Annotated in this window: 55 protein-coding genes, 2 tRNA genes and 1 pseudogene (2 of these 58 running past the window's edge); 39 read left to right on the top strand and 19 right to left on the bottom strand. The window is 63.6% G+C overall.

Annotated features, from left to right (window positions below; genetic code table 11):
* Both gap and CKV91_RS07140 read right to left on the bottom strand, forming a co-directional pair.
* On the bottom strand, window positions 1-255 hold the 5' end (the start) of the coding sequence (gap, locus tag CKV91_RS07145; protein WP_021103449.1) for a type I glyceraldehyde-3-phosphate dehydrogenase. 741 nt of this gene lie to the left of the window's left edge; 255 of the gene's 996 nt are visible here — the first part of the coding sequence; the start codon lies at window positions 253-255; the stop codon falls past the left edge of the window.
* 1 nt (window position 256) lies between these two features.
* On the bottom strand, window positions 257-1,246 hold the full coding sequence (locus tag CKV91_RS07140) for a DMT family transporter (protein WP_021105804.1): 990 nt from the start codon (window positions 1,244-1,246) through the stop codon (window positions 257-259).
* A 435-nt stretch (window positions 1,247-1,681) separates the two neighbouring features.
* Between CKV91_RS07140 and CKV91_RS07135 the strand changes: the two genes are divergently transcribed.
* Window positions 1,682-2,002, top strand: coding sequence for an ArsR/SmtB family transcription factor (locus CKV91_RS07135; RefSeq protein WP_021103447.1), 321 nt, complete (start codon window positions 1,682-1,684; stop codon window positions 2,000-2,002).
* A gap of 255 nt (window positions 2,003-2,257) precedes the next feature.
* Here the strand turns inward: CKV91_RS07135 and CKV91_RS07130 are convergent.
* Window positions 2,258-2,334 (bottom strand) — tRNA-Met (locus CKV91_RS07130).
* Window positions 2,335-2,471: 137 nt separating this feature from the next.
* Here CKV91_RS07130 and CKV91_RS09410 point away from each other — a divergent pair.
* The 7 genes from CKV91_RS09410 to serA all read left to right on the top strand — a co-directional run bounded on the left by CKV91_RS09410 (window position 2,472) and on the right by serA (window position 9,418).
* Complete coding sequence (locus tag CKV91_RS09410; RefSeq protein ID WP_155944902.1) at window positions 2,472-2,753, top strand: hypothetical protein; 282 nt, start codon at window positions 2,472-2,474, stop codon at window positions 2,751-2,753.
* Between the two features lie 152 nt (window positions 2,754-2,905).
* Window positions 2,906-4,414, top strand: coding sequence for an ABC transporter substrate-binding protein (locus CKV91_RS07125; RefSeq protein WP_411430996.1), 1,509 nt, complete (start codon window positions 2,906-2,908; stop codon window positions 4,412-4,414).
* The gene (locus CKV91_RS07120) at window positions 4,411-5,445 is read left to right on the top strand and encodes an ABC transporter permease (RefSeq protein ID WP_021105806.1); all 1,035 of its coding nucleotides are present in this window, start codon (window positions 4,411-4,413) and stop codon (window positions 5,443-5,445) included. Before CKV91_RS07125 ends, CKV91_RS07120 begins: the two co-directional genes overlap by 4 nt.
* Window positions 5,442-6,254, top strand: a complete 813-nt coding sequence (locus CKV91_RS07115; protein WP_021103444.1) for an ABC transporter permease — start codon at window positions 5,442-5,444, stop codon at window positions 6,252-6,254. The genes CKV91_RS07120 and CKV91_RS07115 overlap by 4 nt, the downstream gene beginning before the upstream one ends.
* Window positions 6,251-7,060: an ATP-binding cassette domain-containing protein gene (locus CKV91_RS07110; RefSeq protein WP_021105807.1), complete on the top strand. Its 810-nt coding sequence runs from the start codon at window positions 6,251-6,253 to the stop codon at window positions 7,058-7,060. The genes CKV91_RS07115 and CKV91_RS07110 overlap by 4 nt, the downstream gene beginning before the upstream one ends.
* Complete coding sequence (locus CKV91_RS07105) at window positions 7,057-7,887, top strand: ABC transporter ATP-binding protein (RefSeq protein ID WP_021105808.1); 831 nt, start codon at window positions 7,057-7,059, stop codon at window positions 7,885-7,887. The genes CKV91_RS07110 and CKV91_RS07105 overlap by 4 nt, the downstream gene beginning before the upstream one ends.
* 340 nt (window positions 7,888-8,227) lie before the next feature.
* Window positions 8,228-9,418, top strand: coding sequence for a phosphoglycerate dehydrogenase (gene serA, locus CKV91_RS07100; protein ID WP_021103441.1), 1,191 nt, complete (start codon window positions 8,228-8,230; stop codon window positions 9,416-9,418).
* Between the two features lie 82 nt (window positions 9,419-9,500).
* Here serA and CKV91_RS07095 read toward each other — a convergent pair whose 3' ends face one another.
* The 4 genes from CKV91_RS07095 to CKV91_RS07080 form a co-directional block, all read right to left on the bottom strand.
* Complete coding sequence (locus CKV91_RS07095; protein WP_065860651.1) at window positions 9,501-10,301, bottom strand: inositol monophosphatase family protein; 801 nt, start codon at window positions 10,299-10,301, stop codon at window positions 9,501-9,503.
* A gap of 298 nt (window positions 10,302-10,599) precedes the next feature.
* On the bottom strand, window positions 10,600-11,610 hold the full coding sequence (gene rsgA, locus CKV91_RS07090; RefSeq protein ID WP_021103438.1) for a ribosome small subunit-dependent GTPase A: 1,011 nt from the start codon (window positions 11,608-11,610) through the stop codon (window positions 10,600-10,602).
* Window positions 11,607-12,941: a 3-phosphoshikimate 1-carboxyvinyltransferase gene (gene aroA, locus CKV91_RS07085; protein WP_021105809.1), complete on the bottom strand. Its 1,335-nt coding sequence runs from the start codon at window positions 12,939-12,941 to the stop codon at window positions 11,607-11,609. The genes rsgA and aroA overlap by 4 nt, the downstream gene beginning before the upstream one ends.
* A gap of 32 nt (window positions 12,942-12,973) precedes the next feature.
* Window positions 12,974-13,582 (bottom strand): DoxX family membrane protein, encoded by a 609-nt coding sequence (locus CKV91_RS07080; RefSeq protein WP_021103436.1) that lies wholly within the window; start codon window positions 13,580-13,582, stop codon window positions 12,974-12,976.
* Between the two features lie 292 nt (window positions 13,583-13,874).
* Between CKV91_RS07080 and CKV91_RS07075 the strand changes: the two genes are divergently transcribed.
* Together CKV91_RS07075 and CKV91_RS07070 are read left to right on the top strand one after the other, a co-directional pair.
* Window positions 13,875-14,597, top strand: a complete 723-nt coding sequence (locus CKV91_RS07075) for a sigma-70 family RNA polymerase sigma factor (RefSeq protein ID WP_021105810.1) — start codon at window positions 13,875-13,877, stop codon at window positions 14,595-14,597.
* Window positions 14,594-14,863, top strand: a complete 270-nt coding sequence (locus CKV91_RS07070) for a zf-HC2 domain-containing protein (RefSeq protein WP_021103434.1) — start codon at window positions 14,594-14,596, stop codon at window positions 14,861-14,863. Before CKV91_RS07075 ends, CKV91_RS07070 begins: the two co-directional genes overlap by 4 nt.
* A gap of 96 nt (window positions 14,864-14,959) precedes the next feature.
* On the opposite strand, the gene CKV91_RS10105 is transcribed toward CKV91_RS07070, so the two are convergent.
* Entirely contained in the window at window positions 14,960-15,034 is a 75-nt protein-coding gene (locus CKV91_RS10105) for a 50S ribosomal protein bL37 (RefSeq protein ID WP_371415854.1), read from the bottom strand.
* A gap of 155 nt (window positions 15,035-15,189) precedes the next feature.
* On the opposite strand from CKV91_RS10105, the gene CKV91_RS07065 reads away from it, so the two are divergent.
* Entirely contained in the window at window positions 15,190-16,665 is a 1,476-nt protein-coding gene (locus tag CKV91_RS07065; RefSeq protein ID WP_021103433.1) for a sensor histidine kinase, read from the top strand.
* A 112-nt stretch (window positions 16,666-16,777) separates the two neighbouring features.
* Here the strand turns inward: CKV91_RS07065 and CKV91_RS07060 are convergent, their stop codons facing one another.
* The 5 genes from CKV91_RS07060 to CKV91_RS07040 form a co-directional block, all read right to left on the bottom strand.
* On the bottom strand, window positions 16,778-17,029 hold the full coding sequence (locus tag CKV91_RS07060) for a WhiB family transcriptional regulator (RefSeq protein ID WP_021105813.1): 252 nt from the start codon (window positions 17,027-17,029) through the stop codon (window positions 16,778-16,780).
* Between the two features lie 293 nt (window positions 17,030-17,322).
* Complete coding sequence (locus CKV91_RS07055) at window positions 17,323-17,496, bottom strand: DUF6104 family protein (RefSeq protein ID WP_021103431.1); 174 nt, start codon at window positions 17,494-17,496, stop codon at window positions 17,323-17,325.
* Window positions 17,497-17,661: 165 nt separating this feature from the next.
* Window positions 17,662-21,441: a multifunctional oxoglutarate decarboxylase/oxoglutarate dehydrogenase thiamine pyrophosphate-binding subunit/dihydrolipoyllysine-residue succinyltransferase subunit gene (locus tag CKV91_RS07050; protein ID WP_036957558.1), complete on the bottom strand. Its 3,780-nt coding sequence runs from the start codon at window positions 21,439-21,441 to the stop codon at window positions 17,662-17,664.
* 329 nt (window positions 21,442-21,770) lie between these two features.
* On the bottom strand, window positions 21,771-23,624 hold the full coding sequence (locus CKV91_RS07045) for a glycosyltransferase family 87 protein (RefSeq protein ID WP_157738754.1): 1,854 nt from the start codon (window positions 23,622-23,624) through the stop codon (window positions 21,771-21,773).
* Window positions 23,625-23,785: 161 nt separating this feature from the next.
* Window positions 23,786-23,860: transfer RNA gene (locus CKV91_RS07040), tRNA-Arg, on the bottom strand.
* A gap of 211 nt (window positions 23,861-24,071) precedes the next feature.
* On the opposite strand from CKV91_RS07040, the gene lysA reads away from it, so the two are divergent.
* The 21 genes and pseudogenes from lysA (at window position 24,072) to CKV91_RS06935 (ending at window position 44,495) form a co-directional block, all read left to right on the top strand.
* Window positions 24,072-25,496, top strand: a complete 1,425-nt coding sequence (gene lysA / locus CKV91_RS07035) for a diaminopimelate decarboxylase (RefSeq protein ID WP_021105816.1) — start codon at window positions 24,072-24,074, stop codon at window positions 25,494-25,496.
* Window positions 25,497-25,584: 88 nt separating this feature from the next.
* A complete protein-coding gene (locus CKV91_RS07030) occupies window positions 25,585-26,922 on the top strand; it encodes a homoserine dehydrogenase (protein ID WP_051254890.1) in 1,338 nt (445 codons plus the stop codon).
* Window positions 26,919-27,986 (top strand): threonine synthase, encoded by a 1,068-nt coding sequence (thrC, locus tag CKV91_RS07025; RefSeq protein ID WP_021105818.1) that lies wholly within the window; start codon window positions 26,919-26,921, stop codon window positions 27,984-27,986. Before CKV91_RS07030 ends, thrC begins: the two co-directional genes overlap by 4 nt.
* A gap of 17 nt (window positions 27,987-28,003) precedes the next feature.
* On the top strand, window positions 28,004-29,011 hold the full coding sequence (thrB, locus tag CKV91_RS07020; protein WP_095141099.1) for a homoserine kinase: 1,008 nt from the start codon (window positions 28,004-28,006) through the stop codon (window positions 29,009-29,011).
* Window positions 29,012-29,298: 287 nt separating this feature from the next.
* Window positions 29,299-31,257: a transcription termination factor Rho gene (gene rho, locus CKV91_RS07015; RefSeq protein ID WP_036977217.1), complete on the top strand. Its 1,959-nt coding sequence runs from the start codon at window positions 29,299-29,301 to the stop codon at window positions 31,255-31,257.
* Between the two features lie 137 nt (window positions 31,258-31,394).
* Window positions 31,395-31,610, top strand: a complete 216-nt coding sequence (gene rpmE / locus CKV91_RS07010) for a 50S ribosomal protein L31 (protein ID WP_021103422.1) — start codon at window positions 31,395-31,397, stop codon at window positions 31,608-31,610.
* 212 nt (window positions 31,611-31,822) lie between these two features.
* The gene (gene prfA / locus CKV91_RS07005; RefSeq protein WP_051167164.1) at window positions 31,823-32,920 is read left to right on the top strand and encodes a peptide chain release factor 1; all 1,098 of its coding nucleotides are present in this window, start codon (window positions 31,823-31,825) and stop codon (window positions 32,918-32,920) included.
* Window positions 32,917-33,789 (top strand): peptide chain release factor N(5)-glutamine methyltransferase, encoded by an 873-nt coding sequence (prmC, locus tag CKV91_RS07000; RefSeq protein WP_021103420.1) that lies wholly within the window; start codon window positions 32,917-32,919, stop codon window positions 33,787-33,789. Before prfA ends, prmC begins: the two co-directional genes overlap by 4 nt.
* Window positions 33,790-33,793: 4 nt before the next feature.
* The gene (locus tag CKV91_RS06995; RefSeq protein ID WP_411430997.1) at window positions 33,794-34,621 is read left to right on the top strand and encodes an L-threonylcarbamoyladenylate synthase; all 828 of its coding nucleotides are present in this window, start codon (window positions 33,794-33,796) and stop codon (window positions 34,619-34,621) included.
* Window positions 34,614-35,717 (top strand): annotated as a pseudogene (locus CKV91_RS06990) (MraY family glycosyltransferase); the annotation flags it as partial. The gene CKV91_RS06995 and the pseudogene CKV91_RS06990, both read left to right, overlap by 8 nt.
* Before the next feature lie 223 nt (window positions 35,718-35,940).
* Window positions 35,941-36,429 (top strand): hypothetical protein, encoded by a 489-nt coding sequence (locus tag CKV91_RS06985; protein WP_021103417.1) that lies wholly within the window; start codon window positions 35,941-35,943, stop codon window positions 36,427-36,429.
* A gap of 75 nt (window positions 36,430-36,504) precedes the next feature.
* The gene (locus CKV91_RS06980) at window positions 36,505-36,789 is read left to right on the top strand and encodes an AtpZ/AtpI family protein (RefSeq protein ID WP_374048684.1); all 285 of its coding nucleotides are present in this window, start codon (window positions 36,505-36,507) and stop codon (window positions 36,787-36,789) included.
* Entirely contained in the window at window positions 36,789-37,568 is a 780-nt protein-coding gene (gene atpB / locus CKV91_RS06975; protein WP_036957566.1) for a F0F1 ATP synthase subunit A, read from the top strand. The genes CKV91_RS06980 and atpB overlap by 1 nt, the downstream gene beginning before the upstream one ends.
* 81 nt (window positions 37,569-37,649) lie before the next feature.
* The gene (locus CKV91_RS06970; protein WP_021103414.1) at window positions 37,650-37,871 is read left to right on the top strand and encodes an ATP synthase subunit C; all 222 of its coding nucleotides are present in this window, start codon (window positions 37,650-37,652) and stop codon (window positions 37,869-37,871) included.
* Between the two features lie 59 nt (window positions 37,872-37,930).
* Window positions 37,931-38,503, top strand: a complete 573-nt coding sequence (locus CKV91_RS06965) for a F0F1 ATP synthase subunit B (RefSeq protein ID WP_036957567.1) — start codon at window positions 37,931-37,933, stop codon at window positions 38,501-38,503.
* A complete protein-coding gene (locus CKV91_RS06960; RefSeq protein ID WP_021103412.1) occupies window positions 38,500-39,291 on the top strand; it encodes a F0F1 ATP synthase subunit delta in 792 nt (263 codons plus the stop codon). Before CKV91_RS06965 ends, CKV91_RS06960 begins: the two co-directional genes overlap by 4 nt.
* 72 nt (window positions 39,292-39,363) lie before the next feature.
* A complete protein-coding gene (atpA, locus tag CKV91_RS06955) occupies window positions 39,364-41,001 on the top strand; it encodes a F0F1 ATP synthase subunit alpha (RefSeq protein ID WP_021103411.1) in 1,638 nt (545 codons plus the stop codon).
* Between the two features lie 6 nt (window positions 41,002-41,007).
* On the top strand, window positions 41,008-41,982 hold the full coding sequence (locus CKV91_RS06950; RefSeq protein ID WP_021105824.1) for a F0F1 ATP synthase subunit gamma: 975 nt from the start codon (window positions 41,008-41,010) through the stop codon (window positions 41,980-41,982).
* An 11-nt stretch (window positions 41,983-41,993) separates the two neighbouring features.
* Window positions 41,994-43,448 carry a F0F1 ATP synthase subunit beta gene (gene atpD, locus CKV91_RS06945; protein WP_021105825.1) on the top strand — a complete coding sequence of 485 codons (1,455 nt, stop codon included), beginning with the start codon at window positions 41,994-41,996 and terminating at the stop codon, window positions 43,446-43,448.
* A complete protein-coding gene (locus tag CKV91_RS06940) occupies window positions 43,448-43,864 on the top strand; it encodes a F0F1 ATP synthase subunit epsilon (RefSeq protein WP_021103408.1) in 417 nt (138 codons plus the stop codon). The genes atpD and CKV91_RS06940 overlap by 1 nt, the downstream gene beginning before the upstream one ends.
* 127 nt (window positions 43,865-43,991) lie before the next feature.
* Window positions 43,992-44,495 (top strand): DUF2550 domain-containing protein, encoded by a 504-nt coding sequence (locus CKV91_RS06935; RefSeq protein WP_051254889.1) that lies wholly within the window; start codon window positions 43,992-43,994, stop codon window positions 44,493-44,495.
* 30 nt (window positions 44,496-44,525) lie between these two features.
* On the opposite strand, the gene CKV91_RS06930 is transcribed toward CKV91_RS06935, so the two are convergent.
* Window positions 44,526-45,221, bottom strand: a complete 696-nt coding sequence (locus CKV91_RS06930) for a cob(I)yrinic acid a,c-diamide adenosyltransferase (RefSeq protein ID WP_021105827.1) — start codon at window positions 45,219-45,221, stop codon at window positions 44,526-44,528.
* Window positions 45,222-45,426: 205 nt separating this feature from the next.
* On the opposite strand from CKV91_RS06930, the gene CKV91_RS06925 reads away from it, so the two are divergent.
* Window positions 45,427-46,209, top strand: a complete 783-nt coding sequence (locus CKV91_RS06925) for a peptidylprolyl isomerase (RefSeq protein ID WP_021105828.1) — start codon at window positions 45,427-45,429, stop codon at window positions 46,207-46,209.
* 66 nt (window positions 46,210-46,275) lie between these two features.
* On the opposite strand, the gene CKV91_RS06920 is transcribed toward CKV91_RS06925, so the two are convergent.
* Together CKV91_RS06920 and CKV91_RS06915 are read right to left on the bottom strand one after the other, a co-directional pair.
* Window positions 46,276-47,106, bottom strand: a complete 831-nt coding sequence (locus CKV91_RS06920) for an alpha/beta fold hydrolase (protein WP_021103404.1) — start codon at window positions 47,104-47,106, stop codon at window positions 46,276-46,278.
* Complete coding sequence (locus CKV91_RS06915; RefSeq protein ID WP_065860652.1) at window positions 47,103-47,384, bottom strand: hypothetical protein; 282 nt, start codon at window positions 47,382-47,384, stop codon at window positions 47,103-47,105. Before CKV91_RS06915 ends, CKV91_RS06920 begins: the two co-directional genes overlap by 4 nt.
* An 80-nt stretch (window positions 47,385-47,464) precedes the next feature.
* Between CKV91_RS06915 and nucS the strand changes: the two genes are divergently transcribed.
* Complete coding sequence (gene nucS, locus CKV91_RS06910; RefSeq protein ID WP_021105829.1) at window positions 47,465-48,244, top strand: endonuclease NucS; 780 nt, start codon at window positions 47,465-47,467, stop codon at window positions 48,242-48,244.
* A gap of 94 nt (window positions 48,245-48,338) precedes the next feature.
* On the opposite strand, the gene CKV91_RS06905 is transcribed toward nucS, so the two are convergent.
* Entirely contained in the window at window positions 48,339-49,595 is a 1,257-nt protein-coding gene (locus CKV91_RS06905) for a DivIVA domain-containing protein (RefSeq protein ID WP_065860653.1), read from the bottom strand.
* 245 nt (window positions 49,596-49,840) lie between these two features.
* Window positions 49,841-50,305, bottom strand: a complete 465-nt coding sequence (locus CKV91_RS06900) for a VOC family protein (protein ID WP_021103400.1) — start codon at window positions 50,303-50,305, stop codon at window positions 49,841-49,843.
* Between the two features lie 259 nt (window positions 50,306-50,564).
* On the opposite strand from CKV91_RS06900, the gene CKV91_RS09495 reads away from it, so the two are divergent.
* On the top strand, window positions 50,565-50,717 hold the full coding sequence (locus CKV91_RS09495; RefSeq protein WP_021103399.1) for a hypothetical protein: 153 nt from the start codon (window positions 50,565-50,567) through the stop codon (window positions 50,715-50,717).
* Window positions 50,718-50,723: 6 nt separating this feature from the next.
* A complete protein-coding gene (locus CKV91_RS06895; protein ID WP_021103398.1) occupies window positions 50,724-51,251 on the top strand; it encodes a PH domain-containing protein in 528 nt (175 codons plus the stop codon).
* Window positions 51,252-51,470: 219 nt separating this feature from the next.
* Here CKV91_RS06895 and pgm read toward each other — a convergent pair whose 3' ends face one another.
* Window positions 51,471-53,099: a phosphoglucomutase (alpha-D-glucose-1,6-bisphosphate-dependent) gene (gene pgm / locus CKV91_RS06890; RefSeq protein ID WP_021105831.1), complete on the bottom strand. Its 1,629-nt coding sequence runs from the start codon at window positions 53,097-53,099 to the stop codon at window positions 51,471-51,473.
* 79 nt (window positions 53,100-53,178) lie between these two features.
* On the opposite strand from pgm, the gene CKV91_RS06885 reads away from it, so the two are divergent.
* The 3 genes from CKV91_RS06885 to CKV91_RS06875 form a co-directional block, all read left to right on the top strand.
* Window positions 53,179-54,120: a tetratricopeptide repeat protein gene (locus tag CKV91_RS06885; RefSeq protein ID WP_021105832.1), complete on the top strand. Its 942-nt coding sequence runs from the start codon at window positions 53,179-53,181 to the stop codon at window positions 54,118-54,120.
* A gap of 101 nt (window positions 54,121-54,221) precedes the next feature.
* A complete protein-coding gene (locus CKV91_RS06880; RefSeq protein WP_021105833.1) occupies window positions 54,222-54,935 on the top strand; it encodes an HAD family hydrolase in 714 nt (237 codons plus the stop codon).
* On the top strand, window positions 54,932-56,659 hold the 5' portion of the coding sequence (locus tag CKV91_RS06875; protein WP_021105834.1) for a glycoside hydrolase family 65 protein. 777 nt of this gene lie beyond the right edge of the window; the window shows 1,728 of its 2,505 coding nt (coding positions 1-1,728); it begins with the start codon at window positions 54,932-54,934; the stop codon falls past the right edge of the window. Before CKV91_RS06880 ends, CKV91_RS06875 begins: the two co-directional genes overlap by 4 nt.

Genomic DNA, 56,659 nt, shown 5'->3' with positions numbered 1-56,659 from the left:
GTCACCCCATGCACAGGATTCAGGGGTGCTCTCCCTTGTGACTTTGATGGTTTTGTCTCCAACGTGTAGCGAATCCTGTGCCAAGGTGACAGGCTCGGAAAGTTTTCCAGCGACAGTGTCATATGTCAGGAGATGCGCCAGGACTTCCCAATCTGCGAGGTCATTGATGGCAACGACCTCCAAGTCGGGTGTGTCGAGACTGAGGCGCAGAAGTGTACGTCCGATACGACCGAAACCATTGATGGCAATACGCATATCAGTTTACCTTACTCATATTGGTTGTTGTAGAAATATTGACGGGTAAATTTTCGGTTGACGCTTTTCGGAGAGTTTCTCGTCTAATGAAGTAGTTGTTGCAAATCAAAGAAAATATGGTGATTGCTGCACCTCCTATCTGGACTGGATGTGGTACTTTCCCAGTGATGGCCGAGACGGTGAACGCCGTAATGGGTACGACATCCATAAACAGGGTGCCGTTGAGAGGTGTTAAAATTTTGTTTCCGATATTCCACGCAAGGACACCAATAAAACCGGCCACCAAGCTCATGTAGATCAGATGTGGAATGGTGTGGATGACTTCTATGCCGCTGGGAACAGGAACTACGCTGCTTCCAAGCAGTCCGGCGGTAATGACAACCGCGCTGCCAAGACCCAGGGCAGTGGTGATGGTCGTGTAACGTACTGGGCTCAAGTCTGGTAGGTAGGATGCACCTGCTGTGTAGATTACCCAGCACAGCGCGCCGAGAATAATGAGGATTTGCGGGCCGAAATCCTGTGGGTGTTTGACGAGTGAGGCAAAGTCTCCTCGAGTGATGACAAGGAGTACCCCAGAGAAGGAAAGCAGGATGAAAAACAGGACAAACAGCTTGGGTGTCTTTCTACGAACGATCCAGTTGAACAGGAAAGCCTGGAGGGGCATCGTGGCCATCATGATGGAAGCAGTGAGAGCTCCTTCTGCGCCGGCCAGGCGTTGTCCTTCGAAGACAAGGAACTGGTAGCCGGCGAATCCACATGTCCCGAAGAACCATGCTTTCAAAAGAGAAGCCGTGTCGAGGGGAATTCGATTCGGTTCCTGACGGCAAAGAACAAGGTAGAAAAGAGCTCCGGCGATCGCATAACGCATGCATGTGAAGGTATAGGTATCGATATGCTGGAGGGCCGATGTCATTACTGGAAACATTCCGCCCCACGACATGGTAGCGAGCAGACAGAAGGCTATCCCTTTTTCAAAATTTTTATTCGTCATGCATTTAGATCTTTCTTTACCGCAAGAGTAAATTTTTCGGCTTTGATATTCTAGTTTCTTGTTTTTAAGAATAATTGCGTTTACGATTATTTCCATCAATATTAGAGGTGTAAGGTCAGTCTTTGGGCTTCGAGTGGTGTACCATTCGGATGAAATAATGAATTGAACGCTGGCCGAGGGGCCGCTTCGTTCTGGAATAGAGATCTGAAGGATTCAGGTAGATGACGGTCAGTTCGGACCGGTTCTATGCTGGTGAAGTTGGAGATAGGGGGCGGGGAGTGTGTGGAAGTTGGCGGTGTTTGACGGGAGAGTAGGGCGAGCTTCTATAGGGGGTGCGGGCTGCCAGGCGAGAGGGTCATCAGCCACCTCATATTTTGTAATTTCTGGAAGAAGCATACAACAAGGGCAATGCGATGTGTCAAGGAGGTCGTGAGAATGGGCAAGTATGAAGATCAGCCTGATCGGGAGGCGATCAGGCTGGTGCACGTGTGTCGGGCACTGGGTGATCCTTTGCGCTTGGAAGCAGCGGCGCTGCTGTTTGAAGCCGGGGAGTTGCGGTGCGGTGATCTAGCGAAGTCTTTGGGGGTGCCCCTCTCCACCTTGTCTCCGCATTTGAAGACCTTGCGCGAAGCTGGAGTGACTTCAGCACGTAAGGAGGGGACAACAAGATGGTCCAGCTTGCGGGTAGATGACCTGAACGCCCGATTTCCCGGACTGGTCACCGCGTTGGTTGCAGAGAGATCTGACCACTCCTGAGCATTTGGTCGGCCCCGTAGCCCGTGCCTGTAGGCGAAAGTCTCATGCGGAGCCGGCCAATCACTTTGAGTCCTAGGTGATCAAGCAGACACTATTGGGTCTGAGAGATCTTTGCTGATGCGATGAGGATTTTTCAGTCTAGGTGATATGATTCGTCGGGATTTCTTGGAAAGTTAGTGAAATTTTTGCTGCTATCAGCTGGCGTGCCCGTGTGAACGTAAAAATCCCCGCCAACCCTAGAGCTGGCGAGGAACGTGGTAGCGGGGACAGGATTTGAACCTGTGACCTCCGGGTTATGAGCCCGGCGAGCTACCGAACTGCTCCACCCCGCGTCGACTCGTTTCACTATACACATGTCTGCGGTGCATGCAAAATCGAGCCACAAGACGCAGTGTGGCCCCGAGAAGCAGCAGTCCGGTCACCGCGAATTCGCCGAGATCACCGCAGTGACAGCCTGCCCACGTGCGTCGTGACTGCTCTGCTCACCTGCCACCGGCATGACATGCCTCAGGCCCATACTTCTCGTGCCCTTCTGCTCGCCCACTGGTTCGACGCCATGGCCACGGTGGGGGAGCGTCGATCCACACACGTCCCCCACGTGCCGTTACCCATCTTTCATGCCGTTGCCATCGCCCTGATCCTGGCTGGTGGTGTCGACGCGATCCCAGACGGGCAGTGTGGTCTCGATGGGATGGGCCGCCAGCGGCTGGTGGAGCAGGGACTCATTGCCGTGCATCGCAGGTTGCAGTGAACTGTGGCACCTGACCAATTTTCGTCCTCCAATGCTGTGGAGAACGTTCGTCCGAGGCTGGATGGGCGTACATAGTATGACTGCCAAAGCACGGCCCAATCAGGGTCGTCAGGCAGAAAAGGACCAACGCAAGAATGAAGCGTCTGTCAAGGATGATGGGGTTCTTCCTCACCCTGTGCCTGGCAGTGACGGCAACAGGTTGCTCCCCACATTCTTCCAGCAATGAATCGGGAGCCTCCAGCAATGAATCGGGAGACAAACCTGTGGTCGTTGCAGCCACTGCAGCTCCACCGACATTGGACATCACACAGAATGCCGCTGCGGCGATCGCCCAGGTATTGCTCTACAACGTCTATGAGACATTGACGAAGATCGACGACAATGGTGATCTCAAACCATTGTTGGCACGGTCGTGGCAGCAGAGCCCCGACGGTCTCACCTACACCTTTCACCTTGATCCTGCGGCCCGATTCGCCTCGGGGGCACCAGTGGACGCCAAGGCGGTTGCCGCATCCCTGGACAACAATCGTAGGAACGGTATCGCCGTCACCAAGGCCCAACTCGGTTCCATCAAGACGGTGCGTGTCAAGGATTCCCACACCGTCGTGCTCAACCTGAGCCACCCGGACAATTTCCTGCTGTTCTACCTGGGGTGTTCCGCCGGCGTCGTCATCGATCCCACCGTCAAGACCGACCTTGCCACCCATCCGGCGGGATCGGGTCCCTACGTCGTCACGGATTTTCGGCCCGGACACTCGGTCGATCTCGCCTCCTCCCCACAGGCGTGGCACCTGAAACCCAGGGTGTCGCACGTGCAGTTCCTGTACTTCGCCGATCCCACCCCCGAGACCGCTGCCCTCATGAGTGGTGACGTCGACATCCTTTCCGATCTCGCCACCCCACAGGCATTGAGCCGGTTCCAGGATCCGTCCCGCTACGACGTCATCACCGGCACGACGAACTATGAGGTCGTCATGGGGATGAACAATCAGTCCAAGGCGTTGTCCGACAAGCGCGTTCGCCGTGCGATAATGCATGCCATCGATCGGAAGAACCTCATGAAGGCCGTGACGAACGGGCAGGGGTCGCTCATCGGTTCCATGGTCCCACCGACCGACCCGTGGTACGAGGACCTGGCGGGCAAGCTGCCCTACGACCCGGACCAGGCCCGTCGTCTGCTCAAGGAGGCTGGCTACGGCAATGGCCTCTCCCTGCGGATGCGGGTGCCCACCCTGCCCTACGCCACCACCTCGGCGCGCATCATCTCCAGTGAGTTGAAGCAGGTGGGAATCACCCTGGTCACCGACGAACTCGAGTTCCCCGCACGCTGGCTCGACGCCGTCTACACCCGTGCCGACTACGACCTCACCATCGTCGGACACTTCGAGCCGCGAGACATCGTCAACTGGGCCAACCCGGACTACTACTGGCGGTACGACAACCCGCAGTTCCAGAAACTCGTCACGAAGGCCATGACCGGTCCGGCCAATGAGGTCAACGACACCATGAAACAGGCTGCACGCATCCTCAATGACGACGTCTCGGGCGGGTTCCTCTACCTCATGCCCAAGACCACCGTCACCCGAGCTGGAATCACCGGCCTGGGACACAACGCGACCTCACTGAGCTTCGACCTCACCGGATTGGAGGACAAGGCATGAGTACTCCGCGCAACACAGCACGTGCCACCGCTGGTGGACCGTCTTCCCGTGGCACCAGTACGGCTGGCCGCACGGCACGTCTCATCGGCAGACGACTGCTCGGTCTGGTGGTGAGCCTGCTCGTCGCCTCGATCATCATCTTCGCCCTGCTCTCACTGCTTCCCGGTGACGTGGCCCAGGTGATGCTCGGCTCCAATGCCGACCCGAAGATGGCCGCCCAGCTGCGCGAGCAGTTGGGCCTGGACGATCCCCTCCTCGTGCGCTACTGGCACTGGCTCTCCGGGTTGCTCACCGGTGACCTCGGCACCTCGGTGCTCAGCGGCCAGGAGATCGCCCCACAGATCGCCGAGCGGTTGGCCGTCACCGGCTGGCTGGTGCTGCTGGCCGTGCTCATCGCCCTGCTGCTGTGCATCCCCATGGGGGTGCATGCCGCGATCCATCGTCGTGACGTCCGAGGATTCCTCACCTCGGCCCTGGCCCAGTTCCTCATGAGCGTGCCGGCCTTCCTCGCCGGACTGCTGCTCATCCTGCTGTTCGCCATCGAACTGCGCTGGTTGCCGGCCGGTGCCTACGTGCCGCTGCGGGAGAACCCGGGGGAGTGGATTCGTCACCTCATCCTTCCTGCTCTGGCCCTCGCTCTCGTCCAGGCTGCCGTCATGAGCCGCTACGTGCGTTCGGCGTTCATCGACGTGCTCACCGACGACTACCTGCGTACCGCACGAGCGGCCGGATGGACGTTGCGTGGTGCCCTGCGCCGGCACGGACGTCGCAATGCGTCGATCTCGCTGGTGACGGTGCTCGGGCTGGAGATCTCGAGCATGCTCGTCGGCGCCATCGTCGTCGAGCAGGTGTTCGTGGTGCCGGGGCTGGGCAGCTTCCTGCTCGACGCCGTCACCTCGCGTGACATCCCCGTCGTGGCCGACGTCGTCATGGTTCTCGTGGCACTCGTCCTGCTCATCTCGTTCCTCAGCGACGTCGTCACGGTGAGCCTGGACCCCCGTCTTCGTGTGGTGAAGGAGGCATCGAAGTGAAACGCACTGGACTGGTGGTTGGATCCACCCTCGTCGCCCTCGTCGTCATCGCCGCCGTCGTGTCCTGCTTCTGGACCCCCTACGACCCCAACCTCGCCATCCCACAGGATCGGCTGCTCGGCCCCAGCGCCCAGCACTGGCTGGGCACCGACCAGGTGGGTGCGGATCTGCTGAGTCGTATGCTCGTCGGCGCCCAGACCTGTCTGCTGGTCGGCGTCGTCTCGGTGCTCATCGCCGCTGGCATCGGTGTGCCGTGGGGCATTGCCACCGCCATGGTCCCTCGCCCGTGGTCCACGCTGCTGGCGCGGGCTGCCGACCTGCTCTACGCCTTCCCCGCGTTGCTGCTCGCCATCATCCTGGCTGCTGCGGTGGGCGGGTCCACCTGGACCGGCATGATCGCCATCGGGGTGGCCACCATCCCGGTCTTCGCACGGATCAGTCGAGTCACGAGCCGCCAGGTTCTCGGTGAGGACTACGTCGTCGCAGCTCGATCCAGTGGAACAGGGTCGTGGCGCATCGCCGTGACCCACGTGCTGCCCAACATCGCCCCGCTCATCGGGGTGCAGGCATCGGTGTCCTACGCCGTGGCCATCCTCGCCGAGGCGGCGCTGAGCTTCCTCGGGTTGGCCACCCCGGCCAGCGTGCCCACCTGGGGACGGATGCTCCACGACGCCCAGTCCTACCTGTTCTCCAACCCGGCACTGACGATCTGGCCGGCCCTGGCCATTGCCGTGGCGGTGCTCGGTTTCAATCTGCTCGGTGACGGATTGCGCGATCTGCTCGATCCAAAACTTCGGGAGGTGCGATGAGTCTGCTGCAAGTGCGAGACCTGCACGTCGATTTCGGACGACACCGTCGAGTTGCCGTCGATGGCGTCGACCTCACCATGGAACCCGGTGAACGGCTCGGCCTCATCGGCGAGTCCGGCTCCGGCAAGTCGGTGACGGCACTGTCCATCATGGGGCTGCTGCCCGGCAACGCCCACGTCAGCGGGTCGGTGACCTGGCGTGGTGAGGAGCTGCTGGGCATCTCGGATCGGAAGATGTCACGACTGCGCGGCACCAGCATGGCGATGGTGTTCCAGGAACCCATGACGGCCCTGGACCCGACGATGAGGGTGGGCCGCCAGATCGGGGAAGTCGTCGCGCTGAGCGGTGGACGACGTGCCAACACCCGCGAGGTCGTGCTGGGCATGCTGGAGACGGTCGGCATTCGTGAGCCCCGACGCGTGGCCCAGGCATACCCACACCAGCTCTCCGGGGGGCAACGTCAGCGGGCCCTGCTCGCCCTGGCCCTGGTCAACTCCCCGGACCTGCTCATCTGTGACGAGCCGACCACCGCACTGGACGTCACCGTCCAGGCCCGGGTGCTGGAAACCATCGACGACGTCCTCACCAGGGTGGGAGCCGCCTGCCTGTTCATCTCCCACGACCTCGCAGTCGTCTCCCAGGTCTGTGACGAGGTCGTCGTCATGCACCAGGGGACGTTCGTGGAACGCGGGGCGGCACGCACCGTCTTCAACGACCCGAAGCACCCCTACACCCGCCGTCTGCTGCGTGCTGCTCGACTCGACGCCGTCGAACCGGGCCAGCCGATCGTCTTGGAGGACCGATGAGCGCCACCGTGAACACCCCGATCATCGAGGCGAGGAATCTCAACCTGCGACTCGGCACCGGTGCCAACGCCGTCCAGGCCTTGGACCACGTCAACCTCACCATTGCCCGCGGCCAACGTCTCGGCGTCGTCGGTGAGTCCGGATCGGGAAAGTCGACCCTGCTCAAGGTGCTGGACGGGCTGCGTCGCCCCGACGAGGGGGACGTCCTCTTCGCCGGCTCGTCGATCCTCGCCTCGCATGCCGATCTGCGCCCGCTGCGCGCCCAGGTGTCGATGGTCTTCCAGGATCCCCGGTCCTGCCTGGACCCGCGCATGAGGGTGGGCCGGATCATCACCGAACCGCTGCGCTCCCGCATGCTGCGCGGCACGGTGGACGACGTTCCCGACGCACTGGAGCGAGTCATGACAGAGGTCGGTCTCGACCCGGATGATCGCGACCGGTACCCCCACGAGTTCTCCGGCGGTCAGCGACAACGTATCGCCATCGCCCGGGCCCTCATCACCAACCCGACGGTGCTGCTGGCCGACGAACCGGTCTCCGCGCTGGACGTGTCGGTACGCGCCCAGGTGCTCAACCTGCTCACCCGTCTGGTGGACGAGCGCGGCCTCACCTTGGTGCTCGTCTCACACGACCTCGCCGTGGTGCGACATCTGTGTCAGGAGGTGGCCGTCATTCAGGACGGCCGGATCGTCGAGTCCGGCAATCTCGCCCAGGTCTATGCCGAACCCCGGCATGATCTCACCCGTCGGCTGCTGGCGGCCGTGCCCACCATTCGAGGCCTGGACGAGGACCGGACGTGGGGGAGGGCTGCAGCACCACATTCCTGAGCACTGCTGCCTCGACCGTCCCGATGCAGGGGTGACGACACGATGGACGTCACCCCTGTGCCCGGGTGCCCTGTGCCCGCAACGTCATGGCAGCCGCGGCAGGGCAGCTCTGGGTACCTTCCCGTCCTCGCCGAGGTTTCCCGTCCTCGCCGAGGTGCAGTGGTGACGCTGGCCCGTCCTCGCCGAGGTTTCCCGTCCTCGCCGAGGTGCAGTGGTGACGTTGGTCGGGCCATTCGTCGAGGGTGCTGGGGACCGCCTCCTCGCACGGGCGCGATGAGCACACAACCGTGGTGGTTTCATCCCGTGAGACGCGGTGCGTCCCCTCCCTAGACTGGCCTGCATGAAGGCGCTTCTGCTCGAGAACATCCATGACGAGGCTGTACGAACCCTGCGCGAGGCTGGTTACGAGGTTGAACGTGTCTCCGGGGCACTGGGTGAGGACGAACTCATCGAGGCACTCGACGGGGTCGACCTGCTGGGCGTTCGATCTCGCACCCAGGTCACCCCCAAGGTCGTTGCGCAACGTGGTGAGACGTTGACGGCGGTGGGGGCCTTCTGCATTGGTACCAACCAACTTGCCCTGGATGATCTGGCGCGTGCCGGGGTGGCGGCGTTCAACGCCCCGTTCTCCAACACCCGATCCGTGGTGGAGCTGGTGATCTCCGAGATCATCGCCCTGGCCCGCAGGTTGGGAGATCGCAACACCCAGATGCATCACGGGGTGTGGCGCAAGTCCGCCATCGGGTCGCACGAGGTGCGTGGGCGCACCCTGGGCATCGTCGGGTACGGAAACATCGGTGCCCAGATCTCGGTGCTGGCCGAGGCGCTCGGTCTGAGCGTCATGTATTACGACGTCGCGGACAAACTCCCCATGGGCAATGCCCACCGCTGCGACAGTCTCGAGGAACTGCTGCAGTCCGTCGACGTCGTCACCGTCCATGTGGACGGACGCGCCGACAACACGCTTCTCTTCGGTGAGCAGGAGTTCTCGATGATGCGGCCGCGGTCGCTGTTCCTCAACCTGTCTCGCGGACATGTCGTCGACGTCGCTGCGCTCGCGGACAATCTGCGCACCGGACATCTCGCCGGGGCCGCAGTGGACGTCTATCCCAGTGAGCCCCGATCCGGCGATGAACCGTTCGTCTCCGAGCTGCAGAGCCTGGACAACGTCATCCTCACCCCGCACGTGGGGGGATCGACCCAGGAGGCCCAGATCGACATCGGTCGTTACGTGGCTGGCAAGCTCATCGACTACAGCGAACGCGCTTCGACGAGCATGAGCGTCAATCTTCCCGACATCACGACGGGCGCCACTCCCGGGGCGCGCATCGGACACCTGCACCTCAACATGCCCGGCATCATGGCAGACCTCAACCGGTTGGTGGCCGATCACGGCGGCAATGTCACCTACCAGGCGCTGGCCACTCGCGGGGAGCTGGGGTACACGGTGCTCGACATCGACGAGACCGACCGGGAACTGTTGGTCGACGTCACCCGTCTGGAAGGCACCATTCGCGCCCGAGTACTGTGAGTGACGAGTTCCGAGGTTGCTCATGGGGCCCGTTCCTCGATGGTGCCCCCATGAGTGAAGGCCCCGAATGCGGGTGCCGATCCTAGGCCGTATGTGCCCCGGAGCCCAGAATGGTCATGGCCTGCTCGTGCAGCAGACCGTTGCTTGCCAAGGCGTCTGGTCCCCATGGGCCGGGCTGGCCGGCAACGGTCGTGAACGTGCCGCCAGCTTCTCGCACGATGACGTCGAGGGCGGCCATGTCGTGCAGATTGAGTTCGGGCTCGGCGGCAAGATCGACGACTCCCTCCGCCACGAGCATGTAACTCCAGAAGTCCCCGAAGGCCCGGGTGCGCCACACCGTCGCCATGAGTTCGGCGAATTCATCCCCGCGATCCGATTCATCCCACCCGTGCAGGGACGAGTACGACAGGAACGCCTCGCGCAGGTCACTCACCGTCGAGACGTGGATGGGCGATCCCTCATCGACGCACGGCCCGCCGGCCCATGCTCCGTGGCCACGTGCCGCCCACCAGCGCCGGTGCAGGGCCGGTGCCGAGACGACCGAGGCAACCACCTCGTCACCCTCGGCCAGGGCAATGAGGGTGGCCCACACCGGAACCCCGCGGGCATAGTTCGCAGTACCGTCGATGGGGTCGATGATCCAGCGTCGCGGCCCGGAACCGGTGTCGGCCCGTTCCTCACCGTGGACGGCATCGCCGGGTCGGGCTGCCGCGACGATGCGTCGTGCGGCATCCTCCACGGCCAGATCGGCGTCGGTCACCTCGCTGTGGTCCGCCTTGTGGTCGATGCGCAGGTCGCTGGCCCGGAACCGAGCCAGCGTCAGGGCATCGGCCTCATCGGCAATCCGGTGGGCCAGGGCAAGATCGTCAAGCACGTTCACCATGACCCAAATCTACGCGGTGGACGTGTCGTGCCGGAGCTCTGATCGACAGGCGGATGGCGGCGTGGCGGTTCCCGACACGGGGACCACCGGCATGGGGCAGCCAGGTGCACGCCACGGACACATGGCCAGACATCGGGACCACCTGGCACGGGTAGGCAGCGTCGATCGGTCCGGTCTCAGGTGAGCGGCGTGCGCGTCGATGGGGCCGTGGATGGTGGCTGTGTCCGGGAGCTGGTGTGTCGTCCTAGCTGCTGCGCTCGCTGCAGGACTGTTCGGAAACCCTCAGGGATGAAGGTCCTCAGGAGTTGGAGGGGTTCGCCTGTCGAGCAGCGTCCAGCCTCCGAAACGACTCCAGCCGGATCGGCCGGATGAGCCCGTGCTCGACGGCCCGGTCCAGGGCACATTCCGGAGAACTCGTCAGATGCTCACATCCCCGCGGACACTGGGCGGTGATGGGCTCCAGATCACCGAATGCGGCGAGGATCCGGTCAGCCGTCACATGGGACAGTCCGAATGATCGAACCCCTGGGGTGTCGATGATCCACCCCCCGCCGGGCAGCTCGAGGGCCTGCGCAGAGGTCGAGGTGTGTCTGCCTCGTCCCGTGGCATCGTTGACGTGCCCCGTGATTCGTCCGGCACCGGGCACGAGAGCATTCATGAGCGTCGACTTGCCCACCCCGGAGTGACCCACCAGGACGGTCGTCCGGTCGGTGAGCATGTCGCGCACGGGGTCCAGATCTGCTCCGGGTCGGGTCGTCACCACCGGTACGTCGAGTGACCCGTACAGCTTCATGAGTTCGTCGGGGTCGGCCAGATCTGCCTTGGTGAGGCACAGCACGGGATCAACCCCGGCGTCATAGGCGGCCACGAGCACCCGGTCGATCATGCCCACGCGTGGCTCGGGCTGCGCGAGGGCGGTGACGATGAAGATCTGATCGGCGTTGGCGACGATGGCCCGCTCATGGGGGTCGGTGTCGTCAGCTGTACGACGCAGGACGGTGCGACGTCGCTCCACCTGGGGTATTCGAGCCAAGCTGCCCTCGGCCCCTGACGTGTCACCGTCCAGTCTGACCCGATCACCGACGATGACGGCCTTGCGGCCAAGACTGCGAGCCTTCATGGCGACGAGATCGTGGTCGTCCAGGCGGCACGTGTAGCGCCCGCGATCAATGGCGGTCACCTGACCAATGGGCAGCTCGGAGTAGTCGGGACGATTCTTGGTACGCGGACGGGACCGCCGCCGGGGGCGATCAAAGGCACTGTAGTCGTCGGTGTCGATACCGGAACTGGCCAGCCGGCGTGGGCTCATGGGCATCCTTCCACTAGGTGGGACCACATTGCAGGAAAGTGTGGCATCGTCTTGGTGGTGCACGAGACGTCGTCGAGGACGACTCCGGGCACGAGCAGCCCCACGAGAGCAAGGGCGTGCGCCATGCGGTGATCGGCACAGGTGTGGACGAGCCCGCCGGTGAGGCCCTTGGCTCCGGGGCAGCCGTCATGTCCACACCCGGTGATGACCACCCCATCCTCGGTCTGTGAGACGTCGCCCCCCAGTGTTCGAAACTGATCCTCCACAGCTGCCAGCCGGTCGGTCTCGTGACCGCGGATGTGTGCGACCCCTCGGATCCTGGTGAGTCCATCGGCCAGCAGACCGAGTGCCGCGACGACTGGGGTCAGCTCGCTGGCGGCGTGCAGGTCGACATCGATTCCATGCAGCTCACCGCCGGTGACGCGCACCACATCGCCGCACCGATTCACGATGGCCCCCATCCGGGTGGCCATGTCGAGGAAGATCGTCCCGGGCTGGTCGGTGACGCGTGGCCAGCCGGGAACCTCCACCGATCCGCCGGTCACCATTGCTACGGCGAGGAACACTGCTGCGTTGGTGAGATCCGGCTCGATCGTCTCGTCCCGGCCCTGCACCGGACCGGGGTGGACCACCCACCGGCACGGTTCCGGCTGCTCGACGCGCACACCACGTCTGGCGAGCATGGTGCAGGTCATGTCGATGTGGGGTCGGGAGGGTAGAGCCGCTCCAGTGTGTCGTAGGTCGATCCCGTGTGTGCAACGCGGTGCAGCCAGCAGCAGGGCCGAAACGAATTGACTGGACTGGGCAGCGTCGATCTCGACGACTGGTCCGCCCAATCGTGCCGGGGCGTCCACGGTGAGGGGGAGGGTTGCGTGTGATGAGTGTCCTGCCCCGCGAGATTCGTACCTGCATCTGGCTCCGAGCTGACGCAACCCCGTCACCAGGCCGTCCATGGGGCGCCGTGCGGCGGCCTCATCACCAATGAACCGAGTGCGTCCCGCCACGGTGGCGGCCAGCGCCGGCAGGAAACGCATGACCGTTCCGGCGAGCCCACACTCGATGGGGTGCACGGCGTGGTGCAAAAGCCTTGGAGCACGCACGAGCACTCGTCCGGGAGCCGGCACCGAGAACCGTGCCCCGAGAGCTTGGAGACCAGCCATCATGAGCTCACTGTCCCGACAACGAAGCACGCCGTCGAGCACGCTGTCACTGCTGCTCGTGGCGGCAAGCAGCAGAGCGCGATTGGTCTGGGACTTCGACCCGGGAACGACGACGCGTCCCGTGAGCTCGTGAGGAGCCCGCGGGACGGCCCACGTCGTCTGTGTCGTCACTCGGGAGGACGGTTCCTGGAGTTCTGCAGTTCTCAGCTGCGGGCAGCAGCCTTCTTCTGCATCTTCTCAGCGGTCTTGCGAGCCTTCTTCTCCGCCTTGGCGATGCGCTTGCGAGCCTTGCGGCTCATCTTGTCCTGATTGGCTGCCAGCGACGCCTTCTGATCGCGAGCCGAGCTCTCGAGGCGATGCTTGGTGTTGGCGGTACGCCAGGCAAGGCCAGGGCGTCCAGCGGTGTCCTTCGAGGCCATGAGGCTGGCACCCAGCAGGGAGACATTGCGCAGCAGCACCGAACGACCTGCGGCGCGTTCCGCCTTCGGCAGAGTCTTGTCGGGGATCGAGGCGATGACGTGCGGCACCATGGTGGTTGCGACCACGCTGGCACCGAGACGACGCCCCAGCCCGGTGGCCATGGCAAGACCACCTGCTGCCTGGGCGGCACCGGTGGCGCGCACCAGGGTGCGGGTGTCATCGGGAATGTATCCCCCCACAGAGGGGAGGGTGCGCTGAAGCATGGGAACAAGCTTGTCAGCGACAGGTTCGGCTTCCTCGACGAAGTCATTTGGTTTGAGGGCAGCATTCGAACCCTTGACGATGAAGTAGCTGGAGAACAGAACTCGTCCCAGTCCGCGGATGATGCTCATAGCTGTATTCCTACCGTGTGAGAGACCGGGGCGATGCGCCCCGGTGAAGCTGTACCGACACCTCACTGTAATGGGTCGCGCGACATGTCTTGGCCAATATGGGCAAGAACCGTTCGGGATCAGGGAATACCGTGCCATGGGAGACGTTGCAACCGACATGGAATCCCTCACACGTGCTGGTACCACGCAAGCCCGGTCAGCGACCGCTGATCAGTTTTCGAGGCAGCGATTTCGCGGCCCGTCGGGGCGTGGTTACGCCAATTGCGATTGGAAGCAGCTAAGATCCTACGTGATGACGATTCCGACCGGCGGGCAACCGCTCCCCAGACACTCCGACCCCTCCGGACATGGTGGCCTGTCCGAACCTGCTGGGGCAGTTGACGTTGCCAAGGAAACCGATGAGGAACGCGCCGCTCGATTCGAGCGAGACGCCTTGGGATACCTTGACCAGCTCTACGGTGCCGCCCTGCGTATGACACGCAATCGGGCGGATGCCGAGGACGTCGTCCAGGAGGCCTTCATCAAGGCGTTCTCCTCGTTCCACCAGTTCAAGCCGGGGACCAATCTCAAGGCATGGCTGTTCCGGATCCTCACCAACACCTACATCAACGGTTATCGCAAGGCCCAGCGTCGTCCACAGACTGCCGATGGCGATGACGTCGAGGACTGGCAGATCGCCCGAGCCGCCTCCCACGACGCCACCGGGTTGCGATCTGCCGAGGTCGAGGCGCTTGACACGATGCCTGACGAACGCATCCGAGAGGCGCTCGACTCCCTGTCCGACGACTTCCGTCAGGTGGTCATGCTTGCAGACGTCGAAGGCTTCGCATACAAGGAAATCGCGGAAATCATGGGGACTCCGATAGGAACGGTGATGTCTCGGCTCAATCGGGCTCGAAAACAATTGAGAGCCCAACTCACCGAGGTGGCTGGGGCCCGTGGTATCGGTCCGATGGCGGGCCAGATCAGCGATGAGACCTATGAGCCGTTGACCATGATGCAGGAGCGAGCATGAGCATGTCCGAAAGCGAGCGCACCACCGGTCCGTGTCCGGCCCTGGACTGTCAGTGGGTCATTGACCATCTCCAGGCCTTCCTGCACGATGAACTGGGCGAGGAGCAGGCCAACGCCTTCCGTCATCACATCGACGCCTGCGACGACTGCATGGAGCAGGCCGACATCGAATCGACGATCTCCCATCTGCTGCACCGATGTTATCCACCGGCCCACGTCTCGGAGACATTGCGTGCCAGGGTCGGTGCTCTGCGCGTCACCTTGTGAGTCCGTTCCGGCAGGAGCCTGCAGGAGCAGGAGAATCGCACCATGAAAAAGTGCCTCTCCCGACGGGGTGAGGCACTTTTGCATGGAAACCGCGGTTCAGGCGTTGGGACGCTTGCCGTGGTTTGCTGACTTCTTGCGACGTGAACGACGTTTACGTCCAGTTTTACCCATGGCGTTCTCCTCCTAGTTGACCCCCTCCGGGCACGGAGGGACCACGCGTTGGCGCAGCAACGAGGATACATTGTGCCTCATCGGTGTGAGGTGCATCAACTCAGGGGAGCCACCCCGGAAGCGTCGCGTCTTGAACTGTGGTTAGTCTTTGTTTCATGGCGGGAATCAACCATGTAGCACTGGAACACTGCAATCTGGGGCCGGACGACATCGCTTGGCTCAGGTGCCTTGTTGACGAGTGGCAGATTCTCGCCGACTGCTCGTTTTCAGACCTCATTCTCTGGCTCCCCACCGATGACCCCGCCGTGTTCTGGGCAGGAGCGCAGGTGCGTCCAGACACCGGGCCAACCGCGCTGGAGTCCGACGTCGTGGGCGAGTTCACGGCATATGACGACGAAGCCCTGGTCACCGAGGCCTACATGAGCGTCGACATGTGCGAGACGAGTGACAACAAGATCTCCGCCGGTATCCCGGTGGACGTCTGTGCCATTCCCGTCCTGCGTGGTGATCGAGTCATCGCCGTCGTCGAGCGGCACACCAATCGAATGGGGGTGCGAGCCCCCGGCTCCACCGAGGACAATTATCTGGAGATTGCCAACATCCTCTCCGAGATGCTCTACCACGGCGAGTTTCCCATGTTCCCGTCATCGAACCCGGCGCTGGCACCGCGCATCACCGATGGCGTGATACGTGTGGCGACGACCGGTACGGTCACCTATGCAAGCCCCAATGCGGTGACGGCGTTTCGCAAGCTTGGTCTGACCGGTGACCTCGAGGGGGAGCCATTCCTCCCGGTGGTGCGCAGTTTGTGTACCGACGTGCAGGAGATAGGCCAGTCAATCGGTCTGGATCTCGAGGGTGGCAGCCTGCGCGAGACCGACATCGAGAACAAACAGGCCACCCTGCGTACCCGAGTCATTCCGCTGTACTCGTGGTTGGTCGGGCAGAAGGTGACTGCCGGGACGATGCTGCTGGTGCGAGACCTCACCGAGCTGCGCAGTCGAGACCGTCAACTCGTCACCAAGGACGCGACGATTCGTGAGATCCACCACCGGGTGAAGAACAATCTGCAAACCGTGGCCGCCCTGCTGCGGTTGCAGTCTCGACGCGTCACCAATGAGGACGCTCGTCAGGCTCTCGAGGAGGCCAAGGAACGGGTGGCCTCGATCGCCGTCGTCCACGAGATCCTCTCGCAGAATTTCGACGAGGAGGTTGCCTTCGACGAGATCGCCGATCGGATCCTGCATCGGGTCGGCGATGTCGCAGCCTCCAGCGGCGAAGTGGTTGCATGCCGGGAGGGGAGCTTCGGCATGGTCAATGCCGACGTGGCCACTGCGCTCAGCCTGTCGATGACCGAACTGTGCCAGAACGCCATCGAGCACAGCTTTGGCTCGTCATCGGGTACGCTGAGCGTACGGCCACACGTGACCGATGATGCACTCGTCGTGGAGATCGTCAACGACGGGGAACCGCTGCCTGAAGGATTCAGCCTTGATGCGCATCGCTCGTCACTGGGGTTGTCAATCGTGACCACCCTCATCGGGGATCTGGGGGGCGAATTCACCCTGACGAACAACCCCGGCGACGTCGGCACCTGTGCGACACTGACCATTCCGCAGTACAAGGCGTGAGCCATGGGCAGCCGTGTCGCAGGTGTTGCCGGTGACGCGTGCGACGGGGCATCACGGGCGAGGCGTCATCAGGACGTTCGCTCCGCCCCAGCAGGTCGGCTGGTGGGTTTCTTCAGGATCGACGTGTCCGTCCTCGTGACTTGCGGCGCTTGATGGCGCGGCGTTCCTCCTCGCTCATGCCACCCCAGACGCCATGGTCCTGACCAGCCTCCAGGGCCCAGGCCAGACACTGTTCCCGCACTTCGCACCGGGTACAGACCTGCTTGGCACGCTCGATCTGGGCGAGAGCAGGGCCAGTGTTACCGATGGGGAAGAAAAGCTCCGGGTCCTCGGTCAGACAAGCTGCGTTGTGGCGCCAGTCCATTCGCCATCTACTCCTTAGTCCTGGCAGGTGCCAGGTGCAGTTGGTCACATGCCAGCAGTACTATTTTCGGGCAACCATGAAAGTGTGCCAATGTCAGCCTGCTTTGGCAAGGGGTTGGGAAAAATTCGTGCCTATCCAGTGGGTATCCCGGACCAGGAGAGTGAAATACTCTCGACCACACTGTATTTCGCCGCTGTGTGGGGTGCCGCGTTTTCTGAAAAATCGTGGCCTGCCCCTGCATGGTGAGGACGTTCCCGGACGATCATCACGGCGTCGAGTGAGTCAGAGCATGATCAGTCATCGTCATCCATGCGGGCAAGCCACGTGGCAAGTCGCTCGATCGGTAGTTCGAACTCAGGATTGATGTCGACGAAGTGGCGCAGCTCGTCAGCCAGCCAGTCCAAGCTGACTTCCTCGTCGCCCCGCCTGCGCTGCAGTTCCTCGATGCCACGGTCAGTGAAATACACGACGTCAATACTAGGTGGGCTCATGATCCGGCAGGTGGATTCGGCAGATGTCATGGGCGAACTGCACAGGGGCTGCCACGTAGCTGAAACATTGGTAATGGGGCTGAAACGTTGGTGGTGGGGAGGCACCCACCACCAACGCCGTGCGTCTGAGTGGGCCCCGGATCACTCCGTGGTGAATGCCTGGTCCATGAGGGTCCGCTGCTCCTTGAGGTGGATGCTCTGCTGACCCACCGATGGCGCCGAGGACTCCGGGCGTGCCACGACTGCCATGCGATCCAACAGCCCCCCCGGGAGCTTGGCAGAGAGCTCAGCCGCCAGGTGGTTGTTCATGTACGGATACGCCCCTTGGTTGATGGGTTCCTCCTGCACCCAGCGCACATCGGTGACGTGCCGGTAGTCGGCCAGGACGTGGGCCAGCTCGTCCAGCGGCAGCGGGTAGAGCCTCTCCATGGTGACAATGGCGACCTTGCCCTCCAGCCCGCGCTTCATACGCTCCTTGACGAGCTCCCAGCGCACCTTGCCCGAACACAGGATGAGCTCGCGCACCGCAGAGGGATCGGTGATCGACGGGTCGGCGAGCACCGGCTGCCAGGCGCCCGAGACGAGTTCGGACGGATCCGAGGTGGCCGCCTTGTTGCGCAGCATCGACTTCGGGGTTGCGATGACGACAGGGCGATGCATGTTCTTGTAGGTGTGCTGGCGCAGCAGGTGGAAATAGTTGGCCGGTGTCGAGGGCTGGCAGATTGCCAGCTGCCCCTCGCTGGCGAGGTTGAGGAACCGTTCGATACGTGCCGAGGAGTGATCGGGCCCCTGCCCCTCATATCCGTGTGGCAGCAGGAGGACGACTCCGGAGTGCTGGCCCCACTTGGTTCCAGCAGAGGCGATGAACTCGTCGATGATGGTCTGGGCACCATTGGCGAAGTCACCGAACTGTGCTTCCCACAGCACCAGGGAATCTGGGCGAGCAACCGAATATCCGTATTCGAAGCCCATGGCAGCATACTCACTGAGCAGTGAGTTGTAGATCTCGATCTTCGCCTGCTGACCACGCAGGTGATTGAGCGGTATGTAACGCTCGTTGGTCCGGTGGTCGATGATCGTCCCGAACCGCTGTGAGAAGGTGCCGCGGGCCGAGTCCTGACCTGCCAGGCGTACGTGGACCCCCTCGATGAGCAGCGATCCCAGTGATGCGGCCTCGGCCGTGGCCCAGTCGATCCTGCCCTCGCGCAACATCGTGGCGCGTCGGGCCAACTGCGGAGCAACCTTGGGATGTGCGGTGAAACCCTCCGGCAGGGATTCATGGACCCTGATGACGTCGTCCAGGACGTCCTGGGTGATGGCGGTGGCAGTGCCGATGTGGCCCTTGGCAGGGTACTTCGGCACCGTCGAGATCGCCGGGCTGGTGGAGTTGGCATCACGCACCTCGGCGAACACCGTTTCCAGACGGCTGCGGAACTTCTCCATCACGGCCTCGGCATCCTCGGTGGTGATGTCGCCACGGCCGATGAGGCTCTCGGTGTAGAGCTTGCGTGTGGAACGTTTCTTGTTGATGAGCTCGTACATGTGTGGCTGGGTGAAGCTGGGGTCATCACCCTCGTTGTGACCCCGCAGCCGGTAGCACACCAGATCGATGGCGATGTCACGGTGGAACGCCTGGCGATAGTCGAAGGCGAGCTTCGCAGCCTGGACGACGGCAGCCGGATCATCCCCATTGACGTGGATCACCGGGGCATCGATGGCCTTGAGGACGTCGGTGCAGTAGGTGGCGCTGCGACCCTCGTGCGGAGTTGCGGTGAACCCCACCTGGTTGTTGACGACGACGTGAATCGTGCCACCGGTGCGGTAACCCTCCAACCGGCTCATCTGAAGCGTCTCGTAGACGACCCCCTGCCCGGCGAATGCCGCGTCCCCGTGCAGCAGTACGGGCACGATCGGGAAGTTCTCCGGATTGCCCAGGCTGTCGAGCTTGGCACGCACGATTCCCTCCAGCACCGGGTCGACGGCCTCGAGGTGGCTGGGGTTGGCGGCGACCGAGGTACGAATGCGTTCCCCGGTGTGGGATTCGAACTCACCTTCGTAGCCCAGGTGGTACTTGACGTCACCGGACCCCTGGGAGTTGACGAGCTCGGCATTGCCCTCGAACTCCCGGAAGATCTGGCTGTAGGACTTGCCGACGATGTTGGCCAACACATTGAGGCGACCACGGTGCGGCATGCCTATGCAGACCTCGTCGAGGTTATCCGCGGCGGCCATCGAGCACAGCCCGGCGAGCAGGATGATCGCGGATTCCGCTCCTTCGAGGCTGAACCTCTTCTGGCCGACGTACTTGGTCTGCAGGAAGGTCTCGAAGATCTCCGCCTCGTTGAGCTCGTCGAGGATGCGCAGGTGGGTCTCACGGTTCAACGGGGTGTGTTCCTTCTCGCACCGTTCCTGGAACCATCTGCGTACCTCGTGGTCGTCGATGTGCATGTACTCGATGCCCATGTGACCGGCATAGGAGTCACGCAGAATGGTGAGGATCTCGCGCAGGGTGAGGGCGTCGCGGTGCACGCCGGCGAAATTGTTCACCGGGAAGATGCGATCCAGGTCCCACAGGGTGAGTCCGTGACTGTTGAGCATGACGTCGTGGTGGAACCGTGGTCGGTACTCCACGGGGTTGGTGTCGGCGACGAGGTGGCCGAATCGACGCCAGGCATCGATGAGTTCGACGACACGCGCCTGCTTGTCGACCTGGTCGGGACGATTCGCCAACCGATCGGTGGCCCACTGCACCGGGGCGTAGGGGATGCGCAGTGACTCGAAAATCTCTTCGTAGAATCGGTCGGCACCGGTGAGGAGCTCGTGGATGCGGCGCAGGAACTCACCGGACTGGGCACCCTGGATGATGCGATGGTCATAGGTGGAGGTGAGGGTCGTCACCTTGGAGATGCCGAGCTCGGCCATGCGTTGGTCGGAGCCACCCTGCCACTGCGCCGGATAGTTGATGGATCCCATGCCGAGAATGCAGCCCTGGCCGGGCATGAGACGCGGCACCGAGTGGTTGGTGCCGATACCGCCGGGGTTGGTGAGCGAGGCAGTGACCCCCCTGAAGTCCTCGACGGTGAGGGAGTTCTCCCGACCACGGCGCACGATGTCCTCGTAGGCGTCCCAGAACTGCATGAAGTCCATGTTCTGGGCGTCACGGATGGCTGGCACGACGAGTTTGCGGGAGCCGTCCTTGGCATTGACGTCGATGGCCAGACCGAGGTTGATCGACGGGTTCTCGATGAGGTGGGGCTTGCCGTCGATCTCGGCATAGGCGTTGTTCATCACCGGCACGGCCTTGAGGGCCTGCACCATGGCGTAGCCAAGGATGTGGGTGAAGGAGATCTTTCCACCCTTGTTCTGACGCAGGAAGCGGTTGATGAGCATTCGCTGCTCGATGACGAGCTTCATGGGGACGGTGCGCACCGAGGTGGCCGTCGGCATGGACAGTGACTGTTCCATGTTCTTGGCGGTGCGCATCGGTGCACCCTTGAGCTTCAGCGTTCTCGGCTCGGCCACGGTCTGTGACGGTGCGCTGTGCACGGCATCAGGAGTGAGAGAGGTGCGTGACGATGCGGCGGCACTCATGGTGCTGGCCTTCTTCCTGCTGACAGTGGCTGAGGTGGGGGAGGGTGGCTTGGCGGACGGGGCAGGTTCGCTGGTTCCCGAACCGTCATGCGGGGCCTGATCCGCGCCATGCTGCACTGGTGCAGTACCAGTACCTGCCGATTCCGAGTGGTTCGTGTGTGCCGAGGCAACCGGTTGGCTGCTCGTCTCGGTGCGGAAGAACCTCGCCCATGCCGGGCCCACGGAGTCGGGGTCCTTCTGGAACTGTTCCCTCATGTCGTCGATGAGCCAGTCGTTGGCTCCGAAGTCCAGCTCATTCGTTGAGTTGACCTGTTCGGTGGAGGATGCCACCACTGCCTTCTTCCCTGGTCGTACCGCCCGTGCGGAACGCCACTCCGCTCAAGCGTCGCTGCTCATGGGGCACCGAGAAGCTGGCAGGCCTCTCGGGTCGTGCGTGATGGCTGCAACCGACAGGGCCCTTCCCATGACTGCAGCCATCGGTGGACGAGACTCAGGATGAGTTCCGTTCCCCGGCGTCATGACCATCTTTGCATGTGACATGCGTCACAGGAAGTCGATTGACCACATTCACCAGATCCGGGGAGGGTTTTCACCGTCGGGGGAACCACTCCTCTCCTGGGTGATGCCAGAGGTGGTGCAACCGTCACGCCTCATGGACGTCACCGGGCGGCACCAGCTGCTCGACGGGGCACGTTGGCCTCGTCAGCCGTCCTGCTGACTGCCACATTGGAGATCCTGCGTCGCGGGGCAGACGACTCCAGATGAGCCGGTCGGGACGAGGAGCTGAGGTTTTGGGGTTGGTCGCTGCTGCTGCGTTTCGGGGCGGCGATGGTTCCAGACGTGACGAGCATGGTGCCATTGGTGGCCCTGGGGGAGGCGTTGCCGTATCGATGGGTGGTCCTCATCCAAGGGGTCTCGGTGCGGGGCTCTGGAAGAGTCATGGAGGATGGTCCGCTGGCTGCGTGACGTGCTGACGTTGTCGCCTCCTGCGCAGTGGTACGCCGTGCGAATCTGGACGTGCGTCGACTCACATCACTATGGTGTTCGGGCCGCACGAGCGGGGCCGAGGCGGATTTCTCGGTGGAGCGTTCGGCAGTGGTCGTACCAGCGGGGTCTGGATCGTCCAGCGGAGTCGGTGAGGACGTCCTCTCCCGGGGCCTGACGTCCTGACTGGGTCCTGGCGGGGTGGGATGACCGTCGTCCTGAGCAACGGTGTCGGCGTTCCCGTCCTGCCGAAGGCTGAGCACCAAGGCTCCCACGGAGGTGAGCAGGGCGAGGACGATCAAGAGATTGCGGGCGACGAGTGTTGCAGTTGCCTCGCTCGTGGGATCATCACCGATGATCTGGCCGTACATGAGTGGGTAGACGGCCTGGGTGAGCAGAGCGATGAGCACCAGCGTCGCTGCGGTGACCAGGGCGAGGGTTTCGATCGCCCCACCGGGCTGGACGTCACGATCCGGATCGGGCAGGAAATCATCCAGAATGGCGGCCATCGGTGCAGCCCACCAGATCATGTACTGCGGTGACAAGGTCTTGTTGGCCATGATCATCGCCCCCACGATGACGATTGCCGACAGCACGGCCGTGCGATGGGAGAACCCGTTCCGGCGCCAGGCGAGTACTCCCAGCAGGATCGTCCCGGCCAGGGTGAGGACCATGAGCAGTGACGACATCGTCTGCCAGAAACCCACCCCTGGTCCAGTGATCTCGAAGGCATTGAATCGGCTCATGCCCACGTGGAACGCTCCGGTGTCGTCGGCAAGGCGACGGATCATCGGAATCGTCGACTGGACGGACTCGATCTGCAGACCACGATCGGACTGCCACGTCAGCGGGGAGGTGGTGCGCTGCCAGCCAGTGAGCAGCAGTGAACTCAGGCCGAGTCCGAATCCAACGACGAGGAAGGAGACGAGTCGGCGGATGGCTTGTCTCGACCTGCCCAGCATGGGCACGATGAGCAACGCAGGCCACAGTTTGAGAGCAGCACCACAGGCGATCATGGCTCCACATGCGAGGGGATGCCGTTTGTGCCACAGGGCGGCCAGACCCATGCAGACAGCCGGGACCATGTCGAAGCGGAACCACATGATCGGCCCGAGGGCAGGCACGAAGATGGACCACCACACCGCACCCCACCGTTTTCCGTTGCGCCACAGCGCCATGGCCATGACGGCGTCCAGGACGAGCATGATGACGACGAAGAGCTGATTGAAGTACTGCACCTGCTCGCCGACGGAGAACCACGTGAGTACTCGCATGAACCACAGCACCGGTACTGGGTACTCAATGAGCATTTCCTTATCAGTGTGCCCGCCTGTCAGCCACGCGCGGTAATAGTTCACGTCCCCGGTGATGTAGTTGCTCGAGGGGTTGCTGAACACCTTGAGCATGACGAGTCGGCCGAGCACCCACAGGAGGACGACGGCCACAATGGTGAGCAGTTCCCGTCGGTTCTGGGTGGATGAGGCAGCGCGCACACGACGCCACAGTGGTACGGAAGGATCGGCAGGCACGCTGGCAACCATAGCCAATTGATCTGAGAGCATGAAAACGAGGATGTTCGTTCTCGGCGCTCAGATGTACCTGGGCGTACCTGCGGGGTAGTCATGGCCCATGAGGCGTCCGTCTCCTGGGAGGACGGTAGGCAGAATCCTGAGTGGTTCGCGTGATGCCGTGGCGCCCCCACGAGGACTCGAACCTCGGCACCCGCCTCCGGAGGGCGGTGCTCTATCCGCTGAGCTATGGGGGCTGAATCTGATGCTCCAGACCGCAATCACCCAATATAGACCAGAATGTCGCAAAAACCTACTCGACCCTCATCTTCCACGCTGGTACCGTCCCTCGTCTCCTGTTGTCCCCGCGCTTCTCGTTCGACTCTCGGTTCCCGTCTCGAGGGGCATGAATGTTCCCACGGCGTGGACACGGCACATCTTTCACCCGTGCTCTGGCAAGGTGGGAGTATGACTCACATGCACGTCGCAGGCTCGGTCCATGCCGATGTCGCCTCACCGAGCCCCACCTGGCTCACGGTGCCGGCTGACGTCAATTCCCTTGACCGGGAACTGTGGAGCACCACTGTCACCAGGAACGAGCAGGGAGCTCTGGAGGTGGGAGGGGTGTCCGTCGTCGAGCTCGCCCAGCAGCAGGGAACCGCTCTCTACGTCCTCGACGAGGAGGATTTTCGGGATCGTGCCACGTCCTTCCGGCAGGCCTTCGACGGATGGGACGTCTACTACGCCGGCAAGGCATTCCTCACTCGAGCCATTGCCGGGTGGGTGCACGACCTGGGGCTGTGCATGGACGTCTGCACGAGTGGGGAACTCGTCACCGCCCTCGAAGGAGGTATGGACCCCGAACGCATTGGGATGCATGGCAACAACAAGTCCGTCGACGAACTGCGGCTGGCCCTGAGCTCGGGAGTGGGACGGGTCATCGTCGACTCCCTGGACGAGATCGATCGTATCGAGCAGCTGTGCCGAGAACTGGACTGCACAGCTCGGGTGATGGTCCGTGTCACCCCGGGCGTGGAGGCCCACACCCATGAATACATCGCCACTGCCCACGAGGACCAGAAATTCGGCTTCTCCATTGCCAATGGGGCGGCAATGGTGGCCATGGTGCGCTGCTTCTCCAGCCCGGTCATCGATCTGGTGGGGGTGCACTCCCACATCGGGTCACAGATCTTCGACACGGGTGGTTTCGAGGTCGCGGCACGACGCACCATGAAACTTCTCGCCCAGTTCCAGCAGGCCACTGGCCACGTGCTGCCCGAATTGGACCTCGGCGGTGGGTTCGGCATTGCCTACACCTGTCAGGACACCCCATCCACCTCGTCCCAGCTTGCCCACGACCTCACCGAGATCGTCGAGCTCGAGGCCCGGGCTCGCAATCTTTCGGTCCCACACCTGTCGATCGAGCCTGGCCGGGCCATCGTCGGTCCGACGACGTTGGCCCTGTACACGGTGGGAACAGTCAAGCCGGTGGACCTGGACGGTGGTGCCCAGCGGGTCTACGTCTCTGTCGATGGAGGGATGAGCGACAACATCCGCCCCGCGCTCTATGCCGCGGAGTACTCGGCCGTGCTGGCAAATCGGCGCTCACAGAGGTCTGCGGTGTTGTGCCGCGTCGTCGGCAAGCACTGCGAGGGAGGCGACATCGTCGTGCGAGACGTCTATCTGCCAGCCGACGTGCGGCCCGGCGACCTCATTGCAGTTCCCGGTTCAGGGGCGTACTCACGCTCCATGGCGAGCAATTACAACCATGTTCCCCGCCCCTCGGTGGTCTCGGTGCGCGACGGGACGTGTCACACTCTGTTGCGCCGGGAGACCATTGACGATCTGCTTGCCCTCGATGCAGGTGCGGTCGTGACTCGGGTTGATCGGTAACATCGGACTGGACTCCTGGTCCACGTGTGACCGGTCATGTGGAACGATTGACGAAGTTGGAAGTGTGATGACGAACGAGGGAGTGCTGATGAGTGAGGTCCGGGTCCACGACACGGCTGGGCATTCGAGCAGTGAACCGCTACGGGTGGCCCTGTTGGGCTGCGGCACCGTGGGATCCCAGGTGGCACGAATGATTCTCATCCGTGGTGATGACATCATCGCCCGAGTCGGACGCCCGCTGGAGATCGCCGGAATCTCGGTGGCACACGTCGATCGGCCACGCCAGGGGCTGGACTCACGACTGTTCACCACCGACTCCGCAGCACTGGTGAGTCGACCCGACGTCGACATCGTCGTCGAACTCATGGGTGGCATCGATCCTGCCCGAGAACTCATCCTCACGGCACTGCGCAGTGGCAAGTCCGTCGTCACCGCCAACAAGGCCTTGCTGGCTGCCCACGGCGAGGAACTCAATGCGGCCGCCGAGCGCAATGGCGTCGATCTCTACTACGAGGCTGCCGTGGCTGGTGCCATCCCGATCGTGCGCCCGTTGCGGGAGTCCCTGGTGGGCGATCAGGTACGCCAGGTGATGGGGATCGTCAATGGGACGACCAACTACGTCCTGGACCAGATGACGACCACTGGCATGGATTTTGAGCAGGCAGTTGCCCAGGCCCAGCAGAAGGGATACGCCGAGGCCGATCCGACCGCCGACGTCGAGGGCTATGACGCAGCTGCCAAAGCTGCCCTGCTGGCCTCCCTAGCCTTCCACACCAGGATGCGCGGTGACCAGGTGTACCGGGAGGGGATCACCCACATCACCCCCGACGACATCGCCTCGGCCAAGGACCTCGACTGCGTCATCAAGTTGCTCGCGGTGTGTGAGGGCGGTCCAGATGGCATCGTCGCCCGCGTCCATCCGGCACTGCTGCCACTCAGCCACCCGTTGGCCAGTGTGTCGGGTGCCTACAATGCCGTGTTCGTCGAGGCCCAGGAGGCTGGGCGGCTCATGTTCCTCGGCCCGGGAGCCGGAGGGGCTCCCACGGCCTCGGCCGTGCTGGGGGACGTCGTCACCGTGGCTCGCAATGCCGTGCGAGGGGTGGCCGGGCCACCACAGGCCGTCTTCGACGAGTTCGACATCCTGGACACCGACGACATCCAGACCAGGTTCCACATCCGTATCCAGGTGCGCGACGAGCCGGGGGTGCTCGCATCGGTGGCCGAGATCTTTGCCCGCCATGACGTCTCCATGCAGACCGTACGGCAGAGCGCAGACGACGAGACCGCCAAGGACTCCTCGGCGGTTCTCACGGTGCTCACCCACCAGGCCCGGCAGGCGGATCTCAGCGCGTGTGTCTCGGAGCTCGGCGAGTCCCCCTTCGTGCACAGCCAACCCAAGGTCATCCGAGTGGAGGGAATGTCATGAGTCAGAATGGATTCTTCGGAGTCATCGAGCGGTACCGTGATCGCATGCCCATGGAGGGCATCGACACCATCGTCACCCTCGGGGAGGGGTCGACCCCGCTGGTTCCCGCTCCCGTGCTGGGGCAGGTGCTCGACGCCGAGGTGTACGTCAAGGTCGAGGGGGCCAACCCGACTGGATCGTTCAAGGACCGGGGCATGACGATGGCCATGTCCAAGGCCTTGGCCGATGGCTCCAAGGCCGTCGTGTGCGCCTCCACCGGCAACACCTCCGCCTCCGCCTCCGCCTACGCCTCCCGAGCCCACATGATGCCGGTGGTGCTGCTGCCCCAGGGCAAGATCGCCGCTGGGAAACTCGCCCAGGCCGTCGTCCACGGTGGACGGATCATTCAGGTGCAGGGCAATTTCGACGACTGTCTCACCATTGCCCGTGACCTGGCCGCAAACTTCCCGGTCTCCCTGGTGAACTCGGTCAATCCGTACCGCATCGAGGGGCAGAAGACCGCCTCCTTCGAGATCGTGGACTGCCTGGGTGACGCCCCCGACATCCATGCCCTGCCGGTCGGAAATGCCGGAAACATCACGGCATACTGGAAGGGCTACCAGGAGTATGCCGCCGACGGTCCCGCCACCCACACCCCGAGGATGTTCGGTTTCCAGGCCGCCGGTGCTGCACCCCTGGTCCTGGGACACGACGTCGAGAACCCCGAGACGGTCGCCACGGCGATTCGAATCGGCAAACCTGCGTCGGGGAGCAAGGCACTTGCCGCCCGGGACGACTCGAACGGACTCATCTCGTCGGTGACCGATGAGCAGATCCTCGACGCCCAGGCATTCCTTGCCGCCAAGGAGGGCATTTTCGTCGAACCGGCATCTGCCGCTGGCGTGGCTGGCCTGCTGGCCCTCAAACAGAGCGGTGACCTGCCTGCTGGACAGCGCATCGTCATCACGGTGACCGGGAACGGGCTCAAGGACATCGACACCGCGTTGAGTCGCACCGAACTGTCCACCGAGGCCGTCGAGCCATCGACCGATCGGGTTGCCGCGCTTCTTGGAATGCATCGGTGAGTCCCGAGACCGCACCGATGGACGCACCATCCCAGGCTGGTTCCCCGGTGGTGCCGGGGCGAGGAACCGGCTCCCACGAGGTGACGGTACGGGTGCCGGCCACCTCGGCAAACCTGGGACCGGGTTACGACTGCTTGGGGCTGTGCCTCGACCTGTGGGACGAGGTGTCGGTGTCCACCCTCGATGGCCGTGGGGTCGAGATCGACGTGACGGGGGAGGGGGAGCACACCATTGCCCGTGACGAGTCCCACCTCGTCATCGCGACAATTCGACGTGCCCTGGCCGATCTTGGCCACCCCGACCCGAGGTGCGGGTTGATGCTGCACGCGCACAATCGGATCGCCCAGTCCCGTGGGCTGGGGTCCTCAGCTGCGGCCATCGTCGCTGGACTGGCCCTGGGATGGGGGATTGCTCGCCCCGGGCAGCCCCTTGACCGGGATTGGGCACTTGCCGTCGCCACCCAGATCGAGGGCCACCCGGACAATGCGGCCCCGGCGATCTTCGGGGGAGCGCAACTCTCCTGGCTCGACGGTGACTCAGCATCTGCCGCAGACGTGATTTCCCACGCCTCGGGTGCACGGGAATCAATCAGCGTATCGGCTGTGCACCACGTTGATCTCGAGATCGATCCGCGGATTCACCCGGTGGTCTTCGTGCCACAACGACGGGTGCCCACCTCGGCCGCACGGGCCGTCATGCCGCACAGCGTGCCCCACGATGACGCCGTGCGCCAGGTACTCTCGGCCTGCCTGCTGGTGACGTCGTTGTCGCACCACCCCGAACACCTCATGGCAGCCACCCAGGACTGGTTGCACCAGCCGTTTCGCCGCGATCTCATGCCGGAGTCGGCCGACCTCATCGATCAGCTGCGTGCCTGCGGCGTGCCTGCCGTCATCTCGGGAGCTGGGTCCACGGTCCTCGCGCTGGGCACCACGGACCAACTTGCTGGCGTGGCGGGAGCAGACACCCGTGACTTCGCCGTGCACCAGGTGGGCTTCGGTGCCGGCGTGCAGCTGCACGCCTGATCCAGGCACGTGGAACCACAGTGCCGCAGATGCTATATTGAGCTGCAACGCGGTTGGACGCGTTTCCTCTCACTTGGCGCCCTCGGAATGATCCGGAGCGTTCTCCATGGATTCACGACGCGGCAGTTTCCTGCACACTTAGGACCAAGTGAATGAATCGACGACCGCCGTCTGGATCCCTCGCACCCCTCACTGATCCGGGATCCAGCAGGCCCTCACTCACATTCGAAGGGACATCCGTGACACAAACCCCCAATTCCGGAAAGCCCACCGGAACGCTGTCGGCCATGCTCCTGCCAGAGCTTCGTTCGATTGCCAACCAGCTGGGCATCAAAGGGGCCAGACAGATGCGCAAGGCAGACCTCATCACGGCAATTCGTGAAGCAGGTTGGCCGGAGGACGGCGGCGCACCGGGCGATGGAGCCGGCAGGTCTGCCCGCACTGCGAGGAAATCCGAGAACAGGCTGCCCGCTGGTGACGACTCGACTGCGAACTCTGCTGAGCCTGAGCCCTCAGCGAGCCGACGCTCCACCTCCGAGCGTGCCGGTGAGAACCATGTCGATGGCCAGGATGCCACCGAGCATCGCGGTACTCGACGCCGTGCCGCTCGTAGCCCACGTCGGGAGTCCCCCTCGGACAATCAGCGTCACTCCGACGAGCAGCAGCGCGCCCAGACCAGCGAATCCGTCGGAGCCCTGCTCGACGCGCAGAGTGGCGATCATGACCAGGAACGCAGCGGGGACCGGCAGAGCGGCAACACACGAAGCTCCGGACGGGGTTCGCGCGGATCGCAGGACTCCCGCGGTCGGTCCAGCCACGATCCGGGCGATCATCACGGTTCCCGGCAAGCCGATGGTGCGAATGCCGATGTGACCGAGGAGGTGGGTGCCCGTCTGGACGCCCTGGCTGGCCGCAACCACGATGACGAGGCATCCGAGAACTCTGCCAAGCGCGGTGGCAACCGTCATGACGGCAACCGGCGTGACGACGACAACTCACGCAATGACTCAGAGTATGGCGGCAGGCGGAACCGCCGGCGTCGCCAACGAGATCGCCAGGGCCGTCGCCCCCGCCGCAATGGGTACAACGACTCCGAGCCCAACCTGCGCGAGGATGACGTCCTCGTGCCGTGCAACGGAATCCTCGACATTCGCGACCAGTACGCCTTCGTCCGTACCTCCGGCTACCTGCCCAGCTCCGAGGACGCCTACGTCTCGATGTCCATGGTGCGACGCAACGGTCTGCGCAAGGGAGACGTCATCTCGGGTCAGATGCGTGCCAAGCGCGAGAATGACCGTCGTGAGAAGTTCGCGCCCCTGGCGCGCATCGAGTCGGTCAACGGCCTGGACCCAGAGAAGGTTCGTCAGCGTCCGGAGTTCTCCAAGCTCACTCCGCTGTATCCCCAGGAGAGGCTGCGGCTGGAGGACAGTCCGAAGAACATGACTGGGCGCATCATCGATCTGGTGAGCCCGATCGGCAAGGGCCAGCGTGGCCTCATCGTCTCGCCCCCCAAGGCCGGCAAGACGATGATCATGCAGTCCGTCGCCAACTCCATCACGACGAACAATCCCGAGGCGCACCTCATGATCGTCCTGGTGGATGAACGCCCCGAGGAAGTCACCGACTTCCAGCGCACCGTGTCAGGGGAGGTCATCGCCTCCACCTTCGATCGACCCGCCGACGACCACACCCAGGTGGCCGAACTCGCCATCGAGCGTGCCAAGCGTCTGGTCGAGATGGGCCAGGACGTCGTCATCCTGTTGGACGGCATCACCCGTCTGGGACGTGCCTACAACCTGGCGGCTCCGGCCTCCGGACGCATCCTCTCCGGCGGTGTCGACTCCGCTGCGCTCTACCCGCCCAAGAAGTTCTTCGGTGCCGCCCGCAACATCGAGAACGGTGGATCCCTGACCATCCTGGCCACGGCGCTGGTGGAGACCGGCTCCAAGATGGACGAGGTCATCTTCGAGGAGTTCAAGGGAACCGGCAACATGGAGCTGCGGCTGCGTCGGGAATTCGCCAACAAGCGGCTCTTCCCGGCCATCGATGTGGATGCCTCGAGCACCCGACGTGAGGAGCTGCTGCTCTCTCGCGAGGAGACGGCGATCATGTGGAAGCTGCGTCGCGTCCTGTCGGGTCTGGAGGATTCCCAGGCCCTCGAGATGTTGTTGTCCAAGCTGCGCAGAACGCAGACGAATGCGGAATTCCTCTACACCATCTCGAAGACCACCCCGTCGGTGGAATGACCGGGAAAATACAGTCTTGATTCTGCCTCGGGCATCAGGCAAAATAACCCAGTACTGCCGGTTCACGCCCGTCCTGCATCCGCAAGGAGCCACCGCTGTGTGGTGATGGCGACCCGGCACCAGACAAGGAGATCATCATGAAGCAGGGAATCCATCCCGATTACCACGAGACCACGGTGGTGTGCACCTGTGGCAACACGTTCACCACTCGTTCGACGGCTCCCTCCGGACAGCTGAGCGCCGACGTGTGCTCCGCCTGCCACCCCTTCTACACCGGTAAGCAGAAGATCCTCGACACCGGTGGTCGGGTTGCTCGGTTCGAGCGCCGCTACGGCAAGAAGGCTGCCAAGTGAGACGCTGAGCCGCTCATTTCACCTGTTGACGCTGGGACCTGCGGGGGTTCCAGCGTCACTGTTTATGCAGCGTCATTGTTTTTGCCGAGTCCCGCGGGAACCAATCCGTGGGGGAGTCCGGTCGGGGAGCGCCCCGGCACCGGAGAACAGACTGATCCTTCTGGAGGGAGGGTAGGGTGACTCATCCTGAGGACGAGGATGCCGTCGCACAGATGAGGTCGCGTCTGGCAGAACTCGACATCGAGCTGGCCAGACCTGAGCTCGCGTCCCGACCGACTGCACTGCGTCGAGCATGGCGGGAACATGCTCGACTGCGTCATGTGGCGACGGTTGCCGACCGGTGCCATGAATTGTGCTACGACCTCCAGGCCGCCCGCGAGCTGACCGAGGAGGATCCCAGTTTCGCCGACGAGGTGCAGCGTCTGGAGGAGGAGCTGGATCGCCGCCGTCGTGACCTCACCGAACTGCTCGCCCCATCCGATCCACTGGACGTCGAGGATGCGATCGTCGAGATTCTCTCCGGCGAGGGCGGCGAGGAATCGGCGCTCTTCGCTGCCGACCTGTTGCGGATGTACCAGTCCTACGCCGAGTCCGTGGGGTGGACGATGACGGTACTGGACAGTCAGGTCACCGATCTGGGCGGTTTTCGTAGCGTCGTCGCCGCGCTCAGCGGCACCGACGAGCGTCCTGCCTACGGAACGATGAAGTTCGAGGGAGGCGTGCACCGGGTGCAACGGGTGCCGGTGACCGAGTCCCAGGGGCGAGTGCACACCTCTGCAGTCGGGGTTCTCGTGTTTCCCGACGTGGACGCCGAACAGGTCGATCTCGACATGTCGGACGTGCGGGTCGACGTCTTCCGATCCTCCGGACCGGGAGGTCAGGGGGTGAACACGACCGACTCGGCAGTGCGGCTGACGCACCTTCCCACCGGAATCGTCGTGAGCTGTCAGAACGAACGCAGCCAGTTGCAGAACAAGGAGCAGGCCATGCGCATGCTGCGCGCAAGACTGGCTGCCCTGGCTGCCGAACAGGCTGCCGACGAGGCCGGCCAGCTGCGTCGACAACAGGTGCGCACCGTGGACCGGTCGGCGCGAATCCGCACCTACAACTTCCCCGAGAATCGGCTCACCGACCATCGGATCGGCTACAAGACACGCAAACTGGACGCCGTCCTCAATGGCGAGCTGCAGGAACTTCTCGATGCCCTGCACGCCGATGACCTGGCCCATCGCCTGGCGCAGTCGGGAGTGGGAGCAGATGACTCCGCCGACGATGACGGGCGGGCAGCGGTGGAAGGACGCCCCCGATGAATCCGCATTCCCCCTCACGGATGCTGGCGATGGCCACCCGCAAACTCAATCTCGCCGGCTGCCCTGCTCCTGTGGCCGATGCCCGACTCATGCTGTGTGCGGTGCTCGACGTCAGCCCGCAGCGCCTCGTCCTCGCCGGTGACGCCACCGAGGAACAGGCCGAGACCTTTGAGCAGATGATCGAGCGGCGCAGCTGTGGCGAGCCGGTGCAGTACATCGTCGGTCACTGCTGGTTTCGGGGACGCCGACTGGCTGTTGGTCCCGGTGTGCTCATCCCTCGTCAGGAGACGGAGCTGGTGGCCGGTGCGGCCATCGACGAGGCCAGGGCGCTGGCAGTGCAGGGGCAGTGTCCGGTGGTCGTCGACCTGTGCACTGGATCGGGGGCAATCGCCCGTTCCGTGGCTGCCGAGGTTCCTGCTGCCCGAGTGCATGCCGTTGACAATTCCCCCGAGGCACTGGTCTGGGCGCGTCGCAATCTCTTCGGCAGCGGGGTGCAGCTGTTCGAGGGAGATGCCAGGTGCGTGCCGGACGTGTCCGATGTCGACGTCGTCGTGACGAACCCGCCCTACATCCCACTGTCACGTGCCACGCACATGCCCAGCGACGTCCTCGACCATGAGCCCCACCATGCCCTGTTCGCCGGTGATCGGGGCTTGGACCTCATCACCCCGTTGGTGTCACGAATGGCACGGATCGTGCGCCCCGGTGGGCTCGTCGTCATGGAGCACGACGACTCCCATGCCGCAGCAGTGCTCGCCCTGTTTGGTGCCGGGCCGTGGCGAGAGGTCGTCGACCATGACGATCTTGCCGGGCGCCCCCGATACGTCACGGCACGCCGAGACCAGTTCACCGTGGGTGCACGGCAGTGAGAGGATGACATCCATGGAAGAAGTGACCTGCGGAACGACACCGCTCATCCTCGACGTCACTGGTGCCCATCGAGGTGATGAACTGACTCGTGCTGCCCGAGCCGTCAGCGAGGGGGAGTGCATCGTGCTTCCCACCGACACGGTCTACGGTATCGGTGCCGATGCGCTCAACCCAGTGGCCGTCGCCGCGTTGCTCGCGGCCAAGGAGCGCGGTCGAGACATGCCTCCGCCAGTCCTCATCTCCGACCCGGCGGTGCTTGCCGCCCTGTGCGAGCACGTTCCCCGCGCGGCGCAGGATCTTGCCGAGGCCTACTGGCCCGGTGGGCTCACTCTCGTCCTGCGTGCCCAGGAGTCGCTGACCATGGACCTGGGGGAGACGGCTGGAACCATCGCCATTCGGGTCCCCGACGACGATGCTGCTCGGGAGCTGCTGCGTATGACTGGTCCCATGGCGGTGAGCAGTGCCAACAAATCTGGCCGGCCTGCCGCGCTCACTGCCCAGGACGCGGCGGATCAACTCGGTACCGAGGTGGCCGTCTACCTGGACGGTGGACCGACTCGGGTGGGGACCCCGTCGACCATCATCGATTTCGCCTCCACCGAGGAGGGCAGGATACTGCGCCAGGGCGCACTGAGCCTTGACGAGATCCACACCGTTGCGCCAGAGGTGATCGGCCCGACCGACTCGGCCGGGGACGATGATCCCGGCCGTGAGGACCACGAGGACCACGACGTGCCCGCGGAGGAGAATGCGCCGAGCTCGGAGCAGGCCGCCTCGCAGGAGTCCCTGCCGGAACACCACGACTGCCAGGACCGACCTGGTCATGCGTGAATACCTCGTGGTCGTCCTCACAGCCGGACTGACGACGTACCTGCTCACCGGAGGGTGCCGTCAGTTGGCGACCCGGCTGGGGGCTGTGGCCCAGGTGCGTGGCCGAGATGTCCACACCGTGCCGATTCCGTACTTCGGTGGTCTGGCCATGCTCGGCGGGACGCTCGTCTCGGCGCTGCTGGCCACCAAGCTGCCCTTTCTGGGCAGTCACCCGGTCGTCAGTCACGACATCAGGGTCATCTGCCTGGCCGGTGCCGTCATCTGCTCGGTCGGCATCGTGGACGATCTCGTCGATCTGGCTGCGTGGGTCAAGGCAGCTGGTCAGGTGCTTGCTGCCGGAATCGTCGTGACTGGTGGTGTGCGGATGTTCTGGATCCCGCTGCCGAACTCCATCATTGCCCTGGGGACCACCACATCCGTCCTCATCACCGTCCTGTTCATCGTGGTGTGTGCCAACGCCGTCAACTTCGTCGACGGGTTGGACGGTCTGGCCTCCGGCGTGGTCGCCCTGGGTGCACTGGCCTTCTTCGGGTACACGTATCTGCTGGCCCATGAGCAGGACCTCGCCGTGGCGACGACGGCGAGCCTCACCACGGCGGTCACCGCTGGGATCTGTCTGGGGTTCCTGCCCCACAACTGGCATCCGGCACGCATCTTCATGGGTGATTCCGGATCCCTGCTGCTGGGCTTCCTGCTCGCGGTCTCGACGATCTCACTGACCGGCCAGATCGACTCCACCGTGCTCACTGCCCAGGACGGCGGTCTGGTGCCGGCATACCTGCCGATCGTGCTGCCCCTCATGGTCATTGCGCTGCCGCTGGCCGATCTCGTCATGGGGTACGTGCGTCGTACGTGGCGGGGCAACTGGTTCTTCGTTGCGGACAAACAGCACATCCACCACCGTCTGCTGCGCCGCGGCCACTCCCATGTACGAGCCGTGCTGCTCATGTACCTGTGGACGGCCGTGCTCTCCTTCGGGACGGTGTGGATTGGTCTAGAACCTCGATGGTGGTCGGTGACGACGGTGTGCACCCTGCTGGCAGGCTGCATCGTCCTCACCATCGTGGGCACGAGGAAGCATTCCGCTGCACCAGCCTCGACAGACACGGCAGGTACTGGTGAATGCCAGCATGACGCCCTAGCACATGACGCCGGTCCGTCCTCCGAGGGCAGGGGGGCAGGTCACGACGGGGCCGGGCATGGGGGAAGCGCTGCGCTGCGGAAGGCTGCTGAGCCCCGGGGCGGCACACCTGCACACCGTGGGCAGCCCGTGGCAGAGCCGCTTCTCGCTGGTCGCCAGGTATCGGGGAGGAGGCACCATGGCCCTGCGCCGTCCTCGTCGTCGTGTCGAGACCGCGCGTGAGGTGATCGACGCCATCTACCGTCACGGTCTGGTGTGGGCAGGGGCAACGGCTCTCCTCGTGGTGCTCATCGCGCTGGTGTGGCGCGGTGGCTCTGGAGTGCTCGGCGCGGCTGTCGGTGGCGGCGTCGCCGTGGCCTTCCTGGCCGCTGGACGAGCTGTGCACATCCTGGATCATGCGATGCGCATGGGCGACACCCGACCCGAGGACGGACCGGTGAACCGTCGGGGGACGATGGGGCCTGCCGTGGCGGCGTTCATCGTGCAGATGGTCGTTCTTGGCGGGCTCATCCCGCTGCTGGGCCGACTCACCTTCCTCGACGACACCATGATGGCCGTCTCGGTCGTGTCCTGCGCAGTGTCGTGGACGGTCGGGGCAGTCGTGGCCCAGGACCACATCCACATGCCGACGTACCGACGTCGGACCACCGACACCGACGAATCGTGAGCAGAGCAGATCGGAATTGCTGAGAGCGAATCGCCTCGTGCGCCGATGCCCTGCACGCCAGTGACGTCCCTGCGAATTTTGGGTAATGTATCCCCCGGTATGGATGTGAACCGCACAGTGAAGCCGTCAGAGTCATCTGGTGCCACACCGCGTTCCGATGACGGAATGGCAGTGTTGAGCTACTTGCTGGCTGGACTACTCTTCTATGGTGTCATCGGTTGGCTGCTGGGTCGATGGCTGGACAAGCCATGGCTGCTGGCAGTGGGCCTCATCGTTGGTTTCGTGGCGAGCGTCTATCTCATCGTCAAGCGATACGGGACGTCGAGTTCGGTGTCGGACAAGAACCAGGAGGACATGTGATCCACGCTCAAGTGGCTCCGTTGGAGTTCAAGTCCCCAGGAGTCGACGACTTCTTCTTTCCCGGAACCTTCGGCGTGGACTGGGCCGACAAGTCCTTCTGGCAGATCCTCATCGCCGCCATCCTGGTGTTGGCGCTGTTCTTCTGGATGAGTCACGACCTCAAGGTCGTCCCTACCGGCAAACGCCAGGTCTTTGCCGAGTACTTCTACAATTTCGTTCGCAACAACATCGCTCGCGAGACGATCGGCCACGAGTACTCGCGATGGGTTCCCTACCTCTTCGCCCTGTTCACCTTCCTGCTCGTCAACAACTGGTTCGGCGAATTCTTCGTCTTCATGTTCCCGACGTTCTCACGCATCGGCTACGTCTACGGCATCGCGCTGGTGACGTGGTTCGTCTACATCATTGCCGGCGTGAAGTCCCAGGGCATCAAGTACTTCAAGAACTCGGTCCTACCACCCGGCGTCCCGTGGTACCTCTGGTGGCTCATGATCCCGTTGGAGTTCCTCTCGAACTTCATCACCCGCCCGTTGACGCTGGCCCTCCGTCTGTTCGCCAACATGTTCGCCGGGCACCTCATCATCATGATCTTCGTTGTCGGTGGTGGGTTCCTGCTCACCTATCCACACAGCATCGGGTACAACCTTGCTGGCGGAGTCTCGATCATCTTCAGTTTCGCCATCTTCGCTCTCGAACTCTTCGTGGGGCTCCTGCAGTCCTACGTCTTCACAGTGCTCACCGCGCAGTACATCGCTTCGTCGGTCTCGGTGGAGCACTGATCCCACACACGACGTCGCCCCGTCCGGGGACGGCGAAGAAGAAACGCCCCACACGGGGCATGCTCCGGAAGGATAATCCCCATGGTTCCAATGCTCATCGGCGGTTCGATCAACACCATCGGGTACGGCATTGCCACCCTCGGATCGGCCCTCGGCGTGGCCTGGATCTTTGCCTCGCTCATCAACGGCACCGCTCGTCAGCCTGAGGCTCACAAGCCCATGTTCCAGGCCACGATGATCGGCTTCGCCGTGGTCGAGGCCCTTGCCCTGTTCGGCTTCGTGCTGGCCTTCATCGCGAAGTGAGTGGCGCCATGCACGCGCCACTGGCACTCCTGTCGGGCCCGCTCACGGTGGATCCCCTCATGGTCGACCCTCTCATGGTCGACATGGGGCCGCTGCTGCCCGAGCACCCCATCGAGATCATCGTTGGCATCGTCCTGCTGCTCATCGTGACGTGGGCCACGGCCAAGTTCATCGTGCCCCGGTTCGAGACGATGTACCACGAGCGCACCGAGGAGATCCAAGGTGGCATCGAGCGTGCCGAGAAGGCCCAGGCCGAGGCCAGGGAAGCGCTCGAGAAGTACCAGGACCAACTGGCCGGTGCCCGTGAGGAGGCTGCCCGAATCCGGGAGGATGCGAAGGCCCAGGGTGCACGGATCGTCTCCGACATGAAGGCCCAGGCGCAGAAGGAGGCTGACCGGGTGACCCAGAATGCCACTGCGCAGATCGACGTCCAGCGAGATGCCGCCATGACGCAGTTGCGCCATGAGATCGGTGGGCTGGCGACGACTCTCGCCGGCCGCATCGTGGGGGAGTCCCTTGACGACGACGAGCGTGCTCGGGCAACCATCGACCGGTTCATCTCCGAGCTGGAGCAGCAGCCTGCACACGACTCCACGGCGGCGGCATCCTCGCAGGTGGAGGAACGCCCATGACGTCACCGAGGATCCTGTTGCAGAACCTTGACGATCTCGTTGACGACTCCGAGGCATCCTCGGACCGTGCCAAGGAGCTCTTCTCGGTCGTCGACCTGTGCGACTCGCACTCGGAGCTTCGGCGTGCCATCAGCGATCCCGGCACCAGCGTCGAGGCTCGACAGTCCCTCGTGCACCACCTTCTCGACGGCAAGGTGAGCACCCAGACATGTGACATCGTCAAGCAGGCTGTGTCCCGGCGGTGGATCCGGATGTCTGCCATGCCCGATGCCCTGGAGATGCTTGCCGTGCGCTCGGTGCTGGTGGAGGCACAGGAACAGGGCCATCTCGACGACGTCGAGGAGGAGCTGTTCCGGCTGCGTCAGGTGATCCTGGGCGACGTTGAGCTCCAGGATGCGCTCAACCGACGCGCCCGGCCCGTGGCAGATCGTCAGGATCTGGTGAACCACCTGTTGGATGGGCGTGCCCAACCGCAGTCGATCCTGCTGGCCAGGCGTGCCGTCGTGGCACGCACGGCATCGATGCTCACCACCCTGTCCACCTACATGGAACAGGCCGTTGCCGTACGGGAACGCACCCTGGCCGTGGTGACCACGGCAACCCAGCTCTCCGACGACCAACGCCGTCGGATCCATGAGCAGGTCGAGCGGATCACTGGCCGTGAGGTGGTCATGCATGAGATCGTCGATCCGAACGTCCTGGGTGGTGCCCGGGTGGAGGTCGGCAACGAGGTCATCGACGGGACGGTCGCCAGCCGTCTGGACCAGGCCCGGCGCAAGCTCGGCTGACAGTCACATGTTCAACCCGCGATGGGTTGGCCGATGAGGCCAACACCGGTGAGGGATACACAAGGAGAGGCAATGGCGGAACTGACGATTCGTCCGGAGGACATCCGCGACGCGCTGGACTCCTACGTCCAGAACTACACGCCTGACACGGCTACCCGTGAGGAGGTGGGGACCGTCATCACCTCCGGTGACGGCATTGCCCACATCGCGGGCCTGCCGTCGGCGATGGCGAATGAGCTGCTTCGGTTCGAGAATGGCACGATGGGCATCGCCCTCAACCTCGACGAGCGTGAGATCGGCGTCGTGGTTCTCGGTGATTCCGAGGGAATCGACGAGGGCTCGACCGTCACGGGTACTGGTGAGGTGCTGTCCGTACCGGTCGGTGACGGGTACCTGGGGCGTGTCGTCGATGCGATGGGCAACCCCATCGACGGTCTCGGTGAGGTCAAGGACATCGAGGGGCGTCGCGCCCTTGAGATCCAGGCTGCCGGCGTCATGGATCGTCAGGAGGTGCGTGAACCGCTGCAGACCGGCCTCAAGGCCATCGACTCGATGATCCCGATCGGTCGTGGTCAGCGTCAGCTCATCATCGGAGACCGCAAGACCGGCAAGACCGCCCTGGCCATCGACACCATCATCAACCAGAAGGACAACTGGGCATCCGGTGATCCCAGCAAGCAGGTGCGGTGCATCTACGTGGCCATCGGCCAGAAGGGATCGACGGTTGCCGAGGTGAAGTCGTCGCTGGAGAAGGCTGGTGCGATGGAGTACACCACCATCGTCCATTCCCCGGCGTCCGATCCCGCCGGCTTCAAGTACATCGCCCCATATGCCGGCTCGGCCATCGGTCAGCACTGGATGTACCAGGGCAAGCATGTCCTCATCGTCTTCGACGACCTCACCAAGCAGGCCGAGGCCTATCGAGCGATGTCCCTGCTGCTGCGTCGTCCGCCGGGCCGTGAGGCCTACCCCGGTGACGTCTTCTACCTCCACTCCCGTCTGCTGGAGCGTTGCGCCAAGCTCTCCGACGAGTTGGGAGGCGGTTCGATGACCGGGCTGCCGATCATCGAGACCAAGGCCAATGACGTCTCGGCGTTCATCCCGACCAACGTCATCTCGATCACCGACGGCCAGATCTTCCTGCAGTCCGACCTCTTCAACGCCAACCAGCGTCCAGCCGTCGACGTCGGCATCTCAGTGTCGCGCGTTGGTGGTGCTGCCCAGATCAAGGCGATGAAGTCGGTTGCCGGAACCCTGAAGATCTCCCTGGCCCAGTACCGCGACATGCAGGCCTTCGCCATGTTCGCCTCCGACCTGGACGACACCTCACGCCGCCAGTTGGACCGAGGGGCTCGTCTCATGGAGCTGCTCAAGCAGGGGCAGTACTCGCCCTACCCGGTCGAGCAGCAGGTCATCAGCGTCTGGGCGGGTACCACCGGAAAGCTGGACGACGTTCCCGTTGACGACGTGCAGCGTTTCGAGCACGACATGCTCGAGTACGTCGGCGCCAACACCGATGTGTTCGACTCGATCCGCGAGACCGGGAAGTTCCCCGACGAGGATCAGGAGAAGGCCGCCGAGGCCATCGAACAGGTGAAGAACCAGTTCAAGACCTCCGACGGCACGTTCCTGGCTGGTCACGAGGAGTTCGAGCCGATGGACTCCGACGAGATCGGACGCACCCAGATCGTCCGCGCGAAGCGAGGTTGATCCACGATGGCCTCCAACCTGCGTGAATTGCGGGAGAGGCGGAACTCCGTTGCCACGACCCAGAAGATCACTCGGGCGATGGAGCTCATCGCTTCGTCCCGGATCGTCCGGGCACAGCGCAATGTTCGTTCTGCGACCCCCTACTCCCAGGAACTCACCCGTGCCCTGTCGGCGGTGATTGCGCACACCCGCGAGGATCATCCATTGACCCGGGCGACGCAGGACCCGAAGCGTTCTGCGGTGCTTCTCATCACTTCGGACCGTGGTCTGGCTGGATCGTACTCCAGCAATGTCCTCAAGGCAGGGGAGGGGCTCATCGCCTCCCTCGAAGGCCAGGAGGTTGACGTCTACCTGTGCGGGCGCAAGGCCGTGCAGTACTTCGACTTCCGCAAACGTGGGTACACGAAGGTCTGGGACGGGTTCTCCGACTCGCCCTCGTACGATGACGCCCGCAAGATCTCCGATGAACTCATCAGGTCCTTCCTCGAACCGACCGAGGAGGGGGGTGTGGACCAGATTCACATCGTCTACACCCATTTCGAGTCCATGCTCACCCAGAAGGTGCGAGTGCTGCGGTTGCTCCCCATGGAGATCATTGACGCCGAGGACGACACTTCCGACGGTGGGCAGGCCGACGCCGAACCCGCTGGCTCCTCCCGGCCTCCCGCGGATTCCTCCCAGCCCGATGACACATCGGACGTGTTCCACGAGTACCACTTCGAGCCGCATCCAGCGACAGTGCTCGACCAGTTGCTGCCGCTGTACGTCGCCAACCGGGTGCATTTTGCCCTCCTGCAGGCCGCAGCCTCGGAGCTCGCCAGCCGTCAGCAGGCCATGAAGTCGGCCACCGACAATGCCGAACAGCTCATCGACACCCTTGGTCGCCAGGCGAACCAGGCACGTCAGGCGGCCATCACGCAGGAAATCACCGAGATCGTGGGTGGCGCCGCTGCCCTTGCCGAGTCCACCTCACAGGAGTGAGAGAGAAGAACATGACTGCCACAGCCACCAATTCACAAGCCGAGGAGAAAATTCCCGGCATCGGTCGCGTCGTCCGCGTCATCGGCCCAGTCGTCGACGTCGAGTTCCCCGTCGGCCAGATGCCCGAGATCCTCAACGCCCTGCATGTCGAGACCGAGATCATGGGCGAGACCCAGACCATCACCCTGGAGGTCGAGCTCCACATCGGTGAGAATGTCGCCCGTGCGATCTCGCTCAAGCCGACCGATGGTCTGCGTCGTGGTGCCGAGGTGCGCGACACCGGTGCACCGATCTCGGTTCCGGTCGGCACCGTCACCAAGGGGCACGTCTGGAACGTCACCGGTGACGTGCTCAACGCCGATCCGTCGTCCCTGGAGATCTCCGAGCGTTGGCCGATCCACCGCTCCGCTCCGAACTTCGATGATCTGGAGCCGGAGACCCAGATGCTGGAGACCGGCATCAAGGTGCTCGACCTGCTCACTCCCTACGTCAAGGGTGGCAAGATCGGCCTGTTCGGTGGTGCCGGTGTGGGCAAGACCGTGCTCATCCAGGAGATGATCTACCGTATCGCCCACAACTTCGGTGGCACCTCGGTGTTCGCCGGTGTGGGGGAGCGTACCCGTGAGGGCAACGACCTCATCCACGAGATGGATGAGGCCGAGGTGCTCAAGGACACCGCCCTGGTGTTCGGCCAGATGGATGAGCCGCCGGGCACTCGTCTGCGCATCGCCCTCACCGGTCTGACGATGGCGGAGTACTTCCGCGACGTCGAGAACCAGGACGTCCTGTTGTTCATCGACAACATCTTCCGGTTCTCCCAGGCAGGCTCCGAGGTCTCGACCCTGTTGGGCCGGATGCCCTCGGCCGTGGGTTACCAGCCGAACCTGGCCGATGAGATGGGCCAGCTGCAGGAGCGCATCACCTCGACTCGGGGTCATTCCATCACCTCGATGCAGGCCGTCTACGTTCCCGCTGACGACTACACCGACCCGGCTCCGGCGACGACGTTCGCCCACCTGGACGCCACCACCGAGCTCTCACGTGCCATTGCCTCGCGTGGTCTGTACCCGGCCGTGGACCCGCTCACCTCCACCTCGCGCATCCTCGACCCGCAGTACGTGGGCAAGGAGCACTACGAGACGGCCACCCAGGTGAAGCAGATCCTGCAGCGCAACAAGGAGCTGCAGGACATCATCGCCATCCTCGGTGTCGACGAGCTGAGCGAGGAGGACAAGGTCATCGTTGCTCGAGCACGCCGTATCCAGCAGTTCCTGTCGCAGAACACCTACACCGGGGAGAAGTTCACCGGTGTGCCGGGCTCCACGGTGCCGATCAAGGACACCATCGAGGGATTCCAGATGATCGTGCGCGGTGAGGTCGATCACATCGCCGAGCAGGCATTCTTCAATGTCGGCGACATGGACGACGTCATGGCCAACTGGGACCGGATGCAGAAGGAGTCCTGATGGATCGCGCACCCCTTCGCGTCAAGGTCGTCGCTGCCGACCGTGAGGTGTGGTCCGGCGAGGCGGTCAACATCATCGCCAGGACCACCGAGGGTGACATCGGCATCCTTCCCGGACACGAGCCCATCCTCGCGGCCCTGGTGCCATCTGCCGTGACCATCATCACCGCAGATGGTGAGCAGGAGGTCATCGCGGTCGATGGCGGTTTCATTGCTGTCGACCCCAGCGGTCGGGTGTCACTACTTTCCCAGTATGCGACGCGCAGTGACGAGTTCAGCCCCGAGGAAGCCGTCAAGGTCACCGATGAGATGAAGCGCAAACGAGAGCGCAAGGAGTGGACCGAGGACGACGTGCATCGGTATCGCCTGGCCAAGGCCCAGGTCATGGCCAAGAAGCAGAGCGACTCGCGGTTGTGACGCACTCACATGATCGGCGGGTGGCTGTCGGAGGTTCCGGCGGCCACCCCTGCTTTGTTGTGAAATCTTGTGTGTCACAAAGATTGTTTGTATTGCTCACACACCAATGACGGGCTAGCGTTGTGTCATGGTCGTGATTTCTGGAGTACCCGACGTGGTGAGCTGGGGATTCGACCGTCATGCCGGTGTGGGTGCCCTGATCCTCGCACTCGTCGTCCTGGGCATTGCCTGGTTCTTCATTCGCCAACGTCTCCTCGTCAAGGGACGCGGCGCATTCATCTGCGGTCTGCGTACCTGTGGTGGCGACAAGCCGGGCCCTTGGATGCTTGGGATGGCCCGCTACGTCCCGGGACGTTTTGAGTGGTATCGAGTCCTTGACCCCCGTCTGGCACCGACAATCGTGCTTGATCGGGGGCCATTGTCATTCGTGGAACACCATCACCCAACTCGTGACGACACCATGCCGTTCTCCGTGGACGGTGAGATCGTCACCGTGACGACTGGACGGCCGCGTCGCGCCGCAACGGTCCAGCTCGTCGTCAACCACCAGAGCCTCACCGGGTTCGTGAGTTGGGCCGAGTCGGCTCCCCCCGGTGGCACCGACTACGAGCAGCAACAGTGGCTGTTGTGACCCGCACCGCGGGGAGTCGGTGATCTGCCCTCAGGCACCGTGCTGGGCAGTATCGTGCTGGGCGCGTTGACTGTTGCGATCGGGGGTGTGCTCGGCGGCACGTTCCCCACCGGGAACCCAGAGCACCTCATCGCTCTTTCCACCGCCGGCTGGTTGATTGGCAACTCGGGACAGGATGAAGAGCAGGTCCGAGAGCCGGTTGAGGTAGGTGATCGCACGCATGTTGACCCCACCCGGGGTGGTCTCGGGATCGTCGGACTCCTCGAACCCGAACTCCTCGGCCGCGCGCCACGCCGCGCGCTCCGCGGTACGCACTGCGGTACGGCAGACGTGCAGCTGTGCCCCCACCTTGTTGCCCCCGGGCAGGATGAAGGATCGCAGGACCGGAACCTGCTCGTTGAATGCGTCGCACCAGGCCTCCAGACGGTCGATGCTGGACTGCACGGTGCGCAGCGGTTCCCACTTGGGGTTGGCGACCAAGGGATTGGCAATGTCGGCTCCGACGTCGAAGAGCTCGTTCTGGACGATGGCAAGGGCCTCCCGCACGTCCGCGCCGAGGACACCGGAGTCGTCCAGGGCTAGGGCCAGACCGATGGTGGCATTGGCCTCGTCGATGAGGCCGTATGCCTCGACACGCAGGTCGGACTTCGACGCCAGTGAGTTGTCGACCAGTCGAGTCTGCCCCTTGTCGCCAGTTCGGGTGTAGATGTGTGACAGTGTGACCATGCGTCCAGCCTAGCTGCTGGGACCCATCACGGGGTGTGATGTCAGCACGGGCGTGATGTCAACGTGATGCCGATGACGGGGTGCAGTCGTGTCAGGTCGAACCGTGCCTAGCCGACAACCCCTCAGACTGTCGTCATTGACCCGGTGGGCGAGCCGTCCACCATCGAGGCACCATCGCTGGGTACCCTTCTGTGGGAGGTACCGTATGAATCATCGCCGTGGATCCTGCGCACCCGTTGCCGGGGTCGTTCTCGCAGCACTGACACTGAGCTCGTGCGCCACCCAGTCCGCCTCCGAGCTCGCCGAGCAGCGGTCCGGGCGTGTGTCGAACACCACAGCCACGTCGTCGGCTCCCTCGCAAGCACCACAGACATTGAGCACTGCTGCCAACCGTGTCCCGAGAGAGACCACTGCGGCTGCCTCAAAGGCCCCGGCCCCCTCGGCAAAGTGCGGATACCAAGCTGTCGACTCGACGGTGGCCGAGAGCCAGATGCCCGACGAGAAGGATCTGCAGACCTCGGGGACGACGCCGATGACCCTGAACCTGGGTGGTAAACCGGTTCAGATCAACCTGGATGCCAGGCGTGCACCATGTGCGGTGACATCCACCCTCATGCTCGCCACCCAGGAGTTCTACAACGGCACCCAGTGCCACAAACTCTCCACCAGCAACCCCTACTACCTGCAGTGTGGTGACCCCACCGGTACCGGCACGGGCGATGCGGGCTACTCCTTCCCCGCAGAGTCCGGGAAGAAGGGGACCTTCAAGGCAGGTACCGTCGCCATGGCACCTTCCAACCAGAATCGCAACGGATCGCAGTTCTTCATCATCTGGAAGGACAGTCAGATGAAGGGCACGTACACCGTCATCGGTTCAGTGGCCCCGGAGAGCATGCCAGTCATCACACGGATCGGCAAGCAGGGTACCCAGCCCAAGTCCAAGAAACCAGCAGCCGACACGTCGATCAGCGTCGTGACGATGGGGTGACGGCGCGCATCGGTGCACGCGCCAGACGCCCCTGCATGGGTACGAACAGGATGAGAGCGCCGGGACTCAGGCTCGGGGTGTCTGCTGCTCTGCCATCGCGAGGAAGGACTTGAGCACCTGGACGAAGACCGATGGCTGATCGGCATGCACCCAGTGTCCGCAGTTCTTCACCGTGACGCGGCGCACCTGCGCAAACAACTCCTGCATGGCAGGGTGGTACTCGTCCAGCACGTAGGGTGAGTTTCCGCCGCCCATCCACAGGACGGGCCCGTCCCAACTCCGGCCCTCGGCAGGCGGCCAGTCACCCAGGGTAGGCAGGTTCTCGGCGATGACGGGCAGATTCATCTGCCAGTACCACTGCTCCTTTGAGGCGGCGTGGACGTCCCGGCGCAGGTTCTGCAACAAGAACTGGCGGATCGGTGCCGCTGGTTCATAACGGCGCAGATGGGCCTCGGCATCGGCCCTGGTACGCAACTGGCCCAGTGGCATGGTGAGCATGCCCTGTACGCGTGGCCCGAAAGTGTGAGCCATGTTGTACCTCACCGGGGAGATGTCGACGACGGCGAGCGTGCGGATGAGGTCGGGATGGTCCAGGACGGTGCGCATGGCGACCTTGCCGCCCATGGAGTGCCCGAGGAGGTGCACGGGCTGACCATCAGCAAGGTCATGGATCGTCCGTGCCACGGCGTCGGACATCTGGGGATAGCTCACCGTGTCGGTCCACGGTGAACGGCCATGATTGGGAAGGTCGAGGAGGATGGCTCGCCAGCGGTGCGGGTCGGAGGCCACCAAGGCCTTCGCCACGCTCGTGAAGTTCCTGCCCTGACCGAAGACGCCGTGACACCACACGACTGGGGTCTCGCCCGCACCAATGACGGTGTGGTACAAAGTGCTCACAGTTTCTGCCTCCAACACCCACTGTGCCAGTGACGGCGCAGCGCGACTGGTGACTCATCGAAGATGGTGGGGTCATGGGGCCACGTCACGATGTGTGGGGTACCGGGGGCCACCCGATGATTGCATCCGGGACACACATAGGTCTTCACCGCCCGGTCGGCCGGCACCTTGCGGACGACGTAGCTCCCGTCCGACTTGTGCTCACTGTAGGCGTGACTCACCGGGTTGAGAGGACGGACCGGGCGCAGGTGCTTGCTTGGCCGGTGTTTTCGTCCCATGGGTTGATCCTACTGCCGCTGCTCCGGCTGGTCGGGAATCTGATCGCGGGTGGCGAAGCTCAGCGCTACACTGTGCCACCGTGCGTCTTGTCATAGCTGAATGTCAGGTTGACTACACCGGCCGTCTCACCGCCCACCTTCCATGGGCCAAACGCCTGCTCATCGTCAAGGCGGACAACTCGGTGAGCGTCCATGCCGATGACCGGGCCTACAAGCCGCTCAACTGGATGAGCCCGCCATGCACCCTGACCGTCCGCGAGCCCGATGAGCACGAGAAGCTGTGTGCTGTACCTGCGGCTTCGCAGCTGGGCTCGGCCGGTGAACGTTCGTCGGGCACGGCCGCCGGTGACGCCACGCACGCCGACATCGTGGTCACCCAGGTGTGGGAGGTCAAGGCCAAGAGCGGGGACCAGCTGCACATCCTGCTCGGCGAGATCCACCTCGACGTCACGGAGGATCTGGGGATTGATCCCGGCCTGCAGAAGGACGGGGTCGAGGCTCATCTGCAACAGCTCCTTGCCGAGAACCCAGAGACCTTCGGTACCGGATGGTCCCTGGTCCAGCGGGAGTACATGACCCCCATCGGGCCGGTCGACCTGCTGTGTCGCAATGCCGAGGGTGTCTACGTGGCCGTCGAGATCAAACGACGCGGTGAGATCGACGGGGTTGAGCAGCTCACCCGATACCTAGACCTGCTCAACCGGGACCACCTGCTGGGCGATCATGTGGACGGCGTGTTCGCCGCCCAACAGATCAAGCCGCAGGCACGAACACTCGCCATGGACCGCGGGATAGCCTGTGTCACCGTCGACTATGACGCCCTGCGTGGTATGGATCACCCCGAGGACCGGCTCTTCTGATCCGAGGGGCTCATGGGTTGGCCAGCACACCACTGCTGCTGTGGGTTGGGGGCGGCAGCGCCGGGAACTTGGATGTTCCGGCGCTGCTCACGACTCAGTTGGGACGTTTGAGGACCCGGGTCTCCTCCGCATTGGGGTCGATGACCGTGGTGGGGGAGTCGGGTGATGCGGATGAGGCGGCATCGTCGGAGGCGGAGTCCTTGTCTGCGTCGGTGTGCACATCCGGCTTGGTGGACTCCGGTGACGTGGCATCGGAGGACTCCTGGGTGGGAGTCGCAGAGATCTCGACGTCGTCGAAGGGATCGGTGTTGGGGAAGTCGGCCTTGGACTGCTCGGCGAGGGCCTTGAGGTTGCTGAGCTGATCGATGGTGGCATCCTTGCGCTGCTGAAGGGCTGCGATCTCACGCTGCAGCTGCTCCTTGCGCCAGGCGTACTGTTCCTCGATGCGTTCCTTCATCATCGCGGACTGACGGTGGACGGCCGCAATGCGTTCCTCGGCCTCCTTCGAGGCCTGGGATCGCTTCTCATCGGCCTCCTTGACGGCGAGCTCGCGAATTCGCTGTGCCTCTGCGACCTGCTCGCTCACCTCCTGGGCGGCTCGGTCCTGTTGCTGTTTGACCTGGTCCAGCAATTCGCCCAACGTGGAGCGGGCATGTTCCTGATGGTGCTTGGCCTCGGAGAGAATGCTCTGGGACTCCTCCCGGGCATCGGCAAGGATCCGTGCGGCCTCGTGACGGGATTCCTCGAGGATCTGCGTGCCACGGGCTCGGGCATCGGCGATGATCGACTCAGCCTGGGTGTTGGCCGACTCGATGGTGGACGTGCTCTGCGTCCTTGCCTGGTTGACGAGGGTCTCTGCCTGTTGTTTGGCCTTGGCGACGACGTCCTGGCTCTCCTTGGACGACCTCTCGAGCAGGCTTCGCTGGCTGGACAGTGCGGCGACCCGGATGTCATCGGCCTCCGTCTGGGCCGAGGAGCGCATGTCGGCCGCCACTCGTCGGCCTTCCTCCTTGATGCGTTCGGCCTCGTGACCGGCCTTGGTCACCAGGGCGGTGGCCTGGGCCTCTGCAGCGGTGAGGAGACCGGTGGCATGCTCGCCAAGTCTGGTGAAATCGGTCTTGGTGGCATCACGCTGTGCCTCGCTCACCTTGCGACGCAGTGTGCGGGTGAGCTGCTTGAGGGTCGAGACCTGTTGCTCGATCTCATGGACGTAGTTGTCGACGCTGGTGCGGTCGTAGCCCCACATGGAATGAGCGAAGCTACCAGCTGCACTGGCCCGGTCGTCAAAGAGATTGAGGCCAGTCTCCTCGTCCAGGGCAGCATCATCATGTGGATCCACGGGATTTGTCACGGCAGTAGTCCTTCCACCCTCAGGAGTCGCGCATCAGTGATAGGACAACGTTATCAACGTGCGCAAGACCATCATCGGATGTCACCGGGCGCGTCCGTGCGACCAAGTGCTTCACGTGACGTGAGACGACTTCTCCGGCTCTCTGCGGGATGGTAGTGATGGCCTGTGATCTGCCGATCACAGGCCATCAGACGTTCAAGGGCGCAGGTGACGTCGGATCAGGGATCCGAGATCACCCATCACGCTCACTTGTCCTGCTTGTAGGGCATTCCACCGGCCGGGGGCTCGGTGACCTCGACGAGGATGCCGCCGGTGTACTTCGGGTGCAGGAAGATGACGCGCGATCCAGCCGTACCGATGGAGGGCTCGCCGATGAACACGGCGCCACGTTCCTTGAGCACCTCGATGGTCTTGTCCAGGTTGTAGGTGCGGTAGCACACCTGCTGGATCATGTTCTTGTTCTTCGAGATGTACTTGCCGATGGTCGAGTCCTCGCCGAGCGGGGCGAGCAGCTGGACGACGGTGGTCTCCTTGCCGAACTCACCGGTGGCGATCATGGCTTCCTCGACACCATGTCCCTCGTTCTTCTCACGAAGCAGGACGTGGAAGCCCAGCACGTCACAGTGATACTTGATGGCCTCGTCCATGTCCTTGACGGCGAAGCCGACATGGTCGACGCATGCGAACGGATCGTTGTTGAAGTTCTCCATGGCGTCCATTCTTCCACGTTGTTCGCGTCAGGGAACTCTGGGGTGCAAAAATATGTGTGACGGGAAATGTGCATGTGTCGTGACCTCCCGTCGAGTTCTGAACGCACACCAGTGGTGGGAGATTGATGGCAAAAGCTCGTCCACTGCGGCGTTTCCTCGCCCACCCGGGTGGGCAGGTGCACGAGAATGTCATCCGTGAGCCCCTCGAGCTCGTGGGCTTCGATTCACTCCGACAGGGCAGACGACTAGGAGCCAGTGGATGAAGAAGATCGTTCAGACGACGCTGTGGGTGTTCATCGTCGTCTTCTGCCTGTACTACATCTTCACCAACCCGCAGGGGACAGCTGGCATCGTGCGTGGTTTCTTCACCGGAATCATCGACTTCGTCAAGGCGCTGGGCGGGCACAGCTGATCAGTCGTGTCGGATCTGTTGCATCGCTTTCTGTTCCCCGACGTTGATCGCCACCTGCTTACCGACGATGGGGAGTACGTCATAGACGAGGTTGAGAAGCACTGGATCGTCACCGTTGTGCCAGTGCTTGCCCTCACGGCGTCCGTGCTGTGTTTCCTGTCGATGTGGCAGCTCGGCCACTGGTGGATCATCGGCCTCGTCGTCGGGTTGGTGTGCCAGGGATGGGCCGTGCGTGAGCTCTACCTGGCTCACATGGATCGGTTCGTCATCACGAACATGAGGGTGTTCCGGGTGCACGGCATCGCCGACAAGCACATGGCAACGATGCCGATGAGCCGCATCCTCGACATCACGGTGGAGCAGCCCCTCATGGGACAGATCTTCGGGTACGGCCACTTCATCTTCGAATCCGCTGCCCAGGACCAGGGACTGCGCGTCATCAGTCACGTCGGACATCCCGAGCAACGTGACCTCATCATTCAGAGCGCCACCCAGCAGGCAGGGCTGCGCACCAACATTGCCCATCCCCGGTGAACCGCCCTGCACGGTGAACGTCCTGGAGCGATCGGCCAAGGAGGCCAATGGCCCTGCGGACCTCGGTGACGGGGGCGTCCGTCCCTCCCGGGGGGTGGCATTCCCGATGGCTGCAGAGCCCGGCGGCAGCTGAGCGAGAACCCGGTGGAGTCCCAGTAGCGGGACTCCACCATCGATGTCCACCACAGGGTGGACAGCCCCGTCAGACCAAGTGAGGAATCAGGCCAGTGCCTGCGCGACGACCTCGCGAGCCTGGTCCTGCACCCGAGCCAGGTGGTCGGCGTCGATGAGGGACTCCGCATAGATCTTGTACTTGTCCTCCGTGCCGGAGGGGCGGGCCGCGAACCAGGCGTGTTCGGTGACGACCTTGATGCCTCCGATGGCGGCACCGTTGCCCGGGGCCTCGGTGAGCACCCGTTGCACCTTCTCGCCAGCGACGTCACTGACCTTGACGTCGTCACCGGAGAGCTTCTTGAGTCGTGCCTTCTGCTCTCGGGTGGCGTCGGAATCGACTCGGGCGTAGTAGGACTTTCCGAACCTCTCCTCGATCCCGGCGTAGATCTGCGACGGTGACTGGCCGGTGACGGCCTTGATCTCGCTGGCCAGCAGGGCCAGCAGGATGCCGTCCTTGTCGGTGGTCCAGGTGAGTCCGTGACGATCGAGGAAGGACGCACCTGCCGATTCCTCGCCACCGAACCCGAGCTCACCACTCATGAGCCCCGGGACGAACCACTTGAACCCCACCGGAACCTCCACCAGACGCCGTCCCAGGTCGTCTGCCACGCGGTCGATGAGGCTGGAGGAGACCAGGGTCTTGCCCACGGCCGTGTCGGTGGACCACTCCGGCCGATGGGAGAACAGGTAGTTGATCGCCACGGCCAGGAAGGCATTGGGATTCATGAGACCGAGGTCCGGGGTGACGATGCCGTGCCGGTCGGAGTCGGCATCGTTGCCGGTGGCGATGTCGTAGGCATCCTTGTTGGCGATGAGGGAGGCCATGGCGTTGGGCGAGGAGCAGTCCATCCTGATCTTGCCGTCGGTGTCCAGGGTCATGAATCGCCAGGTCGGATCGACCTCGGGGTTGACGACGGTGAGGTCCAGTCCGAGGTTCTCGGCAATGTACTGCCAGTACTGCACCGAGGCACCGCCCAGCGGATCGGCGCCGATGTGCACCCCAGCCTGCGCGATGGCATCCAGGTCGAGGGCACTGCGCAGGTCATTGCAGTAGGCACTGCGGTAGTCGAACCGGGTGACCTCACCAGAGACCGAGTCGTAGTTGCGACGCTTGATCCCGCTCGGGGCAGCCATGAGTTCGTTGGCACGCTCGGCGATCCAGCTCGTGGCATCCGTGCTGGCCGGGCCACCGTGTGGGGGGTTGTACTTGAAACCTCCGTCGCGTGGCGGATTGTGCGATGGGGTGACGACGATGCCGTCGGCCTGGGGCCCGTCGTTCGTGCGGTTGTGCATGATGATGGCCCGGGAGACAGCTGGGGTGGGGGTCCACTCGTCCTCGTGTTCGGCGACGACCATGACGTCATTGGCACACAGCACCTCGATCGCCGTGCGCCAGGCGGGATCGGACAGGGCGTGGGTGTCCTTGCCGATGTACAGCGGACCGGTGATGGACTTGCTGGCGCGGTACTCGACGATGGCCTGGGTGGTCGCGGCGATGTGAAGTTCGTTGAAGGCGCCGTCGAAGGCGGAGCCTCGATGTCCGGAGGTGCCGAAGACCACCTTCTGATCGGGATTCTCCGGGTTCGGGACGATGCCGTGGTATGCCGCGAGGAGCGCGTCCACGTCGATGAGGTCTGATTCCTGGGCGGGTTTGCCTGCGCGTTCGTGTGCCATGTCCCCATCTTGGCACCGTGGATGGGGGGATGGTCGGATTCGGACCAGGTTGGGTTGATCGTTCTGATTGAATGGAGGCATGTCTTCGCAATCCTTCAACCGACCCGGAGCCGTCGATCTGTCCGAACTGGCTCGCAATGCCGGTGAGGCCCCCGCACCGGGCGCACCGTCCACCACTCCGGCAGGGGCTTCCGGCCAGACATGGGTCACCGAGGCCACTGAGGAGAACTTCAACGAGTTCGCCCAGAAATCCGTGCAGTACCCCGTCCTCGCGCTGTTCACCTCGCCGCGTGCTCAAGGGGCCGATGCAACGGTGGCGGCCCTGGCCCGGATCACCGACGAAGCCCAGGGGCGTTGGCTCATGGTGACGGTCGACGTTGACGCCAATCCGCGTCTGGCACAGACCCTGGGGATCCAGGCCGTACCGATGCTCGTTGCCATCATCGGCGGTCAGGCCGCTCCGCTGGCCCAGGGGACGATGGATGAGAACCAGCTGCGTCAGATCACCGACCAGGTGGCCCAGGCAGCCGTGTCCTCTGGCATGGTGGGGCGTGCCGAGGCCATCTCGAAGCCGAGTACCACCACCGCCACCGAGGAACAGCCGAAGGACGATCCTCGTACCGCCCAGGCCGAACAACTCATCGCCGACGGCAAGTTCGACGAGGCAGTCGCTGCCTACGACGCGCTGCTCGCCAATCAGCCCAATGACGCCGTCCTCAAGGCGGGACGGGCCGGTGCCGCCGTGCTCGGACGACTTGCGGGCACCGACCCGCGAGAACTCCTCCAGTCGGCCCAGGGCGCACCCGATGACCTGGAAGCCCAGCTCGCCGCTGCCGATGCCCAGGTCCTCGGTGGCGACGTCAAGGGCGGTTTCGACCGGCTCGTCGAGACGATACGGCGCACCCGCGACGAAGATCAGGACCGTGCCCGTACCCGTCTGCTCGAGCTCTTCGACCTCGTGGGTCCCGACGATCCCAACGTCGCACCGGCACGACGTTCACTGGCGGCTGCCCTGTTCTGAGGAATCCCCGGTCCAGCAGGGAACGTCTGGCGTCACACCTGGCGGCCCAACCTCGGCGTCATGATTTCGAACAGCAGGGCATCATTCGTAGCATTGGCCACATGGATCTCTCGACGTGCCAAGCCTTCCTCCTCGATCTTGACGGCGTCCTCACCCCGACCGCTGCCATCCACATGCGGGCATGGCAGCAGATGTTCAACGAGGTCTTCAGCTCCCACGGTCTACCTGCCGACTGGAGTGATGCGGACTACTACCGTCACGTCGACGGCAGACCCCGGTACGACGGGGTGCGAGCCGCCCTGGTCTCGCGCGGCATCGACGTGCCCGAGGGCACACCGCAGGACTCACCAGAGCAGCGCACCATCTGTGGATTCGGCAATCGCAAGAACGAGCTCTTCCTGGACGTCCTGCACACCGATGGCATCGACCCCTATCCGGGGTCACGCCGGTTCGTGGATGACCTCGTCACTCGGGACGTCGCCAGAGCAGTCGTCTCCTCCTCTCGCAATGCCACGGACGTCCTGGCAGCTGCCGGACTTGCCACGGCGTTCAACGTCGTCGTCGACGGCGTACGTGCCAGGGACGAAGGCCTCGCCGGGAAGCCCGCGCCCGACACGTACCTGCGGGCAGCCGAGCTGGTGGACATCGATCCAGCCTCCTGCGCCGTCGTGGAGGACGCCGTCTCCGGGGTACGGGCCGCCGTGGCTGGCGGAGTCGGTATGGTCATCGGCATCGACCGTGGTGTGGGAACCGATGTGCTGCGCGGCAACGGTGCAACCCTTGTCGTCAACGATCTTGAGGAGCTGCTGGCATGAATGACGTCGATCCGATGGATCGCTGGCGTTTTCCCGACGATCCGTGGGCCCTGGTCGAGACCGCCCCGAGCACTCGGGACCTGGGCCACACCGAGACCCTGTTCGCCCTGGGCAATGGGTATCTCGGCATGCGTGGGAATCCCCCGGAAGGACGAGACTCACACTTCCACGGCACCTACATCAACGGATTCCACGAGACCTGGGACATCCACCACGCCGAGAGCGCCTACGGCTTCGCCAAAACCGGCCAGACGATCGTCAACGTTCCCGACGCCAAGCTCATGAAGCTCTACGTCGACGACGAGCCCCTGCTGCTCAGCATCAACGAGATCCAGTCGTACAAGCGCTGGATCGATTTTCGGGAAGGGGTGTTGCGCCGCGAACTCGTGTGGCGCACCCCAGCCGGAAAACTGGTGCGCGTGGCCGCCAACCGCATGGTGTCCATGACGCATCGCCATCTTGCACTCATGGACATCGAGGTGACGATGCTCGAGGGCGATGCCCCGGTCGTCATCAGCTCCCAGATCCTCAATCGCCAGGACGGTATGGACGAGTACCGCAACGCGGATCTCGCCATGGGGTCGGGGGAGGACCCCCGCAAGTCACGCCAGTTCACTGAACGGGTGCTCAAACCCCAACTGCACTGGAACTCCGACCAACGCATGATCCTGGGGTTCCAGACCGCCAAGTCCCGCATGACCCTGGCGGTGGGTGCCGATCACACCATTGAGACCGACAACAGCTACGAAGCCCTCATCGACACCAGCCCGGACATCGGAAAACGGGTGTACCGCGTCGAGGCCAGGCAGGGGATTCCCATCCGGGTGGGCAAGGCCGTGGCGTACCACAGCTCACGCCAGGTGCCGGTACGTGAGCTCTTCGACCGGGTGCGGCGTACCCTGGACCGCGTTCGGGAACAGGGGTACGAGTCCTACGTCCAGGATCAGCAGGAGTGGTTCGAGGACTACTGGCGTACCGCCGACATCCAGGTTGACGGGGCCCCGCCCGGTACCCAGCAGGCAGTGCGGTGGAACCTCTTCCAGATAGCCCAGGCGACAGCACGTGCCGACCAACTGGGTATCCCGGCCAAGGGCGTGACGGGATCGGGCTATGAGGGCCACTACTTCTGGGACTCCGAGGCCTACGTCATCCCGATGCTCACCTTCACCCACCCACGGCTGGCCGAGAATGCGTTGCGTTACCGCGTCAACACCCTTCCCGAGGCACGGCTGCGAGCCCGCGAGGTGTCCCAGCGTGGCGCGTTGTTCCCGTGGCGCACGATCACTGGTGAGGAGGCGTCTGCCTACTACGCGGCCGGTACTGCCCAGTACCACATCAACGCCGACATCGCCCACTCCCTGCTGCTGTACGCCCGGGCAAGTGAGGACAAGACCTTCCTGTACCGGGACGGTGCCGAGGTACTCGTCGAGACGGCTCGTCTGTGGGCCGACCTGGGGTTCTGGCGCACCAACGGAGAACGGCAGTTCCATGTTCACGGCGTCACCGGTCCCGACGAGTACACCACGGTCGTGGACAACAACTTCTACACCAACGTCATGGCGCGTGCGAACCTGGCCGACGCCGCTCGTGTCATGCGACGGATGAAGATCGAGGATCCGCTGTGGTACCAGCATCTCGTCGACGAACTCGATCTCGACGAGTCCGAGATCGCCAGCTGGGAGGAGTGTGCGGCCGGGATCGTCATCCCCTTCGACGAGACCTTC

This window comes from Cutibacterium granulosum (genome assembly GCF_900186975.1).
In the GTDB taxonomy this organism is placed as follows: Bacteria; Actinomycetota; Actinomycetes; order Propionibacteriales; family Propionibacteriaceae; genus Cutibacterium; species Cutibacterium granulosum.
This window is presented reverse-complemented; position numbering and strand designations above follow the sequence as displayed.

What these genes read in the sequence shown, in the direction of transcription:
- CKV91_RS07140 (WP_021105804.1), bottom strand. Translation starts at nt 1,246, where the DNA reads ATGACGAATAAAAATTTTGAAAAAGGGATAGCCTTCTGTCTGCTCGCT.
- CKV91_RS07135 (WP_021103447.1), top strand. Translation starts at nt 1,682, where the DNA reads ATGGGCAAGTATGAAGATCAGCCTGATCGGGAGGCGATCAGGCTGGTG.
- CKV91_RS07125 (WP_411430996.1), top strand. Translation starts at nt 2,906, where the DNA reads ATGATGGGGTTCTTCCTCACCCTGTGCCTGGCAGTGACGGCAACAGGT.
- CKV91_RS07120 (WP_021105806.1), top strand. Translation starts at nt 4,411, where the DNA reads ATGAGTACTCCGCGCAACACAGCACGTGCCACCGCTGGTGGACCGTCT.
- CKV91_RS07110 (WP_021105807.1), top strand. Translation starts at nt 6,251, where the DNA reads ATGAGTCTGCTGCAAGTGCGAGACCTGCACGTCGATTTCGGACGACAC.
- CKV91_RS07105 (WP_021105808.1), top strand. Translation starts at nt 7,057, where the DNA reads ATGAGCGCCACCGTGAACACCCCGATCATCGAGGCGAGGAATCTCAAC.
- serA (WP_021103441.1), top strand. Translation starts at nt 8,228, where the DNA reads ATGAAGGCGCTTCTGCTCGAGAACATCCATGACGAGGCTGTACGAACC.
- CKV91_RS07095 (WP_065860651.1), bottom strand. Translation starts at nt 10,301, where the DNA reads ATGGTGAACGTGCTTGACGATCTTGCCCTGGCCCACCGGATTGCCGAT.
- rsgA (WP_021103438.1), bottom strand. Translation starts at nt 11,610, where the DNA reads ATGAGCCCACGCCGGCTGGCCAGTTCCGGTATCGACACCGACGACTAC.
- CKV91_RS07080 (WP_021103436.1), bottom strand. Translation starts at nt 13,582, where the DNA reads ATGAGCATCATCCGCGGACTGGGACGAGTTCTGTTCTCCAGCTACTTC.
- CKV91_RS07075 (WP_021105810.1), top strand. Translation starts at nt 13,875, where the DNA reads ATGACGATTCCGACCGGCGGGCAACCGCTCCCCAGACACTCCGACCCC.
- CKV91_RS07070 (WP_021103434.1), top strand. Translation starts at nt 14,594, where the DNA reads ATGAGCATGTCCGAAAGCGAGCGCACCACCGGTCCGTGTCCGGCCCTG.
- CKV91_RS07065 (WP_021103433.1), top strand. Translation starts at nt 15,190, where the DNA reads ATGGCGGGAATCAACCATGTAGCACTGGAACACTGCAATCTGGGGCCG.
- CKV91_RS07060 (WP_021105813.1), bottom strand. Translation starts at nt 17,029, where the DNA reads ATGGACTGGCGCCACAACGCAGCTTGTCTGACCGAGGACCCGGAGCTT.
- lysA (WP_021105816.1), top strand. Translation starts at nt 24,072, where the DNA reads ATGACTCACATGCACGTCGCAGGCTCGGTCCATGCCGATGTCGCCTCA.
- CKV91_RS07030 (WP_051254890.1), top strand. Translation starts at nt 25,585, where the DNA reads ATGAGTGAGGTCCGGGTCCACGACACGGCTGGGCATTCGAGCAGTGAA.
- thrC (WP_021105818.1), top strand. Translation starts at nt 26,919, where the DNA reads ATGAGTCAGAATGGATTCTTCGGAGTCATCGAGCGGTACCGTGATCGC.
- thrB (WP_095141099.1), top strand. Translation starts at nt 28,004, where the DNA reads ATGGACGCACCATCCCAGGCTGGTTCCCCGGTGGTGCCGGGGCGAGGA.
- rho (WP_036977217.1), top strand. Translation starts at nt 29,299, where the DNA reads ATGCTCCTGCCAGAGCTTCGTTCGATTGCCAACCAGCTGGGCATCAAA.
- rpmE (WP_021103422.1), top strand. Translation starts at nt 31,395, where the DNA reads ATGAAGCAGGGAATCCATCCCGATTACCACGAGACCACGGTGGTGTGC.
- prfA (WP_051167164.1), top strand. Translation starts at nt 31,823, where the DNA reads ATGAGGTCGCGTCTGGCAGAACTCGACATCGAGCTGGCCAGACCTGAG.
- prmC (WP_021103420.1), top strand. Translation starts at nt 32,917, where the DNA reads ATGAATCCGCATTCCCCCTCACGGATGCTGGCGATGGCCACCCGCAAA.
- CKV91_RS06995 (WP_411430997.1), top strand. Translation starts at nt 33,794, where the DNA reads ATGACATCCATGGAAGAAGTGACCTGCGGAACGACACCGCTCATCCTC.
- CKV91_RS06985 (WP_021103417.1), top strand. Translation starts at nt 35,941, where the DNA reads ATGGCCCTGCGCCGTCCTCGTCGTCGTGTCGAGACCGCGCGTGAGGTG.
- CKV91_RS06970 (WP_021103414.1), top strand. Translation starts at nt 37,650, where the DNA reads ATGGTTCCAATGCTCATCGGCGGTTCGATCAACACCATCGGGTACGGC.
- CKV91_RS06965 (WP_036957567.1), top strand. Translation starts at nt 37,931, where the DNA reads ATGGTCGACCCTCTCATGGTCGACATGGGGCCGCTGCTGCCCGAGCAC.
- CKV91_RS06960 (WP_021103412.1), top strand. Translation starts at nt 38,500, where the DNA reads ATGACGTCACCGAGGATCCTGTTGCAGAACCTTGACGATCTCGTTGAC.
- atpA (WP_021103411.1), top strand. Translation starts at nt 39,364, where the DNA reads ATGGCGGAACTGACGATTCGTCCGGAGGACATCCGCGACGCGCTGGAC.
- CKV91_RS06950 (WP_021105824.1), top strand. Translation starts at nt 41,008, where the DNA reads ATGGCCTCCAACCTGCGTGAATTGCGGGAGAGGCGGAACTCCGTTGCC.
- atpD (WP_021105825.1), top strand. Translation starts at nt 41,994, where the DNA reads ATGACTGCCACAGCCACCAATTCACAAGCCGAGGAGAAAATTCCCGGC.
- CKV91_RS06940 (WP_021103408.1), top strand. Translation starts at nt 43,448, where the DNA reads ATGGATCGCGCACCCCTTCGCGTCAAGGTCGTCGCTGCCGACCGTGAG.
- CKV91_RS06935 (WP_051254889.1), top strand. Translation starts at nt 43,992, where the DNA reads ATGGTCGTGATTTCTGGAGTACCCGACGTGGTGAGCTGGGGATTCGAC.
- CKV91_RS06930 (WP_021105827.1), bottom strand. Translation starts at nt 45,221, where the DNA reads ATGGTCACACTGTCACACATCTACACCCGAACTGGCGACAAGGGGCAG.
- CKV91_RS06925 (WP_021105828.1), top strand. Translation starts at nt 45,427, where the DNA reads ATGAATCATCGCCGTGGATCCTGCGCACCCGTTGCCGGGGTCGTTCTC.
- CKV91_RS06915 (WP_065860652.1), bottom strand. Translation starts at nt 47,384, where the DNA reads ATGGGACGAAAACACCGGCCAAGCAAGCACCTGCGCCCGGTCCGTCCT.
- CKV91_RS06900 (WP_021103400.1), bottom strand. Translation starts at nt 50,305, where the DNA reads ATGGAGAACTTCAACAACGATCCGTTCGCATGCGTCGACCATGTCGGC.
- CKV91_RS09495 (WP_021103399.1), top strand. Translation starts at nt 50,565, where the DNA reads ATGAAGAAGATCGTTCAGACGACGCTGTGGGTGTTCATCGTCGTCTTC.
- pgm (WP_021105831.1), bottom strand. Translation starts at nt 53,099, where the DNA reads ATGGCACACGAACGCGCAGGCAAACCCGCCCAGGAATCAGACCTCATC.
- CKV91_RS06885 (WP_021105832.1), top strand. Translation starts at nt 53,179, where the DNA reads ATGTCTTCGCAATCCTTCAACCGACCCGGAGCCGTCGATCTGTCCGAA.
- CKV91_RS06880 (WP_021105833.1), top strand. Translation starts at nt 54,222, where the DNA reads ATGGATCTCTCGACGTGCCAAGCCTTCCTCCTCGATCTTGACGGCGTC.